Raw genomic sequence first — 57671 nt, 5'->3', positions numbered from 1 at the left:
CGACTTGGTTCTTCTTCTCTGCACCCCATTGACGGTTGTGGAATACCACAGCTGTCACTGGAATGTTATGGCGAACACATGTCATGGTTTCCATCAGGCTCATGCCCCACGCACCGTCGCCTGCATATGAAATAGCGGGACGATGAGGTGCCGCAGCTTTCGCACCAATGATGGTCGGGAATGCGTAACCACAGTTACCGAAACTCATTGCAGCAAAGAAGCTGCGTGGTTTTTCAAAGCGTAAGTAGCTGTTTGCCACTGAGTTGATGTTACCGATATCCGTCGAGACCATAACGTCTTCAGGCATCGCTTTTTCTAGCTCACGCAGTACTTGGCGTGGGTGTAGGTATTCACCACCAGAGAACGGAGTCTCGTGTGAGTTTTCCTCAATCATATCTAAGCTGAACGAGTCACGTTCGTGTGTCCACTCATCAAGCTCTTTTTCCCAAAGTGCTTTTTCTGTAGCGACGGTATCTTGGCGAGCGCCTTTGTTGTCATCACACAACAGTGCACGACCTTCCAACCTTTCAGATAGAGCAACCGCTGCTGCTTTTGCATCACCACAGATACCAACCGAAATCTTCTTAACCAGACCAAGCATCTTGTTGTCTGCATCAATCTGAATGATTTTCGCGTTCTTCGGCCAGTAGTCCATGCCATGTTGAGGCAAGGTACCAAATGGACCAAGACGTGTACCCAAAGCGATAACCACATCCGCTTGAGCCATCAATTTCATTGCTGCTTTCGAACCTTGGTAGCCTAAAGGACCACACCATAATGGGTGACTCGCAGGGAAAGAGTCATTGTGTAGGTAGCTGTTCACTACAGGTGCACCTAGTCTTTCTGCTAATGCCGCACACTCTTGAACTGCATCAGCCATTACCACACCGCCACCGGAAATGATGACTGGGAATTTCGCTTCAGCTATCAAGTCTGCTGCTTCATTCAGAGATTTCTCACCACCAGGACCACGGTCTAAACGCGCTGGTTTAGGGATTTCAGTTTGAGTTTCACCGTAGAAGTAGTCACGAGGAATATTTAGCTGAGTTGGACCCATTTCGCTCATCGCACGGTCGAAGCATCGGCCTGTGTATTCCGCCATACGATCTGGGTGCGTTACGTGTCCTTGATACTTAGTGAACTCTTGGAACATTGGAAGCTGGTTACATTCTTGGAAACCACCTAAGCCCATTGTTTTAGTGCCTGTCTCTGGCGTCACAATTACGACCGGGCTATGTGCCCAGAACGCAGCTGCAATTGCTGTTACACAGTTACTGATACCCGGGCCATTTTGCCCGATGACTACACCGTGGCGACCCGATACACGGGAGTAACCATCTGCCATGTGGGCAGCGCCTTGCTCGTGTACTACTGGGACCAATCGAATGCCAGCAGGAGCAAAGATATCCATTGCGTCCATAAATGCCGACCCCATGATGCCGAACATATCGGTAACATCATTAGCAACCATAGTTTCAACGAACGCTTCTGATGGTGTCATTGTTACTGTGCCGGAAACAACCGTACGTTTTTCTTGCTCGCTCATTCTTCCATTCTCCTTGAGTTAACCAAAATTTCATTTTTCGGAATGAATTGTCTCTTTTTCGAATTCATTTTCACCTTAGTAGTAGAATTTTTGCGCGTCAACTTTTTATATTAAATTGGAACAATTCATTCTAATTAATAAAACTGGATCACATTATTGGTAGTTTTTCGTACAAAAAGTGCTGTTAACTTAACTGGAGCTGTTAATAATCGATGACATATCGCGATAGCAGCGACAAGTGATGAGCTATATAGAGGGAAATATGATGAAAGAGGCGGAATTGGTACCAACGCAGCCGGTAAGCGTGAGAGAACGCTTTGGCATCGACAGTAACCTAACGGTGATGGCATTTGAACATCCGGGTGAATATGTGCCGAGAGTCGATCCTAATTACTGTTTTGACCCCGAAGTGACGCTGGCTATATTGGCAGGGTTCACCTCCAATCGTCGCACATTGATACAAGGCACGCACGGAACGGGCAAGTCTTCTCACATAGAGCAAATTGCCGCGAGATTGAATTGGCCGTGTTTGAGGATCAACCTAGACGGACACCTGAGTCGATTGGATTTCATAGGTAAAGACAGCATCGTCATTAAAGACGGAATGCAGGTAACAGAGTTTAAAGAAGGCATTCTTCCTCAGAGCATTCAACAACCCATCGCACTGGTGTTAGATGAGTACGACGCTGGTCGCCCTGACGTGATGTTTGTGATTCAGCAGTTATTGGAGCAAGACGGGAAATACACCTCTTTAGAACAAAACCGAGTGATCACACCTAACCCTTCTTTTCGCCTGTTTGCTACCTGCAACACGCTTGGCTTGGGTAACTTTTCAGGTTTGTATTCGGGTACTCAAGTGCTTAACCACAGTCAATTAGATAGATGGAACATCATCGCTACGCTCAACTATTTAGACCCACAACATGAAACCAAGATCGTGTTATCCAAGCTTCCAAATCTGAATAATGAAAGTGGCCGACAACTGGTTGAGAAAATGATCGCCACCGCAGGATTAACGCGTAACGGGTTTCGGGCTGGCGACCTTTCAACGGTGATGTCTCCGCGAACGGTGCTCACTTGGGCTGAAAATATCCAAATATTCGACGATGTTGCGACGGCATTTAGGCTTTCATTCTTAAATCGCTGTGAAGACGAAGAAAAAGAACTGGTTAGCGAATACTATTTCCGTTGCTTTGGTGAAGATTTAGAAACGCCTACTCAAAACTATTCCCACTCGGAGTCGTAAACCATGGCCAATGTTTCTTCCCAGCAGAAAAAGATCCTCGATCTTGGCGTGTCTGTCGCCAGAGCAATCAGTGGCGAACTCAATCTGAACTATCGGGGAGAACGTCTCTATAAAGGCAATAAGCCCTGTTATTACCAGTCCGCACATACTAACGATCTCACCTTTGTGTCTCGCCACGAGCTAAAAAGCAGCAAGCTATCGATGCAAGGTAAGATCGATTCATCGGCACTGCGACTATTGCTTTCAGACGCTGACCTCCATTATTCATTGCGCCCTCAAAACGAAATAGAACGTCTGCTTTACGACTTCTGCGAACAGGTCCGAATTGAATCTCAAGTCCCGCCTTATCTAAAAGGCGTGACCACCAGTATCCAATTCAACTTTGCGTATTGGAGCGACCAATATCATCAAAATGGCTTTACCGAATCACGAATAGGCATGTTGCTGTTTACACTGATGCAAGTCATCCACACCCGCTTAACTGGCGTTCCGGTGTCTGAGCCTATCGCTGAGACCATTGAATCGACTCGCGCAGGCATCGTGCCTACTTTCGGGTACAACCTTAAGCGCTTAAAGCAACATAGAACCGACCAACAACAGTTTGCTCACTGCGCCAATGAGCTTGCTGCCCTTGCACAAGAGCTCATCAACCAAGAGCAAGAGAGCGATAGCTCGGCTACGCCAACGGTTGAAGAAGACATAAAAATCCTTGCGCAGCTTGCCCTTATCGTTGATGGAGACATTCAAGATCAAGACGTCGATACTGACATCACGGGCAGTAGCAAGGTATTCGAGTTGTCGGGTGCGAATTATCAGGTCTTTAATTCAGAATTTGATCAAATTGTCGCCGCAGATAAACTCGTCAGGCGCGCCCTATTACTCGAACTGAGGCAGAAACTCACCGATGACATCATGGCGAGACAAGTAAACACTCGCCGTTTAGCCGCTATGCTTACTAGCTTTGTTGCCACACCACAGAGGAACCGACGTCAGGACCATTTAGAAGAAGGCATTGTTAACGCCCCCACCATCACCAAGCTCATCACGTCGCCATTGGATCGCACTGTCTTTTATCAACCTGATATCGGTGTATCTCATCAATGTGCTATCACGTTTTTGATGGACTGCTCAGGCTCAATGCAAAAGCACAGTCACAAGCTAAGTCTGCTGATGGACACCATTCTCAAATCCGTAGGATTGGCTGATATCCCATTTGAGATCATTGGCTTCACTACCAACAACTGGAACGGTGGCAAGGTTTATCGGCAGTGGCTTAAACAAGGCCAACCAAAACACCCAGGCCGCTTGAACGAAGTTCGGCACATCGTGTTTAAGGGTTTTGATACGCATTGGAGACGATCTCGCCTTGGCATTGCGAGTCTTCGTAAAGCAGACGTCTTTAAAGAGGGGATTGATGGCGAAGCGGTGCAGTTCGCTAGCCAGCGGTTGCAACAGCACACTGCTCAAAGAAAGGTTTTGATCGTGTTCTCAGACGGCTGCCCAATGGATACCGCCACCAGCACTGCCAACGATCAGTTCTATTTGGATAACCACCTCAAACAAGTCATTGAACGTGAGTCGACCAAAAACGGAATTGAGATTCATGGCGTGGGGATGGGAGTGGATTTGAGCCCGTACTACCGCAACAACATTACCTTGGACGTACAAGAGAGCTGCTTGTTCGGGCTATGTAGGAACATCTTTGAGATGCTAAAGCGCTGACGTGTCAGTGAGGAGGGTGACGTCAAGCATTAAACGAGAATCAAGCCCTCCTCCTTCAAAGATAATTTTGATAAAGAAAACGTTCTAAGCCAAAAACAACGACCATGCAGAGACCGCCATCAAGTACCCACCAATCAACATCAACACAATAAACACTAACTTTCTGAGTTGATCATTAGACAACGGCGGTGGGAAACGTCGAGCAAACATCGTGACAAGCGCCACCAAGGGAACAGCAATAGCAGATAACCACAGTATGCTCTGTTCCATGTCGCCTGCAGCGTAGACATTGACAGTACGCGACATCGACGTACAAGCGAACACCATCAGCAGTGTGCTTCGCACCAGATCGAGCGTAAAAGGCTGCCGATAAAGATGATAAACAATCGGTGGACCTGCCATCCCAAACAACCCACCCGCTAAGCCAGAACTAAAACCAGACAACAAAAACGATACAGTTGCCGAACGATCCTTTCTGGTTTTAGGTTTGAACATAAAACTCAAACCTGCGAATAGCACCATGGCACCCAATAGTCCTCGGAGAATATGCGTGGCCGATTCGCTTAACTCGTCCAGCAAGTACACCCCCATCGAAACGCCGGGAATAATACCGATGACCAACACCACCAGAATCTTGAGTTCCCCAAGCAGTGGCTTACCCATCAATGCGACCAAGCAATTGAACAAGGTCACAATACTGACCACAGCGGCTATAACGGGTAAGGAAACCAGATTAAGGCTAACCGTTAAACCAATCACGATGATACCGAGGCCAAATCCGGTGACAGTTTGAAAATAGGTACCCACCGCGATGGTGGCAAGAATAGCGAGTAAAACAGGTAACTCCATCAGCAGTCCTAGTTAGGTTGTTTTTGGGGGTTGATTTGAATGTGAGTATCAGCTTCAGGAGCTAGATTTTAGTATCTAAAATCAAATGTCGATTCATCTCTTTTTTCAGAATCAGCCGCCACGTCAGTCTTTGAATTTGCTGTTTTTCCTTGCTGTGCTTGTACCGCGGTCACCGCGATCACATTAAAGATGTCTTGTGCGTTACACCCTCTTGATAAGTCATTCGCAGGTTGATTCAACCCTTGTAATAGTGGACCAATCGCAACTGCCCCACCTAACCTTTCCGCAAGCTTATAACCAATATTACCGGCTTCTAAATTGGGAAATATCAACACGTTCGATTGACCTTTCACCTCTGAATCTGGCAGCTTTTTCGCGGCAATCTCAGTCACAATCGCGGCATCGAGTTGAACATCCTGATCGACGGCGATTCCGGGACAACGTTGTTTCACTAACTGAGCCGCGTTACGAACCTTATCGACCGATTCATGCTTGGCACTACCGTTGGTCGAAAACGATAGCATTGCGACTTTAGGTTCTTCCATCAGTAGCGTTTGAGCACTGCTTGATGCGGCCACTGCAATCGATGCTAGCTCGGTTTCATTAGGGTTAATCACCAACCCACAGTCACTGAAAATCATGCCGCCTTTAAGATTATGGAAAGGCTCACACAACATCATCAGAAAAAAACTGGACACCAATTCACTGTCTGGCGCGGGGCCGATAATCTGAAGCGCAGCTCGTACCACATCAGACGTGGTATAAACCGCACCATTAACTGTGCCATCCACCAGCCCCTCTCTGACCATCAAATTGGCAAAAACGAGTGGGTCTAGAACCAGCTCTAGCGCATCATCGTAAGTCATACCTTTCGCTTTTCTTAATGTATACAACCGCTCAGCGAGGACTTCTTTGAGTGATGACGCTTGTGGGGAAACAATGTGAATGCCTACAAGATCAATGTGATGTAATTCTGCAGCAGCGATGATCGCTGGTTCATCCCCTACTAGGGTGATGTGAGCGAGCTGTTTGTCTATCGCCATTCTTGCGGCTGCTAGTACTCGCGGGTCCTCAGCTTCACTCAAAACCACTCGCTTACGATCTAAGTGAGCCTTATCAATAATCCGTTCAATCGCCTTCATCTTAAATTCCATTTATTGAGATTAATTGTTCCATAATTTATATTTATATTATTGGAATAATAAAAAAGGTCAAATTTTATTCAGATAATTGAAGAATAATGATTTGGTATGTACACTCTTAGGCATAGACATATCGCAAGGATGGATCATTATATGCAAACAGAAACACCACCAGTTCAAGGGGATACACCGACTCTCCGACTTTTTGCACTATTAGAGGTGATAGCGCAAAAAGACGAGTTTATTTCTCTTCAAGGATTAGTCGAAGAAACTGGACTGCCAAAACCTACGCTGCACCGAATGCTTCAGCAGTTAGAAGCGGCAGGCATCATTCAAAGAGACGGCGATGAGAAGCACTACAGCTCAGGTATTCGACTCAGAAAGCTTGCCGAAAACCTATTGTTGAATAGCACCATGCACAGTGCCCGACGCACTATTCTTGAAAACCTGAGAGCAGAAGTTGGCGAAAGCTGTAACCTAACGGCGCTATCAAGTGGCGAGATCATCTATCTTGATCGTGCAGAAACTGAAGCACCCCTTCGTTTTCATCTACACCCAGGTTCTCGCGTCCCAGTACATTGCTCAGCAAGCGGAAAACTGTTTTTGGCGCACATGTCTAAGTCACAGCGCAGACGATTAATTGAAAATGTGCCACTGACTCAGTACACAGTGAACACTATTACAGACTATTCGATGTTAGAGAAAGACATCGAAGAAGCGAAAATCCAAGGCTTTGCGATTGATGACGAAGAGTTTTTGCCGGGCTTAGTCTGTATCGCGGTACTGATCCCGTCATCTACGGGTCAATCAAACCTCGGCCTAGCGATACAAGCGCCTGTAATTCGAGTCAAACCTGATGAAGCGATCAAGTACCTACCCGCTCTTCAAAAAGCAGCAAAAGCGCTCGCTAAGATAGAGTCTGATAATTGGAGTCAACAATAGGTCATTTTCTTAGACCGCTTCGAGTGGCTATCGCTTCGAAAGCAACAACTTAAGCACGGACGAACTAACGAGCTAACGAGCTAACGAGCTAACGAGCTAACGAGCTAACGACCACTATCTTCGACCAATCAACGGTTGGTCGAAGTCATTTGAACACTCGCCAACCCGCATATAAGCAACACGTCTAAAGTAATCACAACAAAGGAATCACGATGCTAAACATTAAGAACCAGCACTTACTCTCTTTTATGGTGACAGAAGCGAACAACGCAGTTGCAGTCACAAACCCAGCAACGGGTGAGCTTATTGGGCATGCGCCAATTTCATCCGAGGCGGAGTTAGAGAGCGCTATCGAACGTGCTCATGTTGCGCAGAAAGAGTGGGCAAAAATTCCTGCTAAATCCCGTGCTGCATTGCTAAGTGGTTGGCATCAACTGCTCCTTGAAAACAAAGAAGATCTTGCTCGCCTAATGACCATTGAACAAGGTAAGCCGCTAGCAGAAGCAACAGGCGAAGTGGTTTATGGTGCAAGCTTTATTGAATGGTTCGCCGAAGAAGCGAAGCGCACTTATGGTGATTCAATTCCTAGCACCGTCGCAGACAAACGCTTGGTAACCATCAAACAACCTATCGGAGTCGCATGTGCCATTACGCCATGGAACTTTCCAATTGCGATGATCACTCGTAAGGCAGCTCCTGCCCTTGCTGCTGGCTGTAGTTTTATTGTGAAGCCCTCAGACGAGACGCCCCTTTCTGCATTTGCTGTAGTTGAACTGGCTTACCAAGCAGGTATCCCGAAAGATCTATTACAAGTGGTGCTTGGCGACAGCCCTGAGCAAGTTGGCACCCTATTCACTTCTCATCCACTGATCAAAAAAATCTCTTTCACAGGCTCGACTCGAGTGGGCAGTATCTTGATGGCTCAAGCGGCAAAAGGCATCAAGCGCACCTCAATGGAGCTCGGTGGCAACGCACCTTTTATTGTGTTTGACGATGCAGACATCGACGCGGCCGTTCAAGGCGCAATGGCGTCGAAATTCCGTAATGCGGGACAAACATGTGTCTGTGCAAACCGTTTCTATGTTCACAGTAAAGTATACGATGAGTTCGTGGCTAAATTCGATCAAGCGGTTCAGCAGCTTAAGATTGGTAACGGCTTAGATGAAAGTGTCACCATTGGTCCTGTTGTCAGTCAGAATGCGAAGAACAACATCCAAGCATTAATAGACAGAGCGGTAGAACAAGGCGCGACACCTGTGACGCCAACTCAAGAGCTTGATGGGCTTTTCCTTCAGCCTGTCATTCTTAAAAATGTGAAACACAGCATGGACATTGTTCAGCAAGAGATCTTTGGTCCTGTCGCCCCTGTGATGCAATTCGAGACAGACGAAGAGCTTATTGAGATGGCAAACGACACCATTTATGGATTAGCGTCGTACTTCTACAGTCAGAACATTCATCGAGTATGGAACATTGCAGAGGCACTTGAGTACGGTATGGTCGGTATTAATGATGGCCTCATCTCAACCGAGGTCGCGCCGTTCGGCGGTGTTAAGCAATCAGGTATTGGCCGTGAAGGCGCAAAAGAAGGCATCGATGAATACATGGACATAAAGTATCTTTGCTTTGGCGGAAAATAAGGTTGGTAGCAACTAGGTTTCGGCAGTGATTAGGGCTCAGAAATAATTAAGTCTTAGTGATCACTAACCTACCCCACTCCCCACCTTTCTCACCACAAAAATGAATCAAAAAAAGCCGCGCTATAAAAGCGCGGCACCTTGGGCTCGGTTAAAGGGGGTTTCTTTTTTTTTAGTATTTTACATTCTCTGTTTTTGTTATTGGGTTGCTTCTCTATCCCTGCGCTTTCAGTTTTAGACGCATAGCATGCAGCACTGGCTCGGTGTAACCACTAGGTTGAGCGCAGCCTTCGAATACCAACTGACACGCTGCTGAAAATGCGATGCTGTTTTCAAAGTCAGGTGCCATATTACGGTAGCTCGGGTCGCTAGCGTTTTGCTCGTCAACCACTGCCGCCATACGTTTCATGGTTTTCATTACTTGTGCTTCATCGCAAATGCCGTGGCGTAACCAGTTGGCAATATGTTGACTCGAAATACGCAATGTCGCTCGGTCTTCCATTAACCCTACATCGTTAATATCTGGCACTTTCGAACACCCGACGCCTTGGTCAATCCAACGCACTACGTAACCAAGAATACCTTGTGTGTTGTTATCCAATTCATTTTGGATATCTTTAGCAGTCAGCTTTTGGTTGCCTAGTAGCGGGATAGTAAGAATATCATCAACATTGGCTCTCACTCGCTCTCGAAGCTCTTTCTGACGGCTTGGTACACTTACCTTGTGATAGTGCAGCGCGTGCAAAGTCGCGGCGGTTGGCGAAGGAACCCAAGCAGTATTAGCGCCCGCTTGTGGGTGTCCGATTTTCGCATCCATCATCTTCGCCATGTTGTCCGGCTCTGGCCACATACCTTTACCGATTTGGGCCTTACCTTGCAGGCCACAAGCTAAGCCAAGATCAACGTTCTGGTCTTCGTATGCGCCAATCCAAGTCATGGTTTTCAGCTGTGTTTTAGGAGCAAATGGGCCCGCTTCCATACTGGTGTGAATTTCATCACCCGTTCGGTCTAAGAAACCTGTGTTGATGAACACAACACGATCTTTAGCCGCGCGGATACATTCTTTAAGATTGACTGAAGTACGACGCTCTTCGTCCATGATGCCGACTTTGATCGTGAATCGGTCTAAGCCTAATGCATCTTCAATGCGACCAAACAGTTCATTGGTAAAGGCGACTTCTTCAGGGCCATGCATCTTAGGTTTAACAATATTGATGCTGTTCGCGGTCGAGTTTTGGTACGCGCTGTTGCCTTTTAAATCATGCATCGCGATTAGTGAAGTGATCATGCCATCCATAATACCTTCAGGTACTTCATTACCGTCAGCATCAATAATGGCAGGGTTGGTCATTAGATGGCCCACATTGCGGATAAACAACATGCTGCGGCCTTTCAGCGAGATCTCGCCTCCCGTCACGCTGGTGTATTGACGATCTGGGTTGAGGTTACGAACGATGGTCTTGCCATTTTTCTCTAGTGACTCTTGTAAGTCACCTTTCATCAAGCCTAACCAGTTACGGTAAGCCAGTGCTTTGTCTTCACCATCAACCGCTGCTACCGAATCTTCGCAATCCATAATGGTAGTGAGAGCCGATTCCACCAGCACATCTTTAATACCAGCCACATCAACGCTGCCAATTGGCGCGCTCGGGTCGATTTGAATTTCAATATGTAGATTGTTGTGCTTAAGCAGAATACTTGAAGGCGCACTTGCATCACCTTGGTAACCAATGAACTGGTTGCGATCGATTAGAGTGACTTCTTCGCCATTGTCTAAGGTCGCTGTCAGTGTATTGCCAATACTGACATTGCTGATGCTGTATTTGGTGACGTCTTTATGAGATACACCGTTTAACGGTGCAGCGTCATCAAGGAAACCTCGAGCGTAGCTCACGACTTTAGCGCCACGTGCAGGGTTAAAGCTGCCACCTTTTTCTGCACCATCACTTTCACTGATGACATCGGTTCCGTAGAGCGCATCGTATAAACTTCCCCAACGCGCATTAGCCGCGTTAAGTGCAAAACGTGCATTCATAATAGGTACAACAAGCTGCGGACCCGCTTGTGTTGCAATTTCAGGCTCAACGCTGGTAGTCGTTACTTGAAAGTCATCACCCTCAGGAACTAAGTAGCCAATCTGCTGTAAGAACTGTTTGTACTCGGCCGCATCTAGCGTTTGTCCGGCACGCTCTTGGTGCCAAACGTCAATTTGATGTTGAAGATCTTCACGCTTGATAAGCAGTGCGCGGTTCTTGGGAGCCAAGTCTTCAAGGATAGTTGCAAATGATTGCCAAAAGTCTTCAGCGACAATGCCTGTTCCAGGAATGACCTGCTCATTAATTAATTGGTAGAGGGTGCTATCAATGTTCAAGCTTCCCTGTTGAATACGACTGCTCATAAAATCTCTCTCAAACTAACTGATGACTACTCATTAAATCTACGTAACTGGCTTAAATTCACGTTACTAGCTCAAATTTACTTTACTAACTTAAACTTACGCAACGGACATAAATTTAGCTAATTTATGCCAGTTATACTGGATATTCATATAAAAAATACCCTACAAACTGTGTTATTCCGTCACACCACTCTCTATTTCATTGGCGACACTTTTAATCAATCGGCGCATCCACTGATGGTCTGGATTAGTTTGTAACAATGGACTCCACGCCATCTTCACCTCAAAGGGTTCAATCGCAAATGGCGCAGGTTTGATTAACAACCGAGGGTTGTTGCGCTGCAATTGTGCTGCTTTGGTTGGAATGGTCAGGATCAGGTTCTTCTGTTGAGCGAAGAGAATCGCCGACAGGTAGTGTCGTGTGAACACCGTGATATTACGCGTTTTGCCAATGCGCATTAATGCTTCATCTATCCAACCAAGCTTTTGCGCTTCGCTTGGGTTAATCCCAACGCCGGTGCCCATACCCGTCTTACTTACCCAGATATGTTGCGCCTTTAGATAAGACAAAATATCGAAGTTGTCCGCTATCGGGTTATCACAACTAAATAGGCAAGAGAACCCGTCGTGCCAAAGGCTCATCTGATGGAACGACTGTGGAATATCGTCAAAACGGTTGATGATAATATCAACAGTGCCTTGCTCCACATCCTGATAACTCACGTCACTTGGCGTCATAATATCTAAGCGTATTTTCGGTGCTATCTCGCTCAACTTTTTTAATAGCGGCTGAATAATGGTCGACTCAGCATAGTCACTCGCCATGATACGAAACACACGTTCACTGTCTTCTGCATTAAATTCCGTGGTCGGCTGCAATGTCTTTTCTACATTCGCCAAGATGTTTCTAATCAATGGCTGCAGTTTATGTGCTCGCTCGGTCGGTATCATCCCTTCACTGGTTCTCACCAACAGCGGGTCTTCAAATAGATCACGTAATCGACGCAGGCCATTACTCATGGCTGGCTGAGTGATTCCTAACTGATTTGCTGCTCGTGTTACGTTTCTTTCACGTAGCAACATGTCTAAATACACAAGTAAATTAAGGTCTATACGAGCAATATTCATAAGAAAAATACCGAATATAATAACTATAAATTAACAAAATTATCACATGCATGGTTATTCTTTGTCCATGGTTAGATTTAATCCAAATCGAATGACCTCGCCAAATTGGCCAACATGTCCACGTGAAACTAAGGAATAGTTATGTCGCAAATTACACAAGATATCGAAAAGATTGAAGTTGCAAAAAGCGCTGCTGGTGCTCCATGGGATGCAATCAACCCTGAATCTGCAGCTCGTATGCGAGCTCAAAACAAATTCAAAACAGGTCTGGATATTGCGCAATACACGGCAGATATTATGCGTGCAGACATGGCGGCTTACGACGAAGACAGCTCTCAATACACTCAATCACTGGGTTGCTGGCATGGTTTCATCGGCCAACAAAAGCTGATTTCTATTAAGAAGCACTTTGATGGCAAGACAGACCGTCGTTACCTATACCTTTCAGGTTGGATGGTAGCAGCACTTCGCTCTGACTTCGGTCCACTTCCAGACCAATCTATGCATGAAAAAACGTCGGTTGCTGGCCTAGTAGAAGAGCTATACACCTTCCTACGCCAAGCGGATGCTCGTGAACTAGGTGGCTTGTTCCGTCAGCTAGACGCAGCACGTGAAGCGGGTGATGTGAATCTACAAGACCAAATCCAAGACAAAATCGACAACCACGTAACACACGTAGTACCAATCATTGCGGATATCGATGCAGGTTTCGGTAACGCAGAAGCGACTTACCTAATGGCTAAGCAAATGATTGAAGCGGGTGCATGTTGTCTACAAATCGAAAACCAAGTAGCCGATGAGAAGCAATGTGGTCACCAAGACGGCAAAGTAACGGTTCCTCATGCTGACTTCCACGCAAAACTTCGCGCACTTCGTTACGCTTTCCTTGAACTAGGCATCGACAACGGCATCATTGTTGCTCGTACCGATTCACAAGGTGCTGGCCTAACAAAAGAAATCGCGGTAGTGAAAGAACCTGGCGACCAAGGTGATATCTACAACTCATACCTAGATGTTGAAGAGATTGATGTTGCAGATATGGCTGAAGGTGATGTTTGCTTCAATCGTGACGGCAAGCTAGTTCGTCCTAAGCGTCTGCCTTCAGGCTTATACCAATTCCGCGAAGGTACGGGTGAAGACCGCTGTGTATTCGACTGTATTGAAGCAATCAACGCGGGTGCTGACCTTCTTTGGATTGAGACTGAGAAACCACACATCGGTCAAATCAAAGAGATGATGGACGGCGTACGTGAAGTTCACCCTAATGCGAAACTGGTTTACAACAACTCTCCATCATTCAACTGGACATTAAACTTCCGCCAACAAGCATACGATGCAATGGCAGCAGAAGGTAAAGATGTATCAGCTTACGACCGTGCAAGCCTAATGAGTGCGGAATACGATGAAACTGAACTGTCTGCAAGCGCTGACGAGAAGATTCGTACATTCCAAGCGGACGCATCTCGCGAAGCGGGTATCTTCCACCACTTGATTACTCTGCCGACTTACCACACAGCAGCACTGTCTACCGACAACCTTGCAAAAGAATACTTCGGTGACCAAGGCATGTTGGGCTACGTTGCTAATGTTCAACGTAAAGAGATTCGCCAAGGTATCGCATGTGTTAAACACCAAAACATGTCTGGTTCAGACATGGGTGATGACCACAAAGAATACTTTGCTGGTGAAAATGCACTAAAAGCAGCGGGTGAAGCGAATACGTCTAATCAATTTGATTAATCGCTAACGCTAAAGCCTCCCCCGCCCTTCTCTCTTACTTAGGTAAGATCCGGGGGAAGGCTTTGAGATAAAGCTACTACTGCCAGCTTTATCTCAAAGCCTCAGATTTGTGTTCCACACCACGGTTAACCGAACAACTTCTGTTTAAGCTAACTGTATACATATTTGTTCAGATTCCTATTTGTTGAGATTCTTATTTTTTGAGAGTGCCTATGACTTCAATACCGACACACCTACAAGATGCAAAAACACTGTTATCAGAAAATGGTTTCGCAACGGGTGATACTTGGTATCACGGCACATCTTCAGCTTTACTCGCGTCTATTCAAGGTCAAGGGCTAAAGCGCTCTGGAGACAAAGCGCTCAATGAAGCCGCTTCAAAAACCATGGCAACGATTGGCAATAATTACACAGAATCCGTTGAGCCCGTCTTCTTAACACAGAGTAAAGAACTGGCCTACTACTGGGCTCAGCAAACCGTTCGTGAGCGAGGTGTTCGCTTCGAAGGTGAAGAACAGCCTATCGTGTTAGCGGTAAACCTATCGGAAAAGCAACGTGCCAAAGTAAGGCCGGACGTGGGCGCAATGAGCCTATTGATGATGAGTGTGGGTGAGCAATTCATGTCTCACCTCACTGAAATTTATCAAACCAACAACATTGCAGGCCCCGACATCGAGCTTCGCACTGCGGATCGTATGGACTATCTGAATAAACTTGGGATGGCCTACATTGATGAAGACATCAGCCGAGCTTGTGTTCAAGAGTTATCGGAACCCGCATTGGCAAACTAATAACGTTTAAAAACGCCTCTAAGTAGAATAAAAATGGCTCCTAATTAGGAGCCATTTTTTATGTGCGAAGTTATTTACATGCTAGTTAATCAATAGACCAGTAAATTTATGGACCAGTTGATCTATGGACACAGACGACCTTGCTGTGCAGGTTGCGTCATTTCAATGTCACCTTGTAGTGAGCGATACACAACGGTATTCCACACTTCACCATTATCCATTTCAAACTCAATAGCGTAATTCAAACCCGCGACAACCTGAGTTCGCACACTCAGAATCTGCTTTAGCTCAGCTGAAGTGTTCATTTGGCCAAGAACTGCATTTAAAGCTTGCTTAGCTTGTGGTGTGATAGCGCTTTGCGACCAACCACCTGTCAGGTTTTTAGTGCTACAGATCGGATTCGTATTCTCTTGTGATTGAACTGGAACCTCAGATTTCTGACTGCATCCTGCTAACACAGCGACACTAAACAAGGTTGCTACTCCAAGTAATGATGTTAATCGTACTTTCTTCATAAATTCTCTCTACCTCTGTCATTCACGAGGCGTTACCCGCAATGATGTTTCATATGCAGACAAGCTTAAACCTCGAATGTCATCACTTCATCAGAAATTATGTTGTAACTAATCTGTAAATACAGAGCACTGTCAGAAAACCAAAGCCGGACAATAAGCAGACAAGTAAGTATTTGAGAATACACTAATTTAGGGGTTCATGAATTGATTGAAAAATGGCGAAACCATGTTGTTTAGGATTAGTACAAGTAGTAAACTCCCACTTTAAATGCAGCTTGTTTTTGAGAAACTAAACGCACAAAAAGCTAGGACAACTTTATAAAGTAACTACTCTCAAACATCAGCCATAGATACATCTCTCATAAACGGGTACAAGTCACATAAAAATAATTAGATAAACTTAGGCGGTTCACTACATGGAATTAATGTCGTCTTTAGGTTCACTGTTGGCTAGCAGCCTGCCTATCGAAAAAAAACAACACGCACTGGTTGAACTCGTACTCCACACTTATCAACCACAAGAGCGCACAGCCGTTTTCAAAACCGTGACAGAATATCGTCGAAACCAATTAGAATTGCTTTTCCCTGAACATCAAGCAAAAAGCGACTCAGTAATGTTTGAAGTGATAGACTACCGCGATCTGATTCAGCGCTATCCAAATACCTTATCCACAGAGGTTGCTCTCTTAGAGGAAGCGGTTGGGCAATGTTATATACATTGGTTGGACTTTTGGTGTGAATGTGAAATTTCCGCAATCAAAGCAAAATTACCATTAAGCACCCATGCCCTTTATCCTATGGATCTACCCATTAAAGATAGTGCTTACTATGGTGTGATCATTGACCAAATAGAAAATAGTCAACTCATAGTACAAACGCCAACTCGCCCTCAAGGACTACCAATCAGCGATGCTATTGCTTTAAGCAACCTTGAGGTTTTTATTAAAGGTGAGAAGTGGTATGAGATGCTACCTTTACTCCACTTATCACAAACAGGTAAGCACTTTATTCTACTCAAACACCCAACAGATGAAGCCTTTCCAACCCTAGTCTCTTCAGCCCTAATTCAAGATTGGTCAAAATATGAAACTTGGCTAAGCTACGCCCCCCCTTTCTGTAACGACAAATGGAAGTACAGTTTATCCAGACGTGGCTATGAGGGACTGGCAGAGCTACATATTTTTACTCCGCCGGCCCTATCAAAGTGTGACTCTATTCCAGAGTTCGATAATAAGTTCCAATTACAATTAGCCGAAATGCAAGCTGTATGTGAAATTCTACGCCTAACCGTGAGTGGAAATATTCAACAAAAAGTCTACTTCCTTTATCTTGCACAAAAAGAGATGCTCAACTTGTTACATCAAGCGGGCTATAAGATTGGTTTCACCATTATAGATCAACCTTTGATACTCGATTTTTACAAGGCTATCGAACCACAAGCATACTTGCCGCTAGGGTCTTGTGACTTGAACGAAACGAACTTACTGACTTACCGCGGGTTATGGAATATTGAACTGATGTTGAAGGCATTCAATCATGTCAACTTTCGAGACTATAGACGGTGCCTCCGTGAAAATAAAAATACAGCGTGGCAAATAATATGAAGACGTTTGATCTTGGGCTAGAGGCGATATTCTATGCTAAAGCCATCACTCTGCTTGCAACGGTCGCTGTTGTTGTAATGTGGCTGTTCTACTATTGTTATCGCCTTAAACAAAAGAACGAAGCGATAGTGGGGACACACCATGTACCTTACATCGCATATTCCATCTGTATCATTACGTGGATCAGCAGTAATGCCTACTTCCACACCGGCTTGTTGCCAGGACTTGGCACCACAGCAGCCATATTTGCAGCAAAGTTGGCCAACCTCAGCTCTTTCCTTGCTTTTGCCTTTGCGTATTACTTCTCGTGTCAGCTCGCAGCCGAAAACCGCAGTGGTAAAATCCATAGGTGGCAAAAAACCATTCTCGCGAGCATAACGGGCTACTCTTTCTATATCAATTTGACCCCAGGATTAACGGTAGAAGATGTCACCATTACGGCTCCAAGCCAATTCGTGATCGAGTTTGGCCCGCATACACCCTACTTTTTCATTGGGGTTATCAGCTTGATTGCCCTTACACTGACTAATCTAGTGACCATGCGTGCCAATAGCAGCAAACTAACATTAGCCAAAACCAACTACATGATTACAGGCATCTTGGTATTCATGCTATCTACAGCAACGATTCACATTGGCGTTGCCTATTTCCTACGTGATTTCTCGCTCACTTGGCTCCCCCCAGCGTTGTCGCTCAGTGAGATGTTGTTTGTAGGCTATGCTCTGCTGACCTCTCGCTTCTACAGTTTTAAATACCTTACATACATAAGCCTTAATGTGCTGCTGGTGTGTGCAATTTTAGTGATACCTTTTTGTACGGTATTTATTCCCCTAACTGACGGTAACCAATGGCTATTAGCGATACCCATCTGCGCGATTATCGGCATTACATGGAGTCCAATCTACAAACGTGTAAGTCCTTACTCCTCATTGCTTGTCTATAGAAACAAAAAGACACCGGTACAACAGATACTCGCATTAGAAGAAGGCTTTAAGTTGTCGATTGACGATGCCATGCGTCGTTTAGGTCGCCAACTGCAAATCCCAGAAGATAAGCTTCGACTAGTTAACAGTAATTACAACGAAACCTTCTACGAAGATTACCTATCTAGCAAAGAGTCCGTTCTAGTGTTCGATGAGCTTTCTGAAGAGCTAGATGATACTGCGCTCGCTAAACGGTCGCTAAAAGCACTTTATGACAAGATGAGTTCGAACAACACCGCGTTGGTAATGCCACTATTCGGACACAAAAAATCAGTCACACACTTGCTAGTATCATCGCACAAAAGCAACAATCGTATGTTCTCTAATGAAGAAATCTCTGCACTGCAAACCTTGTTAACGCGTGTACAAAGCACCATCGAAGCCGATAGACGAATTCGCCAAAGTCGTGCTCTTGCTAACTCGATCGCTCATGAGATGCGTAACCCACTCGCTCAAGTGCAACTGCATTTTGAGGTGTTAAAGCAGCACATTGATAATCAAGCACCAACTCAACAAATCTTGACTGACATTGAGAATGGCCAAGCAGCGATTCAACGCGGGCGGCAACTGATTGATATCATCTTACGAGAAGTCAGTGACAGCTCGCCTGAGCATGGACCAATCACCATGACATCTATCCACAAGGCCGTGGACCAAGCCGTCAGCCACTATGGCTTTGAGAACGAGAAGATCATTGAGCGAATTCGTTTACCACAACACGCTGATTTTGTGGCAAAACTAAATGAAACTCTATTCAACTTCGTCATTTTCAATCTGATACGCAATGCAATCTATTACTTTGATTCTTACCCAGACAGCCAAATTGAGATCAGCACCAAAACAGGATCTTACGAGAACGTTCTCACATTTCGTGATACCGGCCCCGGCATTGACGAAGCCATTGTTCATAAGGTCTTTGATGACTTTTTCTCTTTCCAAAAAAGCGGTGGTAGCGGCTTAGGACTGGGTTATTGCCAACGAGTGATGCGCTCATTTGGTGGCAGAGTGGAATGCCATTCCAAACTTGGTGAATTTACTGAGTTTCACCTGTACTTCCCTATTGTACCCAATGCTCCAAAAGCGGAGACGCTGCGTACGCCTTATTTCAACGGTTGGAAACACAACCAATCGACGGAAGATAAAGCCGAAGCTGATGTAAAACCAGAGAGCCAAACTCCAAGCGGTGATATAGAACCTGAACCGGCAAGTACGCTAACAGAAAGTAAGCAAACAGAACGCACGCAAGCAGAAAATCAACCAGCATCAAGCCATCTTGCACCGACGGTACTTATTGTTGATGACAAAGAAGTGCAACGCACGCTTGTTCAGATGTACCTGAGCCGACTTGGCGTAAATAGCTTGCAAGCTAAAAACGGGGAAAATGCTGTCGAGCTGTTCAGATCACACAAAGTTGATTTGATCTTAATGGATGTACAAATGCCGATAATGAATGGCTTTGACGCAAGCCAGATCATCAAGGCGCGCTCACCTCAAACACCAATTATTGCTTTGTCTGGTGAATCAGGACAACGAGAGCTAGACATGATCAGAAAACTGATGGACGGTCGCCTAGAGAAGCCAACCTCTTTGAACGCACTGCAACACCTACTGGACAACTGGCTAGAGAAAGGCTGGGCGCCAAACGCTTCTAAAGAAACAGAAAATGAATAGCTGACTACGGTTAAGTGAATCAATGAAAAAAAACGATTAGAACTCACTGATGGTTGGCCTCAATCATCGCTGTTTCGATCAAATCCAGTAACCACTTGTATTTGGCAGAATGTTGGTTTTTCTTATGAAGATAGGCAAATACCTCCATTTTCTCTGCATCTTCTTCTAATCCTTCAATCACAATCGAGCGCAATACTCCCTTGTGCTGTTCGATCACCGGAGGCATGCAGGGTGCGATCATGTTGGAATGCTTAATCGTTTCTATTAACCCAACAACTGACGTCGTTCGAAGCGCCATATTAATCGATTTACCTTGGCTTAAAACTTCTTCTTCCAATCGCGAGTGTTTGTTTTGATCGAAGTAAGCAAGGTCAACATGCGCAAATGGAAAGGACAACAAATCATCAATCTGTGCTACATCCTCTTTAAAAGGATGGTCGACTCTTACTGCCAATACAAATTTTAGGGTCACGAGAGGCACAGCAATGATCTCGGCGGGCAGGTTTTCAGCTTCAAAGTGAATAACAAAATCAATCTCGTCACTCTTAAGTCTTTCCAGTGAATCTTGGGAGCTAGTATGACTAATCAACCTCGAAAGTGGACTTTCATCTGAGAGTTGATGAAACAGAGAGGGTGTTAACCAAGGCAAAAGGTGCGGGTTCGCCTCTATCTTAAAATCTTCGCTTAGTTCGGCAGGAGTAAACTGTTTACCCTCTTCTATCGCCGTGACCAACCCGTCCAATAGTGGAAATACACGTCGATACAGTTCATCAGAATAAGGCGTCGGGAGAAACTGCTTATTGGACAAAACAAATAGCTCTTCACCTAATGATTCCTTAAGCTTTTTGACGCTTTGGCTTACCGCTGGTGTCGAGACAAACAGCTTTTCAGCTGCTTTGCGCAAGCTTTTTTCCTGATACACCACCACAAACACTTTCAATAAGTTCAAATCGACGTTATTCAGTTTCATATCCAAACCATAAACCAATACTTAACGAATGGTTAAGTTTATATGAATTAACTTAACGATGTCCACTTTGTATAGTTACCTCACCTTCACGCAGTACACGGATGTAGTGAGATAAATTTATGAGGCATCTATGTTATTACAACGTTCAATCCTTTCTCTAACTCCTTTGTTTCTGGCAAGTGTCGCGTTCGCGGAAGAAGCCGAAATTCAAGATATGTCAGACCCGTTAGCCGTCTATACACAAGGTGGCTTCGGTTACACAGACAAAGGCTTAAACCTGAAAATCGGGCAAACCTATGACACTGGTAGCGATACGACCATGGGTATGAATGTCTTCGAAGTCAAAGGCATCGCTGGTGAAGCCATTGGTTGGAATGACCGAGGCGCAGGTGACAGTATCGATTCGATTCGTTTCAGAAACTTCGGCGTAGACTTAACCAATGGTCGAGGCACACAAGTCGATATGTCTTGGGATTTCGATAGTAATCAAGGTAGTGCGTCATACAGCTTTATACAGGCTCTTCCACAAATGGGCATGTTTAATTTCTATCCGCTTGCGGGTGTCGGTGTTGCTGCAGGTGAGGAGTTGGTTGAAGGCTCTGGAGGCAACCTCGACGCGGATCAACTTCGTGATCGCTACAACATGCACGGCACTTTCTACGTGGCGGGTATGTACGCAAAAATGCAACTTACCGACAAGATTTGGTTGAACTATAACCCTATGTATTTAGGCACGATGTCTGGTTCATCAACGTTCAAAGATTATGGATTCGAGGGCAGTGATTCTGTACTCGCACATGAGTTTGCTGCGAGCTACCAGATTAACCCAAGGGCGAACGTTCGTTATTTTGCAAATTGGACAGAAAACACCAGTATCGAAGACGGTGATCACCGCATCGAATTTAACTATCAGTTTTAAGCAGTCACTTTCTGCTTGGATGAGCTCTTTCAGTTTGAACCAATGATTTCTGTTCCACGAGCCATTCCCGTTTTGACGAATAATTTTGAGTTTTGAGGACACATTATGAATATGATATCTAAAGCCTTTGTTGGTAGTTTCACTTGCCCATTACGCTCAGCTGCCATGCTAGTTTCTGTAACAGCCTTGTTTTCAGCCACAGCGATAGCAGGCAACGGTGATGCGACAGAAACGATCCAAACGCGTGCAGGTGACTTTACTTTCGAAACCGACTTTCTTCATGGCATTCCAACACAAGAAAGCTCTGCAAAACTGTTTGAACTGATGGACTATCAACGCGCGTCACAAGCTTACATTTGGTCCGTGCCTTTGGTGTCAAACTACGCATGGAAACAAGCCTATGCCGACATGGGGGCAGAGGATGGTCAAATTACTTATGTTGAGTCTCATGAATCTAAGCTAGGAGGTTTAACTTACAATACCTCTACGCCTTACGCGATTACTTGGTTTAACGTAGAGAAAGAGCCCGTTGTTATAGAAATACCCACAAATGAACTGCGTGGCGCGGTACACACCATGTGGCAAATCGGTATTTCTCAGATGACTGAGCCGGGCGTCTACGTGGTAAAAGCGAAAGGTTCTGAAACGCCGAGTAACCTGCCAAAAGGCGCAAAAGTATTTGAGTCTGATACCAATAATGTTTTCTTGGGTGTTCGCTTAATGGCTAAGTCAGATCAGCAACGTATGAAAGACTTAGAAGCATTAAAAATTACTGACCTTAACGGCAAGCCGCTCAGTAGCAAAGGCGTGAACTTCCCTGAACGTGGTGACGATGCTAAGCACCCACGTGGTATGGCATTTTGGGAGACCTTGAATGAAGCGATCCAAGCCGAACCTGTAGCAGAGCGCGACCGCATGATGCACGACATGTTACGCCCACTAGGTATTGAAAAAGGCAAAGCATTTACTCCATCAGCTCAGCAGCGTGACATCTTAGAACAAGCTGTAATCATGGGTGAAGCTATGGTTAAAAACATCGATTTCAACAAGACTGAACGTCTACCACACGCGGCTTATGGCAAAGAAGGGAATTCGTGGGAAATCGCAACGGCTTCAACACCAAACCAAGACCGTCACTATGGTATGGACCTCGATGGACGTGCAGCTTGGTTTTATGAAGCCGTCACTAACGACATTGCAATGCATGGATTTGAGAACGGCGGTTGGGGACAGATCTACCTAGACAACTACCGTGACGACAATGGCAAAGGGCTAAATGGCAGTAACCACTATACTTTGACGCTAGATGGAGATGTAAATTTCGCCGATTTATTCTGGACCATCACTGTCTACAACGTCGAGAACCGCGCCATCATCGACAACGAAATTGAGCGTGCCGACGTGGGTTCTAACATTGAAGGGACAGTTAAAGATTCGCAAGGCAATTACACCTTCCACTTCTCGCCAACTAAGCCTGCTGGTGTAAATGAAGCGAATTGGGTGCAAACCCGAGAAGATGAAAACTGGTTTGTTTACTTCCGCGCTTACTCACCAAGTAAAGCATTTGTAGCGCAACAGCCAGAAACCTTATTGCCTAACTTTAAGCGCGTGGACTAGCCGTTAAGTCTATGTACTAACGATAAAGTTCACTGCGGCCTACGATAAAAGAGGAGCCTCAGCGCTCCTCTTTTTATTCCATCTAGCCTTCAAAGGCGCTGCGAAATAAACTCAACTAGTTGTTTTTCTGATTCTTGAAACAATTCCATGATTTAAAAGAGTAAAAGGGTTATACATAATGATGTGTTATCTAAATTACTGAAATTATCATGACGCCCAAAGAGATCCTTAAAATTCCCAATGTCCGCTACTTCTTGATGTTTCGAAGCAGCTACTTTGCGCGTTTTTACTACCCTATATTCACCCTACTTTATTTAGATTACGGGCTAACCCTATCTCAATTCGCGATGCTCAATGTAGTGTGGGCTGCCACCATTGTGCTTGCTGAAGTACCGTCTGGCGCGTTCGCCGATACCTTAGGGCGCAAAAAGCTTGTGGTGCTCTCTTCAATTGTGATGTTCATTGAGATCGCCATGATTGCTCTTGTTCCGACTGGAGATGCCAATCTAGTCTTCATTGTGTTTCTGGTTAACCGGATATTAAGCGGCTTAGCGATGGCACTGGCCAGCGGTGCTGACGAGGCATTGGCTTACGACACCTTAAAAGAACAAGGCAATGAAGAGTTGTGGCCGCGAGTGCTGCAAATTCAGCTTCGTGTCGCCTCAACGGTCGGTATCTTTGTCACACTAATTGGCGCGGCGATGTACGACGTGAACTTTATGGCGAACATCTTTCATTTCCTTGGACTATCTGAACCAGAAAGCACTAAAGATCTGATGCGTATTCCTGTGTTCGCCACCCTATTTGTAGCGATGATCGCCATCTATGCCGCGATTAATATGCGCGAAGAGAAAAAGGTAATGCCAAGCGACCAAACCAAATTGGCAACCACCATCGCCAGCCTTAAATTAACAGCTGACACAGGTAAGTGGGTACTTGCTACGCCTTACGTGCTGTTCATGTTGTTGTATTACAGCCTGTTCGAACACACCTCAAGAATGTTCCTAACCATGAACAGCCAATATTATCTCGCCATCGATATTCCTATTATCTACTTCGGTTTTATTGGCGCGGGGATCAGTTTGCTTAAAATCATATTGGCGGGGCAAAGCCGTAGGCTAGCAGAAAGCATGGAGCCTAAAACCTTCATTGTGGTTATGGGTTTAGCAAGCATGGCGACTTATTATTGGATCAGTTTAGGTTGGACGATTTACGGGGTTATTCCAGCACTAGTACTGATTTTTATTATCATGACGATGAACATTTTCATTAGCTACCACCTGAATAAAAAAACCGAATCACACAACCGAGCCACTGTCCTCAGCTTTAAAGGCCTGATGTTTAATCTCGGATATGGGCTGATCGGCATTTTGTACGCTTACTACTATAAACTGGTGTCTCAGGGCTACACCGAACAAGAAATAGAACAGAACCTCGCTTTCTTAGCTTCACTGTCTTCGTTTTTCTATTACTTCACCTTATTGTTCGTTTTGATTAGCGCGTTGCTCTATTTCAAAAACAAAAAACAGCCGATCTTTTGAGGCGGCTAGCTATATTGTGTTGAAGTTCAATGAGCAGTCCCTTCAAAGGTTAGCTCGCACAAAGTTCTGATTTCCCCAAATAGACTATCGCCTGAAAATAGACGCTCAATAAACAAACAAGCCCCTTCTTCTATTGGTTAAATTTGTTAATATAATCATAATTTTATATAACACACGGAAGCGTCATGTCATTTAGTTGGATAGCCTTTACTCTTCTCGCAGCCTTCAGCCAATCTTGGCGCAATGCCTTTCAAAGCAAGTTAAGTGGCACCATGAGTGTTGCTGGTGTGACGCTGGCGCGTTTTATCTGGGCAGGCCCAATCGCCTTAATTTATCTGTGCGCCCTCTATCAATGGAAGCCAGTATCCACACCTGATTTTTCGGGTGAGTTTGTTTTCTACATTATTGCAGCAGCCATTATGCAGATCCTCGCGACGGGCTTAATGGTGATGTTATTTAAGCTCGAAAACTATGCGATAGGAGCAGGCTTAGCCAAGTGTGAAGCCCCCGTATCTGCTGTGTTATCCGTATTGTTTTTTGGAACTGCTTTAACATTAACAGGTTGGATTGGCGTGCTTATTGGCACGTTAGGCGTACTAATCATGAGTAGTTCTTCTGGTTGGCGAAGCTTGTCTCCGAAAGTGTTCTTACTAGGTATGGCGTGTAGTACCGCTTTTGCTTTAACGTCTCTTTGGGTACGTGAAGCAAGCTTGAGCATAGGGCTGCCCTTCCCTCATAGCGCTGCTTGGGTGCTGTTTTTGGTGATAACTCTTCAGACATGCATTATCTGTACGTATCTCTTTTTCAGAGAGCGCGACACGCTGCGCCAGATATTCAAGAAATCTAAACTGGTCATCATGACAAGCTTAGCGAGTGTTATCGGTTCTCTGGGTTGGTTTAGCGCGATGTCGCTTCAAGCCGTGCCGTACGTAAAGACACTCGGGCAAGTCGAAGTGATCTTCATGGTGTTGATATCCTATTTCTGGTTAGGGCAAAGCATCGCGCGCAAAGACATTCTTGCGCTCGTTTTGCTTTCTATCGCAGCGGTATTGGTAATGTGGCAGTGAGCTAATAATGTGACTGTAAATTGAATCGTTCGACAGCCTATATATCCAGCAACTCTATGCCTTTCAGCTCTACCGCGCCTCGTTATGGAGCACTCGTTACTTGGTTGAATGGCGACTGTCTGGCATTATGCGCCCAAGAAATCTGTGGTTATTACACAGCAAAGAATGAACGAAGGTAATCAGTGGTAGAAAACAGCCAACAATTAAGTGACCGTTACGACGAACATGGTTACTTTGTTATCAGAAATTATTTCGATGAAGCTCAAATTGCATCGCTTAGAAAAGTCGTGCTGAAATTCCATGAATCATGGAAAGCAGACAACGAAGAATTCTATAAAGAAGAAGCATTTAACTCGTCTTTAATTACGGGAAGCGAATATTTGCTCGCCGACGATAGAAGCGTGCTTTTCGACTTCATCAGCTCGAAGCAAGTGATGAACGTGGTTGATGCGGTGATTCCGAACAAACCAGCATTCATGAATACACAGCTGTTCTTCAACCCGGTAAATCCGCAACAAAAAGACTTCTGGCATCGTGACTGTCAATACGACTACGACGTTGATGACCAAATGAAAGTCATCATGGAAACCCAGGTATTGCATCTGCGAGTGCCCCTTTTTGATGAGCCCGGTATGGAGCTTATCCCCGGCACGCACAAACGTTGGGATAACGAAGAAGAGTACAATGTTCGCCAAGAAGAAAACGGCAAAGTGAGCAGCGATGACATCTCTGGTGGTAAGCAGATACCATTAGCCGCCGGTGACTTATTGGTTTTTTCAGCGGATATGATCCACCGAGGCCGATATGGCTTGGATCGTTTGGCTTTGGATATTTTGATCTTTGATTCGGCGGCAGACTATGTCGACTACGTTGATGATGACTGTTTACCAACACCAGCCATGTTGAGCAATATTACCGATCCAAGATTGTTTATGAACACGCTGCATTTGAAATCGATGTTGTGCTCGTAAACGATGAAAGCAGTTACATCAAAAGTCACATGACTTGAAAATAATAACAAATATGTTCACATTTATTTCATAGCGCTCGCAATAAGATAGCTTCATATTCAATATTCGAGATAAGCAATATGAAAAAATTAATTACTAGCATGTCACTACTTACAGCACTTGTTTCGGGTGCTGCTTTAGCCGAAGTGAATGGTGAAGATTTTAACGAATTCCCTAAGCAAGATGCGGCTCACTGTTTTGGTTGGGCGGCAGGCTTAGATAAAGACCAAGATTACGCTAAGTTTATTGTCGAGCTATCGAAAGATCGCACAGTGAGTGTCAAAGAAGATCCTTATATAATGGAAGAGTTCGGCACTGCAATGGGTTATTCAGAAGCGATGTTAGAATTTGCTGGGAAAGAAGCTGCGGATGCTAAATATAAACTAGTCTGCGATCCAATCAAACAAAGCTATGGCTTTTGATCGCGGGGTTTCAACGCTACGTCAAAAACTTGATGCAAAGGCTCCACATGGAGCCTTTAAAGTGTACTGACTCAGTCAGGCATTCCGAATAGTAAAACTTATTTATGAGCCTTCGCGATTTTCATTCCATGTATCCAGAACAAATTTTAATTGAACCAGGCAACAACTCGTTCTTTCAAGCTCGCATTCTTTCTCCAAATCCAATACAAGCCTTCCTCTAGCTCTTCAACGCTCATACGACTTGGCTGATAAACCGGATGGCTACCATCGTACTTGGACCAATCTTTAGTAAGAAGTCGTCCTTCTCGCTCTAGCTGACTAAAAGACTCCGAACCGGGAAACGGAATCATGTAGTGCGGGATCACCTTATCAACCTTGATATCTTCGACGAACTTCTGCGTTTGTTTGAAGATAGAAGTGTCATGTTCATCAAAACCGAACAAAAAATCTCCCCATACTTCAATACCATGAGATCTTATCTCAGCGATGTACTCTTTCATTTTAGATGGTTTCACAAAGCCTTTTTTCTGAGCCTTTAAAGCCTCTTCAGATGGCGTTTCTATGCCTAATAATACAGCTTTGAACCCTGACTTCACCGCAGCACTAAGCAATTCGGTGTCACGAGCAATCAAGACTGTCGTTTCCCCATAGAAGCTCATGTTAAGCGGCTCAATGGCCTTAAATAGTGCCAAAGCATATTCACGGTCATGAGTGAGATTGTCGGAGTGTAACTCAACCCACTCAATACCTAATGTCTTGAGATCCGCTAACTCGCTGACGATATTTTCGATTGGCCTTTTCTGGAACTTATCAAAGAACCTTGGCACTAAACAGAAGTTACATTTAAATGGGCAACCTCTTGTCACAACTACTGACCATGTATAATTGTACGCTTCAGGATTGATGATATTTGTTGGGTATGGATTGAGCATACTGAGATCGACAGGCTCGGAGCTTTCATAAATAGGCTGTAGCGAACCAAACTCAGCGTCACGGAGTAACTGAACCCAGTAGTTCTCAACTTCTCCCATCGCCAAACAATCCGCATATACTGCCGCTTCTAAAGAGTTAAACTGAGTATGTAACCCCCCGAGTATGACTGTTTTGCCTTTTTTCTTATATTTAGAAGCTAGCTCATAAGCCCGATAAGCATCTGGAGTCGACATAAATATCACCACCAAATCAGCATCATTATAAAGGTCGGCTTTTGCACCTATGGTCTCATCAACCATATCTAACTTGTACCACTTTGGTGTCGCAGCAGCGGCGGCAAAGATGTTTTGTGGAGGTCCCCCCGTAGAGGCTTTGTATTTTGAGTAATCGCTGCCAGCAGACGCTTTAATTAAATAGATTTTCATAACGTATCCTAATTATTAAATTTTGCTTTGCTACAAAGAGCTAAAAAACTCAAAGACTCTATTGTCCATATAGAAATATACCCCTCCCATCACAAACCAACTGATGATGATTAAGGTAAACAAAACTGGATGTTCTTTTAGCTCAATACGTTCAACAAAGAAGGCTTCTTTTGCGCGAAGATTTTCCCATCCCCAAAACCAGCAAAATAACCCCCAAATCAGAAGTAGATGAAACTTAAGAGCAAACAAGGCCATGGTCAGAGCCAGCAATGTTTTCCACTTAGACATTACTTCAGGCACGTTCATCTTTCTTAACTCCCAGTTATTAAACTAGGAATCATTGTAAATAGGTGTTGGTCAACTTTTGGTTAACTAATTTCAATTTAAACAATCGATTGCCAACAACATCGATGTTAAGCAATATTAGCGACCCAAGATTGTTTATGAACACGCTACACTTAAAATCAATGCAGTACTCATAATCCATAAAGGTGCCCTAACTATGACTGACACTAAGCAAAATACCCGAATTAGCCAGTTCCGTTTCGGTCAGCCAAAAGAATCTCTCAAGTTAGAACATGTCGCTTTAGGGGCGCTAGACAAAGATAAAGTTCGCGTACAAATTGAAGCGACTAACATCAACCCTAGTGATCTGTTGTCGATTTATGGTGTGGGCCAATACAAACATAGCCACCAGCCGCCGAGAGTACCGGGATTTGAAGCGGTAGGAAGAGTTGTAGAGTCCAGTCATACTGAGTTTGCGGTAAATCAGCGAGTGCTCGTAGCAACCAGTGGAACATGGCAGACCTATGTCGATGTATCACCTGATGACCTGTTCCAAATTCCTCAGCATCTAGAAAATGGCTACGCCTGTCAGTTGTACATTAATGCGCTAACTGCATGGGTGTTGACGACAGAAGTGGCTAAGCTGACCCAAGAAGATGTGTTGATCATCAACGCGGGCAGTTCAGCCATCGGTAAGATCTTCTCCCAGTTATCAGCATCACTCGGCTTCAAAATCATTGTCGTTACATCACAGCCGACACAATACCCAATCACTTCCAGTTGGGTGTTAGATGCAAACGACGATTTAGCTTCTCAAATTAAGGCTTTAGGCTTGCCGATGCCAACCGTTGCCTTTGATGCAATTGGCGGCTCACCCGGAACCGATCTTATTCACACCCTTGGCAACAACGGGCGCTTTATCAACTATGGGACGCTGTCTCTGGATTTTTACGAACCACGCTTCTTTGAGTACGCGAAAAGCCAACACATCGATTTCAGCACCTTCTTCTTACGTTATTGGGAGGAAGCGGAAGGTAAAGATGTTCGCCGTGATACGTTCACGACCATGCTAGATCACTTCATCACAAACGACATACAGCTCGACGTCGACCGCTACCTGCCATTCGATGAAGTGCAAACCGCGATTGATCTTATTGAATCGAAAACCACACGATTAGATGGCAAGATCATATTGCTTCCTTAGTACATCGTTGATCGCGATAACTTGCGCTCGTGTTAGGTAACCCTCCTAACACTGCGTTAAACGGGGGAGTTTAAAAAGACGTAATCACTTCAAATAAATAACGTTTGTATGTTTCGGTTTGCTCAACCCAGTTTCAAGTTTTTTCGACAGCGTTTCCGCACACATAGGTTTGGCTAAGAGATAACCTTGTCCGTAGTCACAGTCCGATTGCGCTAAGAAGCTTGACTGGACAGTTGTTTCAATTCCTTCAGCAACGACCTTAATACCTAGCTGGTGAGCCATTGAAACAACTGCCGCACATAAAGCTCGGTCATTCATATCGTACTCAAGATCATTGACAAAGCTTCGGTCAATTTTCAAACCATCAATATTGAACTCTCGTAAGAACCCTAGTGAAGAGTATCCGGTGCCAAAATCATCTAACCAAACTTTGATCCCCATACTCCTAAGGTCGTCCAACGTTTTCTTTGCGCTTACCTTATCAAACATTAGGGCCGTTTCGGTTACTTCTATATGTAACCTTGTAACTTCAACTTGATGTTTTTGTGTTTGATATTGGAATGTTCGGAGTGCCTTATCGCCATAGAGCTGCTTTGGAGACAGGTTTATCGCAACATAAAATTCGGGAGGAAGGTGATGTCTTAAATCCCACTCCTGAATATCTCTGCAGGCTTGCATTACTATCCAATCACCAAGTGTATGAATAATATCCGTAGCTTCAGCAATAGGAATGAACTCAATAGGAGAAATATTGCCTTTTGTAGGATGCTGCCAACGTATCAGGGCTTCAACTCCAACGACATGCCCTGCTTTCAGGTCAAACTTTGGTTGATATAAGAGCCTAAACTGAGAGAAGTCATCGATAGCGGCTCTAAGCTCCTTTTCTATGACTCCCCTTGCTAGTATCTTCTGCTCGATTTTTTGGTTGAAGAAACAGTACCTACCTTTGCCGTTTTCTTTGGCGCTGTACATTGCCATATCTGCACTTTTAACCAAGTCTTCAGAGGCGTCTCCCGAATCAGGAAATAATGCAACACCAACACTCGCACCAACCACTACCGATTCACCTACGGAATTGAGGTAAATAGGCTGTTTTAGTGAGTACACAATATCAGAGGCAAACTTAGATACTGTCTCCTTTGTCTTAACTCCTGATAAGCGGAGTAAGAACTCATCCCCTCCAACTCTTGCGATCATGCATTGAGACTCTTCCTTTGTGGTCATTTGCCCCATTTTTTTTAATGAGTTAGTTAACGTCTTAGCCACTTCACTTAACAGCTCATCTCCAGCTTGGTGCCCAAGGTTGTCATTGACTCGTTTAAACTCGTCCAAATCGATAAAAAAAACCGCAAACACCTCTTTTGACTGTTTGCATCGATGAATACACCGTTCAAGACATTTAATAAACTGAGAGCGATTCGGTAACTTAGTCAGTGGATCGTTATAAGCTAAAAACTCAACTTCCTCATTCCGCTGCTTGAGGCTTGAATCCATACTATCAAACGCCTGAGCAAGTTCTCCGAGTTCATCACTGCGCTGAATGTTGTTTGGTACTTGGAAAATCCCTTTACTGATGCGTTTCGAATGTTGTAGGAGTTGATTAATCGGACGAATCATCGTCTTAGCTAATAACATGGAAAAGAGTAAGCTGACCAGACACATGAACATCGTCAAGGTTATGCTCAACACCGCGCTATAGCTTCGACTTGACTCAGTAATATCCTTGATAATGGTGTTATTTTTCTCGATGTCGTCTTTCACAGCCTTTAAGGAGTAGCTCATCACTATGCCACCTAACCGAGTCTTATTCATCGTGATTGGCCGCGCAACAATCAGTGCTGATGAATTGATTTCTGTGTAAGCTTCTTGCTTATTCAAGACATTTTCTTGCACCCTTGGCATATCCAAGTTGGAGCCATAACCGAGTACTACATCTTCTCCTGTATGAACTATCAGACCATTAGCATCAAAAACCTTTATGAATATGACATCTTTATTTTCAAAGGCAGGCTCTAAAATAGAGTTAATATTATCGATATCATAAAAATACATCGGATCAAAAAGTGCATCTGAGAGGTACTCAACCGTTTGTTCTGCTTGACTCTGAGCTTGGGAAGTAAAGTTCTCTGCAATATTCGTTGCCGTTTCTTCTAGAATTTCATCACTATAGTATGAAGATATCAGCCACTGAGACAAGGAAAGGCAGCCCATAGTCAAAACGACCATAAGCATGTTTCCGAGAACCAATTTACCTTTTAACTTCATAAGCAATAACTTCTCTAGTTAACGGGAGATGTATTCATCAACCAGTCGTTTTTGCGCTTCCGCCCAAGAAATGCTTTCTACAATCTCTGGTGTGATAGCATCAAACTTTTTCGTCTTCTTATAGGCTTTCAAAGCCAGTTTACCTTCCTCACTTTCATGAGCCGCAAGCAATACTAAGAGCATGTTTTGCTTAAGTTCGGAGGAGAGATCAGGGCGTATTAGTACTAGTGAGCGGGGAATCGCTTGAGAAGTATGGATTACCTGTAACTGTTGTTTTACCTGCTCGGGAATTTCTTTCTCCCAATCGAGATTACTAAATGCAGCTGACGCAACAATATTACGATGAACCCAGCTCATCATGTTAGATTCTCCTCCAGACTTTGAATATTCATCGGAGAAAAAATAACCCACCTTGTCTTTCGGTGGATATTCTCTAGGGGAGCTTAGCTCATAGAGCTTATATCCTTGCCCAAGCAGTATCGCCGCAGGGACAAGAAATGCACTAGTAGAACCGACATCCTCAAAGACAACCGTTTTGCCTCGCAGATCACCTAGGGAGTCTACCCCGTTATCGCGTTTGGAAAAGAAGATTGAATGATATTCCGCCACACCGCTTTTCCATCGTCTTGCTAAAAGTTCAGCACCCGAATATTGCATTAATTCCTGTGCTGCAAACACCGTTTCAGAAACCAGATCTACCTGACCGCTTTTTATCCAACGAGCCATTTGACGAGAGTCGCGGGCGACAACAACTTGGCCTGTTTTGATACCATAGTTAGATAGGTTTTCAGCTAAGTAATCAGCAAAAGGCTGTGCACGTTTGAATGCTTTTTTGGGGTTAGAGCTAATAACCCCTATGATTATTGTTTCTTCACGCAAGGTGCTTTTCGTGTCTGCACTAACGGATACAGTGAAAAGCGAACAAACGATTACTGCTAGCAGTATAACGAACTGTTTACAAATGGACTGACAACTAAACATGCACGCACCAAAATGTGATATTTATCCCAATATTAAAACTATAATATTCGAAAATAATAGAATCTGCCATCTTGTATTAGCGATTAGTGGTGTAAGTACACAATCGCGAATAAATTAATCTCATTACGTTAACAACAAGTTGTTATTGCGTCTTCTTACGTGAAAATTTAGAGCAAATAGTCTTTACTCTAAGATCATAAACGTGGTCACGAACCATCTAACAACAAATTCGAAAACATCTTTGATGGCTTAAACATTCCCACCAACATCTGTATTCTCCCTCGCACTGATCTATTTCCCTCTTATCGAAGTACAAGTTAATTAATAATTCGATATAAATCGCTCTATTGTTTGAGATTATTGTCTACAGTTTTATAGAGCTTGTCGCTTCGGTAATAGCCACAAGTAACGACACCTTTTGATGGTTAGTTTTGGTTATAAGGAAAGGAAATGGAAAGCCCTATTGTCACACTCACACAGGCCAGCAAAAGCTTTGTTGATGGTAAAGACACTCATAGCGTGTTGGACAATTTCGATTTCGCTTTGGCGACAGGGGCAAGCGTGGCTTTGACAGGGGCGAGTGGCAGTGGGAAAAGTACTCTGCTGAATATCATTGCGGGGTTTGAACCTCTATCCGGTGGCGAACTATCTGGTGGAGAATTGTGGCTCGATGGCGAGAACACATCAGATTGGAAAGATCCACAGTGGAGCCGATTCCGCCATCAAAAACTAGGCGTTATCTTTCAACAGTTCAACTTATTAACGCCACTCAACGTAAAACAAAACATCGCGTTTCCTCTCCATTTAAATCAACAGAAATGGAGCGACTGGTGCGATTATTTAGTTGATGCATTGGGCATCAGTGAGCTACTCGAAAGACACGTATCCGCACTCTCTGGCGGTCAGCAACAACGAGTCGCAATAGCGCGTGCGCTAGCCCATAAACCTAAGCTATTGCTTGCCGACGAACCCACAGGCAACCTCGACCACAAGGCAGGCATTGAGGTGATGAAGTTGCTGAGTGAAATCACCACACAAGGCAACACTGCCGTACTTTTGGTTACGCACAGCCCAGAATGTGCCAGCTTTATGCAGACAAAATTGGTGTTAGATGATGGTTGTTTAAGGAACGCGGAGCTAACCCAAAGAGTAGCAACGTTGTGAGTAATCCAATGAAACAAACTGGCTTCGCACAGAACCAGCCCACCCATACCAAACTGACTCTGAATCTATTCGCGGCACACTACCGCCAGTCGCCACTGCAAGCCGCAGCGATTCTGATCGGCATTGTGCTGGCGGTCACCTTGTTTGTCGCGGTGCAAGCCATCAACCTCAATGCCAAGCGCAGTTATGCAGAATCGACCGAGCAACTTAGCGCCCAAGCGCAGAACCTTATCATTCCACCAGCAGGGCAAAACTATTTGCCGGAATCGCTCTACTTCACCTTAAGACAAAGTGGATTAAGCGCAGCGCTGCCCGTGATTGAAGGGCGAATCAGAGACGAACAAGGCCGACGCTGGTCAGTTCAAGGCAGTGAGTTGATCGCCGCCCTCACTTCAAGATCTCGTCACGCTCGTGTCGACGAACAAAGCAACACTCAAACCAAAGAGCCAAACATTTCCCTGTTCGACAAGGCCTTACCTTTGCCGCAACTCTTAGCGGGTGAACCCATTGTGATGATGAGCCAATCTCAGCACCAGAGTTTGGACGAAGTGGACACGCTCACTTTGGATGAAGTACTCACCAAGGTTGTGGTACTGCCAGATGAATGGCAGCTCGGTAGCCGAATGTTGATGGACATTGGGTTCGCTCAGCAACTGCTGAACAAGCAAGGGGAACTGAGCTATATCGCTATTTTTGACACTAAGAGCGACACTAACAGCAATACTCAGGATAAGTGGCAAAGCCTTATCGACAAACAGGGGCAATGGATTTCCAACAACCAAAGTACGGATCTCGGTTCAATTACCGATAGTTTTCACCTCAATCTTACCGCCATGAGTTTGTTGGCGTTTTTGGTTGGTTTGTTCATCGCTTACAACGGCGTAAAATACAGCTTGCTCAAGCGTAATCGGCTGTTGGTACAAATTCAACAAGCTGGAGTTGCGCCAAGCATCGTGTTTTCTGCTCTGCTAATCGAGCTCACGGTTTTAGTCACACTAGGCGCATCACTTGGTTTCATTCTCGGCATTCAACTCAGCCATTGGCTGCATCCCACCGTCGCGATAACGCTTGAGCAACTTTATGGTGCGACACTGCTTCCCGGCACATGGCAGTGGCAATGGTTAGTGCAGGCACTGCTACTCACGCTGGCCGCAACGCTTGTCGCGTGTTGGCAGCACTTTAAACAGCGAGTGCGACAACCCCTCTCTTCCCATGGCGGTTTCTATCAAGCGCCGGAAGCGTCTAACGAAAATCAGCTGTTTGTTATAGGGTCAGTATTAACCATTGTCGCGTTAGCAGGGTTATGGCTGAGCGAACATCATCGCTTCACCATGGCATGGCTCGGTGTGTTAGTGGTGTCGATTCCTTTGTATTTGCCCAAAACACTCAGCGTGCTAGCGAACTGGAGCGAAAAACGTACCCAATCGGGGTTAATACAATATCTGTTCGCTGAGCTGCGTGAACTTATCTCCCCTCTCTCCCTCGCCATGATGGCGTTGCTTCTCGCTGTCACCGCAAATGTGGGAATGAATACCTTAGTCGGCAGCTTTGAATCCACGTTGAAGCAATGGCTTGAACAGCGATTACATGCCGATATTTACGTTAGCCCTGCCCAAGGTGAAATCGCGAATGTGGAACGTGCGTTAGAGCAGTTTGAAAATGTTGAAACCGTTTATAAGCAATACTATGTCAACGATAACTTACAGGGCTTGCCGACTTTGCTCGGTACCAAAGACAGAGACACACTTGAGCAAACCATGGTATTTCAATCCCACCTTGATGATTTCTGGACGCGCTTTTACCAAGGTGAATTCGTGGCGATCAGCGAACCCACTGCGGTGAAGCTCGGGTTGTCCCTTGGAAGCCAACTCAAGCTCGACTCGATCCAAAACAAAACACTCATCGTCGGGGCGATTTTCCACGATTATGGCTCACCGAATGGTGAAGTGTTGCTTGCACCTAATTTATGGCTCGAAAGCGGGTTTACTGACTTACCCACCAGCTTGGGAATCAAAGCCTCTGGCGACCCACAAGTGGTGTACGAACAGCTACGCCAACAACTCAATTTGCACCCTAGCCAGCTTTACGATCAAGCACAGATAAAATCGATCGCTTTAGATATCTTCTCACAAACTTTTGCCATCACTCGGGCGCTTAATGGCGTCACTTTAATGGTGGCGGTGATAGGGTTGTTCTGCGCCTGTTTCATGTTGCTCGATGCACGCAAAGCCGCGATTGCAAGGTTGTATGCGCTCGGTGTTAGTCAGAAAAAATTGATGGCGATGGTGGTCGGACAAATCGTTGTTCTGGTCGCCTTCACTCTGGTTATCGCCTTACCACTCGGCGCTATGGTCGGTTATGTGTTGACGGACATCGTTACCCTGCGCGCCTTTGGTTGGAGCTTAAATTACGTATGGAATTGGAGTGACGCACTCAGCATCGCAGCCATCACCATTCTAGTGGCTGTGTTTGCGACCTTGATTCCACTGTGGCGTTTGGTCAGTAAACCCGTGGTATCCAGTTTACAGAGCGAGGTGTTGTGATGAATCGAACAATGAGAGTTTTCGTTCTCACACTTGGCATCTTGCTCCTTTTAGGGTATGAGGAGTCAACTCAACCATCAGCTCAAAATATGGGTTCGATACTTGGCGCAGAAACACAAACCGAGAATGAAACGGCAATCGATCAAGCGCAATTTTCTCCGGTAGTAAAAGGTATCGAGATCACCTTCCCTGCCGACCATCAAGCACACCCTAATTTTCGTCATGAATGGTGGTACTTAACCGCAAACTTAATTGATGAAGACGGCAATGCGTTAGGCGTGCAGTGGACACAATTCCGCTTCGCGGCTGCACCACTGGAAAGTGGCAATAGCACTAAGAAAACTACGTGGCAAAGTCAGCAAATCTACATGGCACACAGCGCAGTCACCACTAAAGATAAGCACTACGCCGATGAAAAGTGGTCACGTGACCAAGCTGAACTGGCGGGTGTCAGCACTTCCCCATTTCGTGTCTATCTTGATGACTGGCAATGGAACTCTTCAAGCGATGATCTATTCCCCGCAACCTTGGACGCTAATTCAGATCAGTTTGGCTACTCGCTTAAGTTAACCAGCAACGCGCCTTATCAAAAGCAAGGCGTACAAGGCTACAGCACTAAAAGTAGCGATGGCAAAGTGGCTTCCTACTACTACAGTCAACCATTCATTAATGTATCGGGCGAGGTAACTATTGATGGAGTAACCCATCTGGTTTCTGGCAAAGGTTGGATAGACAGAGAATGGAGCTCTCAGTTTTTACTCGACTCGCAACAAGGTTGGGATTGGTTTGCGCTAAGGCTGAGTGATGAAACCAGCTTGGTGGTATTTCAACTTCGAAACTCAACAACAGGCAAAGCCAGTTATTCCCATGCAAGGCTGATGAAACAAAATGGCTCTGGCATCGCGATTAAGCAGCAAGACATCCGCTTAACCGCTATCAAGCAAACAGAAATCGACGGACGCGATTATCCAACAGAATGGCAAGTTTCGATTCCAACTCAACAAATCGAACTGACCGTCTCGGCACTCAATCCAGAAGCAAAAATGCCACTGTCTGTACCCTATTGGGAAGGGCCAATCGTTATTGAAGGAACACACTCTGGTACGGGCTATATGGAGTTAACTGGGTACTAAGCCAAAGGCATGATACAAACCAATTTAATATGCAATCAGTTTATTTAAGAAAAATAAATGGTACAAAAAATAGCCGAACGCATTTATTCTCCTGCATTCGGCTATGACTTATTTAATCAGATGAGAGCTTAAACCCGGTAGCAAGCCTATTTAGTCAAATCGGCTTTGATCTGATCAACTTGATTCGCCAAAGAAGTATCTTGGAAATATTCACTGTGTGTTTTTCCTAAGTACAATTTCTTATTTGCTACTCGTTGATCCAACTTGTCTTTAACAATAGTGCCTTGTGCCAACTTATTGTTTAACTCAAGCGCAATTGCGGAGCTGTCTGAGACTATACTTCCTTTTGTATCGTAGTAACGAACTTGGCTGATATTCGCATCAAATGGGTCACAGTAAGCCGCTCCCAAATCACCATTTTCAATAATGCTGCTGTATTGTGCTTCGCTAATAGGCGTCTCTTTGTTTAGTACGAACTGGCTCCCTCGTACACACCAATTAATTCTTGTTCCAACACCAGGGAAGTATGCCGAAATCAAGTTAACTGCATAGTATGTATCTGGGGCTGACTGGTTTAATTTTGCATATCTATCAATCACCTTACCGCCAACAACTTGGAACTCAACTTCGCCATTGTCATAAGACTCAAAGAAATAGCTATTTCTAAACATCTTGCTGAAATTGACGTTATCAACAAAGCGCCCATTGTCGGATGTGAAGCTTTTCAGTTGCTGCTTGTGTTGAATGCTACCTGTTGTAATGTTGGTCACTAAACCAACCACTGTGTTTTTCGCAGCGTCGCTTTGCCAAGCCGTATAGTTACTTATATCTTGTTGAGGTGTGTTTGTCGTAGCATCGGCATCTACACTGTACTTGTAGCTAAGCTCGGTAATGTCTTGGCCTACTTTATTGACCTTGGCATATGACTTGTAACGACGCGCTTCACAATCTTGAAAATTTGCATCGTAGTAGAAATAACTGATCCAATCTTTAGCTTCGATAGCTTCGGTGGTGTGGGCAGAGTAATCGACAATTCCGTTTGCGCCATAAACACCATAAAAACCTTTGAGATCTTTTTGCTGCTTAGATGAAAGCTCTTCATTAAATTCATCGTCCCAACCAATACTATAAATATTAAATAGGTTTAGAGACTTGATACACTCTTTGATATCAGTACTACCTATAGCATTAGCTGTATACATGACGGGACTACTATAAGAGTTTTTTGCAACGTCATCTTTTGGATCTGCAACACTTCCTGATGCCGGGGTTATGGACATTTGAGGAACTACGGTTTTAGTCTTTTTAGGTGGTGGCGCAGCGCTATCGCTACCACCACCGCATGCAGAAAGTGTTACAGCTAATACTGATATCGTTGGGATAATAAATTTCAAATTTTTCCTCGGCATTTTGAGCAAGTGATTATATAAATGATCACTCAAATACGATCAAAAAACTAAATGCTTATATAACCAAATTCAAACCATTGACGAAACAGACGTGTACGTCCGCTATCAACACCGAATTTAATCTTTTAATAACAAAAACTTAAATATAAAAAGGGAAACATCAATTATTAATACATCGGATGAAAGAAACCAATCACAACAAACGGTTCTTATACTGTTCTGGCGTCTGGTTCGCGTAACGTTTGAACATTGTGATAAATGGGCTGGCTTGGTTATAGCCCAATGTAAGAGCCACCTCTTTGACCGATTGGCCGTTTCTTAACAAGTCCATCGAGTACAGATAGCGCACTCGCAGTCGCCACTCGGTAAAGCTCATTCCAAGCTCCGTCTGGCAGTGGCGAGAAAGGGTTCTTTCCGTAGTGTGGACACGTTCAGCCCAATCTTTCAGCGTCACTTCATCGGTTGGGTTCTCTTCAACAGAAGCTAATATAGGCGCTAGATACTTATTGTCAGTTGAAGGCAAGAAGTGGTGTTCAACCTCACGCTGCGCAAGTTGGTCAAGCAGTACCTGAACGAGCCTTTGATCTTGCTCTGTTTCCGCAACATTGATTCCACGCTCGCGAAAGTCATCGATAATAGAAGACACAATCGGCGTGATCTTTATAAGGCTGGTTTTATCTGGCAGATGTTGCGTGAGTTCTGGGGCAATATTTAGCGAGCAGTAGTCCAAAGGCTTACGGTTATAACTGCAATGCATCACCCCGGCTGGTACCCAAATCGCTAAATGTGGCGGCGCTAGAAATCGGGTGCTTTCCGCTTCCATCTCTAATATACCGCCACTGATCAATTGAACCTGTCCCCATGAGTGGCTATGAACTCGGGTTTCAGTGTTCGAAAGAAACGCTTCAAAATTCATAAATACGTTGGATGGTGCCTTATCAATTGATAAGGATGGGTGAAGGTTTCTGGAGTGTTTTTTCAAACTTGTCTTCCTATCGCGCCTGATGTCTTTCTAAAGATACTTGTAAGTATAACGACCTGTCAAACTAGCCACATCAACTCATTTGCGACGGAACTCACATGCATTATCTCTTACCATTTTTTACAGTCTGTATCTGGGGCGCCAATGCAATCGTCAACAAGCTTGCTGCAAGCACTATAGAACCTAGTGCGATGAGTTTTTACCGTTGGTTTTTTGCGATGTTAATTCTCACGCCTTTCTGTATTCGCCCAGTAATGAAACAGTGGGCTGTCATTAAACCAAACCTATCAAAATTAGCGTTCCTCGGCTTTTTGGGCATGGTGTTGAACCAATCTCTAGGTTATTACGCGGGCTTAACCACAACCGCTTCTAACATGGCACTGATCACTTCTTTGGTTCCATTGATCAGTGTGTTTTTAAGCGTCCCTCTGTTGCACAAGTCGATTTCTAGTTTGAGTATTGTTGGCGGTGTGTTGTCACTGTCAGGCTTAGCTCTGATGTTAGGTAAAGGCGACCCGTTATTCTTCATGCATCAAGAATTGACTCAAGGCGATGGCTATATGTTAATTGCGGCCTTTGTTTATGCTTCTTACTGTGTGTTATTGAAACGCTGGAAAATGCCAATCAGTAGCTGGGTGGTGATTTACATTCAGGGTCTATTTGCTGTCGCGATGCTTACGCCACTTTGGCTTACCAGCGAACAGCTTTTACCACCGCAACAAGCGATACCATTGATAGCTTACGCCGCGGTGGCCGCTTCAATTTTAGCGCCTTGGATGTGGGTGAAAGCGATTGATACCATTGGCGCGGATTCAAGCGCGATGTTTATGAATTTGATGCCAGTTATCGCGATCGTATTGGCTTCCACCTGGCTGGGTGAAAAGATTAACCAGTTCCACATTATTGGTGGTGCAATGGTGATTTCAGGCGTCATCCTCACGCAAATCAAAAGAAAACCAAGGCTTGAGGCTCCCCAACCTCAGCAAAACTAACCCCACTTAACCTGCGACAATGCCCCATTCCATTTTCCACTCAGTACCTGCCTCGTTAGCAGGTACTGTTGTTTATTGTCGATTTCTCGATTCATGCTCTCTGATTTTATTTTTCGTTCATGAAGCTTTTAAGTACGCTTAATAATGGTGTTACTATTGCAATATCTCAGCAACTTCCATTTAATGCACTAAGTACGGTTTAAGTGTTCAAAGCGTTAGAATAACTCTCCAGAAAGCAGGTAACTGTTGATCTAATCGCTCTCCTATGGTCACACGACTCATGTAACCCAGATCATTATGAGCCATTGAGAAAAGTTATAGCAACAAAAGAACCGTCTAGTTACTTTGGTTTATACAAAAGTGAATACTTTAAAATTGATGCCAATTTAGTTTTAACACCTTAATTTCCCGATAAATACAGATTATTACTGCAAAATGCATTAAAAGAGTTTTCTGGCAATAATACGAAAGGAAATATCCACGCGAAGGTTCTATACTTTTCGAACAGAAAGTGAGCTTATAAGAAAACAATCAAAACTATCGTTTTGGGATTAATTAAGATACCATCACTTTAACTAAACCAGATAAGCGACGGTTAGTTGGCTAACTCAAAAAGGTACCGATATGAGTACCACACGGCTTAGAAACACCTAGCATTCCGCTAGGTGTTTTTTTTTGCAATCGACCCTTCGGCCAACTTGCTCGATAGAGTACTCCTCTGTTGGAGCGTCACGTACACCTCCTTTAAACATCAATAGTCATCAGCTCGCCATCTGTTTGAAAAAATAGTCTTGTTAGTGAGATTATCCGCTTTAATTTATGTCATCTTAAGTATATTGTTATTAGCAAGTAACGAGCATGTTATTCAGAACGATAATAATGAAGGAAGATAGATGAGCAGTCACAATAGCCGACAAGATGGTAAACGAGACGTTACTCTGCGTTTTTTAGCTGAACCCGGGGATGTGAACTTTGGTGGTAAAGTTCATGGTGGTGCAGTAATGAAATGGGTCGATTTAGCGGCTTATGCTTGTTCTGCTGGATGGAGTGGTAAGTACTGTATTACCGCTTACGCTGGTGGTATTCGATTCGTTGCTCCTATCCATGTCGGAAACCTTGTTGAAGTAAGTGCGAAGGTCATTTATACGGGTTCATCTTCTATGCACATCGCTATCGACGTTCAAGCTAGTGACCCTAAAGAACTCAACAACCGCCTAACGACTCACTGTATCGTTATTATGGTCGCTGTTGATGAGAATGGTAACCCGACTAAGGTGCCAGAATGGGTGCCAGAAACGCCAGAAGACATTGAATTAAGAGATTCGGCTATTCGCCTAATGAACATGCGAAAGCAGATAGGTGAAGAGATGGAAGCGCACGTGAAGTATCTTAAATAGGCGCCACTAGCAGATCTAACCTACAAAACCTTATTACGATGCCAGGCAGTACTTGCTTGGCATTTTCAACTCCTTCTCTATACCCAAGTAAATCCGTTACACACCTAATGCTGACTATAAAGCGTGATACCCAGTCAAAAGTTAAAATGATCCGATACTTGTTCACGGATTTATTTTGACTGTAATAAAGTCGTCATTTTGCTCTGTTTAAATACCGCCAATCATAATGGATGTATTTAAATTTCTTGGAGCCACTTTTGAGCACGACATTTCCCACCCTTTGCGAATCTACACTGACGAACTTGAAAGCAGTTGAGTATCAATGGGTTAGAAGTTTGTACGTCGAAGGCTACGACACGAATGAAATTAACCACTATATCCAAGCTTGTTTTGGCGGTGATCAGACGTTTGCGGATCTGTTTCGTCGCGTAGCTCTTTATCAAGACAGCATCTATGTTTTACTTCAGCATTTAGGTTGCGCACCTTCTAGCAAAGAGTTTTAGTCTCACATCACCTCTTCCTTTTCTTCTTCCATCTTGGAAATATTTACCACCAAATCAATAACTACCGAGAACACCCACCACAAAACATTAACACGAGCCTGCCTTTATAGGCACTTTCTGTGTAATCGACCGATCCGTTGCATCCAAATTATTGAAGTATCACGCATGGAAATATTACTCATATATCAATAGAGCTGCGGCCCCCTATACTGAGTGTCTGATTTGTGAGACTCGTTGATGTCTTCAATTAGAGAGATGAAACCGGAAAAATTCAGGAAAGAGGTACTTCAGTATTTAATGACTGAAAGAAACCAAAAAGACTGAGATAGAGACTGAGATAGAGATAGAGATAGAGATAAAAGTAGCGGGCATAAAAAAACCCAAGTAAGTACCTGGGTTAGAGTTACAAAAACCACTAATCATTAATAGCGTAAGGAACCTGATTAGTAGCCAGCTATGCGTAACCTGAGGGTTATTTTTATTACTGATCGGCGGCCAAACCAAATGATGTAATAAAAATGCCAATATAGAGCGACCTAACGGTCGCTCTTTTGTCTTTCTTATAAGGACAGCTTATCCTTTTACACCACCCGACGTCAAACCGCCAACTAACCAACGCTGAGCCAGTAAGAACACGATAGTAATCGGAAGTGCGGAAAGTACCGCTGCTGCCGCAAAGTCGCCCCATAAGTAGTTCTGAGGATATAGGTACTGCTGCATACCTACCGCTAGCGTGTAAGAGTTCACGTCCGATAATAGGATGGAAGCAACTGGTACCTCACCAACAACACCAATGAAAGATAAAATGAATACAACCGCTAGGATGGGTACTGACAGTGGTAATAGAACCAATCTGAACGCTTGCCAAGGTGTTGCGCCATCTAATGCTGCAGCTTCTTCCAAAGAGTTATCAATCGTCTCAAAGTAGCCCTTAATCGTCCAAACGTGTAATGCAATACCGCCCAAGTACGAGAAGATCAGACCGCCATGCGTATTCAAGCCTAAGAATGGGATGTATTGCCCTAATTTGTCGAACAGTGCGTAGATAGCCACTAGAGCCAATACCGCAGGGAACATTTGAAAAATCATCATCGCTTTCAGGATAGTTTCTTTACCTTTAAAGCGCATACGAGCAAATGCGTAAGCCGATGTTGTCGACAGTGTAACAATAAGAATTGACGTAATACCCGCTACTTTTATTGAGTTCCACAGCCAAGTCAGTACTGGGAATGGAGGCGGAGTAACTGAGCCATCAGCATTCGTCACTGACATACCCAGAGCCAATTTCCAGTGTTCCAAAGATGGGTTGTCTGGAATCAAGCTACCGGTTGCAAAGTTACCTTCGCGGAATGAGATAGCAATAATCATCAGTAGTGGGAAAATAATTAGCGCTAAGAAGCACCACAGCGCAATATGCGTTGCCCATACTCGGTATTTAAGGCTCTTACCTTGTACCATAGCCATTGTCGTGCTCCTTAATCTTGAGTCAATTTAGTGAAACGAAGGTTTAGTAACGCTAGGGCACCAACCAATAGGAAGATAAGCGTTGCGATTGCACTTGCTAGACCAAAGTCTTGACCACCACCGCCTTCGAATGCAATTCGGTACGTGTAGCTTACAAGCAAGTCTGTGTAACCCGCTGGCTCAGAAGTACCAATCATGTTCGGGCCACCGTTCGTCAATAGTTGAATCATGACAAAGTTATTGAAGTTAAAGGCAAACGCTGCAATCAATAGCGGTGTTAACGGTTTTATCATCAATGGAAAAGTGATTCGCTTGAAGTTATCAAGGAAGTTAGCACCATCGATTGCTGACGCTTCGTACAAATCTTCAGGAATCGCTTTTAGTAGACCCATACATAGAATCATCATGTAAGGGAAGCCTAGCCAAGTGTTAACAATCAACACCATGGTTTTCGCTAAGATCGGGTCGGAGAACCAGTTTGGGCTTAAACCAAAGATACTCTCAAGCACCATGTTAATCTCACCAAAGCTCTGGTTGAATAGGCCCTTAAAGATAAGAATCGAGATAAATGCTGGTACGGCGTAAGGCAAAATTAGTAGAACACGATACACAGCACGGCCTTTCAGCTCTTCCCACTGCACAACGTTTGCCAGAACCAAACCAATTGCAAGTGTGAAGGCTACCGTACAAATGGAGAATACAACCGTCCAAATAAAGATACTGATAAACGGTTCTTTGATGCCGTCATCTTTCCAAACACGTTCAAAGTTGGCTGTACCAATGTCTACAACAAATCCTGGAGAAATGGTGTTACCGATAAACTCACCTTTCTCGTCAACCGGTTGGTAGAAACCCACTTCCATGTTTGGTTTCAATATTTCACCAGATTCATTGTTGTATAACGTTTCCCCGTCATCTTGAAGAGTGTAAAGCGGTGCAACGGCAGCAAATTTACGTAAGCCGCTCATGCGGATGTCATCACCATTTGGCAGATGGAAATCGACACCACTGATCACAGAGCGATTTTGGATGATCGCTTTGATCTTCTCTTTTTCACCTTGTACAGAGTCAATTGCAGATAGGTCCATCTCTGTTGATGTCATGCCTTCCAGAGAAAATACATCAGTTGCTAACAGCTGGTCGCCATCTTTCACAACGATCTGGTGACCGTTATCTGTTTTGTACAAAGTAAATGGGTAGCTTTCACCGCTTTGGAATGAACGGTCTAAAAGAACGGTTTGAGTACGCTCTAGAGAGAGCTGGTTTTTTGCGCTGTAGTTAGTAAACGCAAGCCCTACGGTATATGCCAGTGGGAAAAGAATGAATAAGATCATTCCGGCAATACCGGGGTAAATATAACGGTGGGCGTAAGTTTTCTTACTACCAAAAATGTAAAGAGCCAAAGCCGTTAAAATCACAGTAAGCAGCGCAAATGCGAGCTCACCGCGAGAATACATTAAAATTGTAGCGTAGCCATTAATTAAGCCAACACTACCAAGCAACCCCCATTTGATGAAGACGCTTTTACTGCCTGGAAGGCTTGATGGTGCCGGGATCGCATCTGAACCTTGAACTGACTGCATAGAGGAACCTGCTAACGAGATATAAAAATAGAAAAGTAAGGAGAGGTTGCCCCCTCCTTAAAAGGTAGTGCTTGGTTGTTACTTAGTCATTCGAGCTTCAGCACCTTTTAGTGCTTGCTCTACTGATTGACGGCTATCAACTACGTTGCCAATAGCTTCTTCCATGCTGTACCAGAATGTTGTGAACTGAGGGATGTTAGGCATGATTTCGCCGTTCATCGCGTTATCCATTGTTGCTGCAATACGAGTGTCGCTGTCTAGTTGACGTTGGAAAGAGTTAAGAGCAACAGCGCCTAGTGGCTTGTCGTCGTTCAAGCTCTTCATACCTTCATCAGTTAGTAGGTAGTTTTCCATAAACTCAACGGCTAGATCACGGTTTGGAGAAGCGGTGCTGATACCACCAGCCCATACACCAACGAATGGCTTAGACGCTTTACCGTTGAACTTAGGCAATGTTGCTACGCCGTAATCTACGCCAGCTTTCTCGATGTTTGCCCAGCCCCAAGGACCGTTAATTGTCATTGCAACGTTACCCGCTACGAATTCAGACTCAGCAACTGAGTAATCCATATCCGCAGAAATAACTTTGTCTTTTACCATCTTCTCAATGAAACCTAGAGACTTCTGAACACCGTCAGTCGCTACGCCTGCATCTTTAATGTCGTAACCTTCCGCTGTTTGCTTGAACGCGTAACCGCCGTCAGCTGCAAGTAGAGGCCATGTGAAGTAAGCGCCACCACGTAGAGGCCACATGATTGCTTTCTTGCCATCTTTTTGAAGCTTAGCGTTTAGTGCAGGGATCTCTTCCCAAGACTTAGGTGGATTGGGAACAAGTGCTTTGTTGTAGATAAGAGAAACTGACTCAACTGCAACTGGGTAAGCGATTGTTTTACCGTCGTAAGAAACAGCATCCCATGCGAAGTCTACGATACCTTCTTTAGTTTCCTTAGAAGGTTTGATATCAACAAGAAGACCTGCTTCTGCAAAACCACCAAAACGGTCGTGTGCGTAGAAAATCATGTCTGGGCCATCGCCAGCTGCTGCAACCTGAGAGAATTTCTCTTCTAGTTTGTCAGGGAAAGCGACGGTTACTTTAACACCAGTATCTTCTTCAAAGCGTTTACCTACTTCAGCCATTCCTTCATAAGCTTTGTCGCCACCAACCCAAATAGTTAGTTGACCTTCTTCGATAGCAGCGTTTGCACCAAAAGAACCCAGAGCAACGATTGTGCCTAGAGCTACAGCGCTTAGAGCGTTTTTCATGTCAATATCCTTTTTATATTTATACGTAGGGCGCATTCAATTAAGACGAGCCAGTTTTCGGAGGCTATGATCTGAGAAAATCAATGACAGCTCATCATCCTAGCCACTACGCCCTAGCTATTATGGCCTAATTTCGTGATCGTCATCCGGTAAGATTGGCGAGCGAAGTCACAAAGTAGATACTCATCGTGATCCACATCACCGTTATGCGGTGGATTTATTTGAACTGGATCGCCAGTTATAGATAACCCCCTTTATCTACTCCTCCCCTCCTACTCCCCCTAGTTAATTTTCTATTGGGAGGATGTACCATTACGCGAATTCACCGAAACTGCATTCATCCAAGAGTGGATAGTAAGAACCCTTTACCAGCGAATGTTATGCGTTGACGCATTCTTCATTTAGTTGGCTTCACTGCCCGCTGTTGTCTTTATTAAGCATCGAGCTAAATCTGTGATTGAATCACGGGGGAGATTTAGCTGGATGTGGGGGAAATAGGCACCAGTTTGGCTATGACGGGTGGGCTTGGTTAAAGAATCCAAGTCCCACCCACTTTTTTCTTACTCACTCAATACTTACCAATTCCTACAGTTACTGCTGACCCAAAAATTCCTTATAATGATAAGCAGTAAAACTTAAAATTTGATCGATCGAGGACAAGCTAGATGGCGAGTGTCACGTTAAAAAACGTTTATAAATCATATGGTGATGTACAGATTTCTAAGGACGTAACCTTAGACATCAACGAAGGTGAGTTCGTAGTATTCGTTGGACCATCAGGTTGTGGTAAATCGACGCTATTACGCTGTATCGCGGGTCTAGAAGATATTACGTCTGGTGATTTGTACATTGGTGATCAACGCATGAACGATGTTGAGCCATCAAAACGTGGTGTGGGTATGGTATTCCAATCTTACGCGCTCTACCCGCACCTAAATCTCTACGACAACATGTCTTTTGGTCTTAAACTGGCAAACGCCGATAAAGCTGAAATTGACAAGCGTGTAGAACATGCTGCAGAAATCCTTCAGCTTGGTCACCTTCTTGAACGTCAACCTAAAGCATTGTCTGGTGGTCAACGTCAACGTGTTGCTATCGGTCGTACTCTGGTTTCTCAACCAAACGTATTCCTACTTGATGAACCTCTATCTAACCTGGATGCAGCACTGCGTGTTCAAATGCGTTCACAAATCACGAAGCTACAGCGTCAACTGGGCTGTACCATGATTTATGTAACACACGACCAAGTTGAAGCGATGACAATGGCGGATAAAATCGTTGTGCTTGATGGTGGTTTTGTTTCTCAAGTGGGTAAACCTCTTGATCTTTACCACTATCCTCAAAACCGTTTCGTTGCTGGCTTTATTGGCTCACCAAAAATGAACTTTATGTCGGTTCACATCGAACAAGCTGAAGCAGAACGCGTATTGGTACAACTTTCAAACGGTATGACTTTCTGGATCCCAGTTGATGGCACGACTGTCAACGCTGGTGACCGTATGTCTCTAGGAGTTCGTCCTGAGCACTTGTTGTCTGCTGAAACAGGTGATGCGACGATTGAAGCTGATGTGTTGATGGTCGAGAAGCTCGGTAACGAAACACAAGTTTACCTAAACCTCGACAGTGCCGATGCTGACGTTATCTATCGCCAGCCAGACACGTTGACGATTGAGTCTGGTGACAAGCTAGCGATTGGTATTCCTGCACACCGTTGTCACTTGTTCCATAGCGATGGTAGAGCATGTCGTCGCTTGTACAAAGAGTACGGCACCGACTAATCAATTCGTCGTTTTAGGATATAACTTGCCCGTATCGAATCCCTCTTACCTTGTAAGGGGGATTTCTCATTTTCTGACAACGAGTTTTACTTTCATTAAATAGATCGCGCTTTGTCTGTTGTCTGTTGTCTGTTGTCTGTTGTCTGTTGTCTGTTGTCTGTTCAGTATAAAAACAAAAAAGGCCTAGCGAATGCTAGACCTTTATCTGTTTGAGCTAAAAGCCATCCTATCTAAACGATAAAGATATAGGCTTGCTCAACTTTAATACCAATCGTAGTAAATAACTTAGTGAATTGGCGTATCACTTGTTTTATTGAACTGGCCAAAATGCTGTTCTAACACTTCAGGTGTCAGTTTGCCTTCCGCTTCTAGTCGCTTAAATTCAGCAACGATCGCTTTTTGCTCTTCAAGTGATGGAAGTTTCACTTCAGGCTCATCGCCCATCTCTTGAGTCATCTGCTCTAGTTCTTTTTCAAAATCGCTCATGATACTTACCTAAATATTAAACCTAGCGAGATTTTACTCATTTACGCTCTATGATGCTAGGGCGATTAGGTGCAAAGCCCGAAACCAGATCAAGTGAACATCAGCTTAAATGCAGAACTGCGGTCTGAATGGCGACGTTCAACGTAAAAAGCTATACCAAACGTAACAATTAGCATCAGACGTAAAAGCCACACCAAACATAAACTGCCTAGCAAACGTAAAGTGCCGTATCAAACGTAAAGTGCCGTATCAAACGAACAAGCATATCAGACGTAAAAAAGCCGGGGTCACGTGAAATGAATCCGGCTCCAATGTAAGTGTTGCAAGTTTATCCGCTATTAAAGCTTAAACGAGCCAACCATCTTATCTAGACGAGAAGAAAGCTGTTGAAGTTCTTGGCTCGCTTCAGCAAGCTGCTCTGCGGTTCCAGTCGTCACTTCGTTAATCGCGTTGATTTCTTCAATATTCTGGTTGATGGTATGAACTACGGTTGATTGCTCTTCCGTTGCCGTTGCCACTTGAGTGTTACGATCAGTGATATCAACGATACGGTCTGAAATACCACCCAGTACGTCCACCGCTTCATCCGACGCCGATACGCCTTCAAGTGTAATCACTTTGCCTGCACTCATCGCCGTTACGGCATCTTTAGCATCACTTTGCAGTTGGTTGATCATCTTCTGAATCTCTTCAGTAGAATCTGCGGTACGGCTTGCTAGGTTACGAACCTCATCGGCTACAACGGCAAAGCCGCGACCTTGTTCACCCGCACGCGCAGCTTCAATAGCAGCGTTCAGAGCTAGTAGGTTGGTTTGTTCAGAGATGTCACGAATTACACCCAAAATAGAGCCAATGTCTTGAGTCGTTGAAGCTAACTGCTCTACCACTTGACCTGTACTTTCGATGTCTTGCGCTAAACGGCTGATCGCGTCTTTTGCTTTGTTTACCACAGATCGGCCTACTTCAGTATTGCCTGAAGCCTGTGTTGCCGTTTCCGCAGCCGTTGCCGCATTCGATGCAATCTCGCTGATTGTCATGCCCATCTGGTTAATGGCTGCAACTACCTGAAGAGTTTGATCTCGTTGTTCTTGGCTATTGTCGTGGGTGATGTGCGCTTTGTTAGAAACACTCTCAGCGGCGACTTGAAGTGCTTGGCTTGTAGAAAACACCTCTTTCATCGACTCGTGAATCTTTTCGATGAATCCATTAAAGCCCTTTGAAAGCTGTGCAATTTCATCGTTGCCTTTCACTTCGATACGCTGAGCAAGGTCACCGTCACCTTCGCCAAGGTCACCGAATCGCTTAGCCAAAAGTTTAATCGGTTGAGTAATACTGTTTGCTAGCACCACGCCCATCAGAATAAAGATTAACGCTACAACAGCGGTCATGATCAGCATCTGTTTAGCCGTTGCATCAAGCTCAGCAAAAACTTCGCTCGTCGGAACTTCACCAACAACGAACCAATCCATTGACGGCACATACAAACTCGCGACAAACAACTCTTGTCCTTTATGTTCCGTTGTAATCAGGTTAAATCCTGACTTGCTTAACAACTGACTAGATTGAGGACCGTAAAGTTGTTGAAGTGATGAATCACTAAGCGAACGTTCGCGATGAATTTGAACATCACCTTGGCTATTCGTTAAGAAAACAAAACCGGTATCTTCGATCTTAAAACTATTGAGTAGACTTACCATGTCACCCATCGATTTCGATAAGCCAGACATCGCTAAACCAGAAGGTTGTTGGTAGTTAGCGAACATTTTCACTTCACCTGTCGCTTCTTGGAACATACTGACCATTGTCTGCTGGCCAGATTGCGTAAAGCCAAAGAACCAACCATCTTGCTGTTGATTGAGTTGACGCAAGAAGCCATCTTGGTTCCAGTAGTAGGCCGTTTGACGGTTCGCTACTGAGGCATCATTTAGCTGGTATTGGTTACGAACATTGTTCAATTGCTTTACTAGCTTGTTCTCTAAGACGGCATCACGATCGGTCGATTCGATAGCGTCAGAAATGAATTCATTCGAAGCAATTTGTTCTGCAGCTAACAATAGCTGAGAGACTTCACGGTCAATTTCACCATTAATTCGCTCTAACATTCCCGGAAGCTCAATATCGACTAATCGATGACTCAAAACATCTCTTGCTTGCTTTTGTGCCATCGCACCGACAATCACCGTTGATGCAAGAACTGCGAAGGTAATTCCAAGTACAACTTTTTGTTTAATACTCAGAGAGTTAGTTTTCAACATATTTGGACCTTTAAAAAGAATCGCTCGTTATTTATACATCCTGAACAGGATTTTTTTTGGTGCACTTAAACCAGTAGTGCACTCTCTCCACCATATATCGGCTAACCCCCATCAAACTAGAGAGGTATTTCGCAAAAATTTGTAAGCATGGTGAAACAAAGCAACCATTCTTCTATAGAGAAAACCATCAGCAAGACTAATGCAGTGAGACGTAACCATTCATTTTAATTATCTGGACAATGAGATTCCCCGAAGCTCACTGAACGACAGGCCTCTGAAGCTTTGATATATAAAAAGCGATTGATATGGTACAAACCATGGCTTAGTGGTTTTTTCTCGTTAACCGCTTGTAAATAATTCCAATTTTGAAAAAATAAATTCCACAAACGTACTGGAACTTTTTCCTAGTAATCAGTGACCAATACTCAAAATAAAAATCAAATGGATACCCAGAGAGTCCAAAATGCACAAAACAAATTTCGAAGTCCTTCAAAACTATTTAGAGTCTCAAATCATTGGTCAAAAAGAGCTTGTTAAGCAGCTGATGATAGCCCTTTTGGCCGATGGTCATATCCTCGTTGAAGGGCCTCCCGGGCTAGCAAAAACTCGCGCAGTAAAATCATTGGCTGACTGTGTCGAGGGAGACTTCCACCGCATTCAATTCACGCCAGATTTGTTACCTGCTGATTTAACGGGTACCGATATATTTCGTCCAGAAACGGGAGAATTCACCTTCCAATCGGGCCCGATTTTCAACTCGCTTATTCTGGCGGATGAGATCAACCGTGCTCCGGCGAAAGTGCAAGCCGCAATGCTAGAAGCGATGGCTGAGAAGCAGGTGACGGCGGGACGAAAAACCTATGCCTTACCCGATTTGTTTTTGGTAATGGCAACGCAAAACCCAATTGAGCAAGAAGGCACTTACCCGCTACCAGAAGCTCAATTAGACCGTTTCTTGCTGCATTTAGAAGTGGCTTATCCAGACATGGAAAGTGAGCTGGAGATTTTGCGCCTAAACAGAGGCGAAGCTCAAGGCAACGAATCTGTTCAGCCACAAGAGATATCTCAGCAAACGATCTTTGAAGCCCGCCAAGAAGTACTCAACATTCATATGGCAGACACCATTGAGCAGTACATCATCAGACTGGTAATGGCGACGCGCCAACCTAAGCAATACAGCGACCAGCTTGATCAATGGTTAGACATGGGTGTTAGCCCGCGTGCAACCATCGCGTTAGACCGTTGTGCCCGCGCTCACGCTTGGCTTGCTGGCCGCGACTATGTTACTCCACAAGATGTTCAAGCGATGGCATTCCCTGTACTGCGTCACCGCCTGCTTCGTAGCTACCACGCACAAGCCGAAGGGGTCACTGCAAACCAAGTGATCGCACACCTTCTCTCGTTGGTTGGTAGCGCATAGGGATACGCGCATGAAGAATCAATTACCCAACCATAGTGACGGTGTCACGTTAAGCCTGGACGAACTGCTGCAATACAAAGCGCAGTCTGTTCGCTGGTTGCCTCCAGCCAAGAGCCTGTGGTCGCAACTTAACGGCCAGCACGAAAGCAATCGTAAAGGTCGCGGGATGAATTTCTCTGAGGTTCGTCAATATCAGGCGGGCGACGATATCCGCAGCATTGATTGGCGCGTCACGGCGAGAACAGGCAAGGCGCACACCAAACTGTTTTCTGAAGAAAGAGAACAGCCTGTGATTTTGTTCTTAGATCTGTCGAGCAGTATGATTTTCGGCTCAACCTTGTTGCTTAAATCGGTTCAACTCGCACACTTTGCCAGCCAACTTTGCTGGTTAACCGTCGCTCAAAAAGACCGTATTGGTGCAGTGATCGATACTGGCCAAGAGATCATTGAGATTAAACCCAGTGCTAGCAACCACGCTCCGCTGCGTATTTTACAAAAAGTCATAGAAATCAATAACGCAGCGCTGACTAACCCAAACAATCACAGCAACACAACCTTAGAGCATGGGCTGAAGTCTCTTCATCAGCTTTGCCCGAAAGGCAGCGATATCATTATGCTCAGTGATTTTGTTCGTTATAGCGAAAGTAATTACTCACTTATCAATCAAATACGTCGACATAATCGGGTTCGCTTGGTGCATTTTTACGATCCATTAGAGCAAGGTGTCACTGCTTTCAAAGGTTCAAAACAGATCACCGACGGCAATAAAACGCAATGGTTTAACTTTTCATCAAGCAAGGAAAAGGAAAAGCTCAGTCACGCATTTGATCAGAAGCAACAACAGCTTATGCAAATGAGCCTTTCTTTGGCGATCCCATACAGTTCATTGTCTTGTGCGCAATCGTTAATGAGCCAAGTATCAGGAGTTCAGTCATGAATCAACCTCTCGACTTGAGCCCTATTATTACGCCAAGCGCACCGTCATGGTGGCCTTTGGCATGGGGTTGGTGGTTAATCATTATCACGGCCATTGTTCTGATCGCCTTAGTATTTTTCATTGTAAACAAAAGACAAAAGAACCAATACGCGAAGAACGAAGCACTTGCTTGCTTTCGTGATAGTCAGCCTTCAAATACCTTGTCTCCGAGTGCAGCTCAAGACATCGTTCGTCAGGCAGCACTAAGCTATTTCCCACGCGAAAAAGTGGCAGGCTTATCTGGTGATGATTGGTTGACGTTCTTAGATGCGCAATTGGCAAAACCTTTGTTCGCCGCAAAACAATCGCAATGGCAACAAGCGCTCTACCAAGATGCAACCTTAATGACCGACGAACAGAAAAAGGCTCAACAGCAATTGGTTAACGACTGCGAAATCTGGCTTCGTAAAGCCCTTCCTCCAAAGCGAGGTCGTTATGAATGATTTTCTAAATATGGGTTTACTCGATGTGGAGTTTGTTTGGTGGTGGATGTTTATCCTAGTACCACTGCCGCTCCTTATTTACCTATTCTCACCAAAATCAGAATCAAGCAGCGCTCTAAGGCTTCCGTTTTTGCCCGAGGACAGCAATACCAAAACACCGAGCAGTCGCTTACCCAAGGCGTTATCGGTCATCATCTGGCTTTTATTGGTAACGGCCATGGCACGCCCTGTTTGGTACGGTGAACCGGTTGAGTTTCAGCCGAAACACCGTGATTTGATGTTGGTTGTCGACCTCTCCTACTCAATGAGCCAAGAAGACATGCAGTTTAATGGCGAATACATTGACCGCTTATCTGCGGTGAAACATGTATTGAGTGACTTTATTGAGCGACGAAAAGGCGACCGAGTTGGATTGGTGCTATTTGCTGATCACGCCTACTTGCAGACGCCACTGACGTTAGATAGAGACACGCTTTCACAACAGCTCAATCAAGCAGTGCTAAAGCTGATTGGTACTCAAACTGCGATCGGTGATGGTATCGGCCTTGCCACCAAAACCTTTGTCGACAGCGACGCTCCTCAGCGTGTAATGATTCTACTCAGTGACGGCAGTAATACCGCGGGCGTATTAGATCCACTTGAAGCGGCGGATATTGCAAAGAAATACAACGCCACAATTTACACCGTGGGTGTCGGTGCGGGTGAAATGATGGTCAAAGAGTTCTTCATGACTCGTAAGGTCAATACTGCTCAAGACTTGGATGAACGTACTCTAATGGAAATCGCCAAACGTACTGGCGGTCAGTACTTCCGAGCGCGAGACAGCAAAGAGCTGGCAACGATTTACGACACCATCAACCAGTTAGAGCCCGTGACGAATGCCACTAAGATCTGGCGACCACAACAAGAGTGGTTTGTCTGGCCTCTGTCTGCGGCCATGTTCTTTGCATTTATGCTGTTAGCCATTAGGAGAAACAATGTCTAACTTTACTTTTATCTACCCATATTGGTTCTTGGCTCTTGCCGTGCTGCCCGCAATTTGGTGGCTTAGCAAGAGACAATCCAAGCAAGGGTTATTAGCGTCACACATCGCCCGTTATTTGGCTCCTGAATCGAACAAACCCTCGAAAAACCGCAGCACTTATTTCGGTGTTTGGTGGTTGGTCGGTGTCATCGCATTGGCCGGTCCAAGCTTTGAAAAAAATGAACAACCAAGCTTTGAAAAAACACAGGCGCGAGTTGTGATCATGGATATGTCGATGTCTATGTATGCCACTGATATTAAGCCGAACCGTTTAACACAGGCGCGATACAAGGCTTTGGATCTACTATCACTCTGGAAAGAAGGCCTAACGGGAATGGTGGCATACGCCGGAGATGCTTACACCATCAGTCCGCTAACGTCTGACATCAACACCATCAAGAACCTCGTACCCAACCTATCACCAGATATCATGCCCTTCCAAGGCGGCAATGCAGCATCGGCAGTTAAGCTTGCGATTGAGATGATGACTCATGCTCATATCTACCAAGGCGATCTAGTACTGATTGCTGATGATATTGATGGTCAAGAGAAGAAAGATATCGACTCGCTACTCTCTGGTAGTAATTGGACGTTATCAGTCTTGGCTGTAGGTACGGAAAGCGGCGCGCCGATCTCGTTACCTACCGGTTCGATGTTACAGACCGACTCAGGACAAACCGTGGTTGCGAAAACCAACGTAGACAATATGCGCGACCTGACTCGTCGCTCTGGCGGCACATTCACTGAATTGCAATTGGATAACTCAGACGTTGAACACATCGCAAGTTACCTCGACCGAGTTGCGACAACATCAGAAGTGACTAAAACCAATAACTCACTCAACACCAGAGTGAACAACGGTTTCTGGTTATTGCCGTTTCTGTTACTTCCTGCACTTGGGCTATTTCGAAAAGGGGTCATTTGGTGTGGTCTAGCTGTATTTGTCTCGTTCAGCCAACCGAATACTGCGTTTGCAAATCCTTGGAAAACCGATGACCAAGTGGGTTATCAGTTGTATCAAGATGAGGACTTTCAACAAGCCGCAGAACAGTTCGAACAACAAGAATGGAAAGGCATCGCGCAATACAAAGCCGGTGATTTCGAAGCGGCCGAACAGACGCTACAAGGTCTTTCTGGCGAAGATGCTCGCTACAACCTCGCCAATGCACAAGCAAAGCAAGGTAAGTACGACCAAGCGATAAAAGAGTATCAACGTATTCTCGAAAGTAACCCAGAACATGCTTACGCGAAGAAGAATCTAGAGATTGTCGAACAGGCTCGGAAGCAACAGCAACAGCAACAG

45 protein-coding genes (1 of these 45 only partly in view) are annotated in these 57671 nt (G+C 44.6%); 27 read left to right on the top strand and 18 right to left on the bottom strand.

Going from position 1 to position 57671, the window contains the following annotated elements; translation table 11 throughout:
• Positions 1-1546 carry the 5' portion of a sulfoacetaldehyde acetyltransferase gene (gene xsc / locus AB4513_RS16005; RefSeq protein ID WP_004731917.1) on the bottom strand. Its footprint begins 266 nt before the window's first position, so 1546 of the gene's 1812 nt are visible here — the first part of the coding sequence; its start codon is at positions 1544-1546; its stop codon lies beyond the left edge, outside the window.
• Between the two features lie 262 nt (positions 1547-1808).
• Between xsc and AB4513_RS16000 the strand changes: the two genes are divergently transcribed.
• Positions 1809-2792 (top strand): AAA family ATPase, encoded by a 984-nt coding sequence (locus AB4513_RS16000; protein ID WP_009845775.1) that lies wholly within the window; start codon positions 1809-1811, stop codon positions 2790-2792.
• 3 nt (positions 2793-2795) lie between these two features.
• Positions 2796-4514 carry a cobaltochelatase CobT-related protein gene (locus AB4513_RS15995; RefSeq protein WP_032555084.1) on the top strand — a complete coding sequence of 573 codons (1719 nt, stop codon included), beginning with the start codon at positions 2796-2798 and terminating at the stop codon, positions 4512-4514.
• A gap of 84 nt (positions 4515-4598) precedes the next feature.
• Here AB4513_RS15995 and AB4513_RS15990 read toward each other — a convergent pair whose 3' ends face one another.
• Both AB4513_RS15990 and pta read right to left on the bottom strand, forming a co-directional pair.
• Positions 4599-5363, bottom strand: coding sequence for a TSUP family transporter (locus tag AB4513_RS15990; protein ID WP_009845777.1), 765 nt, complete (start codon positions 5361-5363; stop codon positions 4599-4601).
• Positions 5364-5431: 68 nt separating this feature from the next.
• Complete coding sequence (gene pta, locus AB4513_RS15985) at positions 5432-6505, bottom strand: phosphate acetyltransferase (RefSeq protein WP_009845778.1); 1074 nt, start codon at positions 6503-6505, stop codon at positions 5432-5434.
• Between the two features lie 153 nt (positions 6506-6658).
• Between pta and AB4513_RS15980 the strand changes: the two genes are divergently transcribed.
• On the top strand, positions 6659-7447 hold the full coding sequence (locus AB4513_RS15980) for an IclR family transcriptional regulator (RefSeq protein WP_004731927.1): 789 nt from the start codon (positions 6659-6661) through the stop codon (positions 7445-7447).
• A 212-nt stretch (positions 7448-7659) separates the two neighbouring features.
• On the top strand, positions 7660-9087 hold the full coding sequence (locus AB4513_RS15975) for an NAD-dependent succinate-semialdehyde dehydrogenase (RefSeq protein WP_102257525.1): 1428 nt from the start codon (positions 7660-7662) through the stop codon (positions 9085-9087).
• Between the two features lie 211 nt (positions 9088-9298).
• On the opposite strand, the gene AB4513_RS15970 is transcribed toward AB4513_RS15975, so the two are convergent.
• Together AB4513_RS15970 and AB4513_RS15965 are read right to left on the bottom strand one after the other, a co-directional pair.
• Positions 9299-11482 carry a malate synthase G gene (locus tag AB4513_RS15970; RefSeq protein ID WP_009845780.1) on the bottom strand — a complete coding sequence of 728 codons (2184 nt, stop codon included), beginning with the start codon at positions 11480-11482 and terminating at the stop codon, positions 9299-9301.
• 174 nt (positions 11483-11656) lie between these two features.
• On the bottom strand, positions 11657-12610 hold the full coding sequence (locus AB4513_RS15965; RefSeq protein WP_009845781.1) for a LysR family transcriptional regulator: 954 nt from the start codon (positions 12608-12610) through the stop codon (positions 11657-11659).
• A gap of 141 nt (positions 12611-12751) precedes the next feature.
• On the opposite strand from AB4513_RS15965, the gene AB4513_RS15960 reads away from it, so the two are divergent.
• The gene (locus AB4513_RS15960; protein ID WP_009845782.1) at positions 12752-14350 is read left to right on the top strand and encodes an isocitrate lyase; all 1599 of its coding nucleotides are present in this window, start codon (positions 12752-12754) and stop codon (positions 14348-14350) included.
• A gap of 212 nt (positions 14351-14562) precedes the next feature.
• On the top strand, positions 14563-15141 hold the full coding sequence (locus AB4513_RS15955; RefSeq protein ID WP_009845783.1) for a hypothetical protein: 579 nt from the start codon (positions 14563-14565) through the stop codon (positions 15139-15141).
• Positions 15142-15263: 122 nt separating this feature from the next.
• On the opposite strand, the gene AB4513_RS15950 is transcribed toward AB4513_RS15955, so the two are convergent.
• Entirely contained in the window at positions 15264-15656 is a 393-nt protein-coding gene (locus tag AB4513_RS15950; RefSeq protein ID WP_009845784.1) for a cystatin domain-containing protein, read from the bottom strand.
• A 416-nt stretch (positions 15657-16072) separates the two neighbouring features.
• Here AB4513_RS15950 and luxM point away from each other — a divergent pair, with 416 nt between their 5' ends.
• Together luxM and AB4513_RS15940 are read left to right on the top strand one after the other, a co-directional pair.
• On the top strand, positions 16073-17260 hold the full coding sequence (gene luxM, locus AB4513_RS15945) for an acyl-homoserine-lactone synthase LuxM (protein WP_102257526.1): 1188 nt from the start codon (positions 16073-16075) through the stop codon (positions 17258-17260).
• Positions 17257-19914 (top strand): response regulator, encoded by a 2658-nt coding sequence (locus AB4513_RS15940; protein WP_102257527.1) that lies wholly within the window; start codon positions 17257-17259, stop codon positions 19912-19914. The genes luxM and AB4513_RS15940 overlap by 4 nt, the downstream gene beginning before the upstream one ends.
• A gap of 43 nt (positions 19915-19957) precedes the next feature.
• Here AB4513_RS15940 and AB4513_RS15935 read toward each other — a convergent pair whose 3' ends face one another.
• Entirely contained in the window at positions 19958-20884 is a 927-nt protein-coding gene (locus tag AB4513_RS15935; protein WP_009845787.1) for a LysR family transcriptional regulator, read from the bottom strand.
• A 130-nt stretch (positions 20885-21014) separates the two neighbouring features.
• Here AB4513_RS15935 and AB4513_RS15930 point away from each other — a divergent pair, with 130 nt between their 5' ends.
• The 6 genes from AB4513_RS15930 to AB4513_RS15905 all read left to right on the top strand — a co-directional run bounded on the left by AB4513_RS15930 (position 21015) and on the right by AB4513_RS15905 (position 27460).
• Positions 21015-21803 carry a hypothetical protein gene (locus AB4513_RS15930; RefSeq protein ID WP_102257528.1) on the top strand — a complete coding sequence of 263 codons (789 nt, stop codon included), beginning with the start codon at positions 21015-21017 and terminating at the stop codon, positions 21801-21803.
• Between the two features lie 105 nt (positions 21804-21908).
• Positions 21909-23420, top strand: a complete 1512-nt coding sequence (locus AB4513_RS15925) for a DUF1214 domain-containing protein (RefSeq protein WP_009845789.1) — start codon at positions 21909-21911, stop codon at positions 23418-23420.
• Between the two features lie 209 nt (positions 23421-23629).
• Positions 23630-24961, top strand: coding sequence for an MFS transporter (locus tag AB4513_RS15920; RefSeq protein ID WP_032555086.1), 1332 nt, complete (start codon positions 23630-23632; stop codon positions 24959-24961).
• Positions 24962-25146: 185 nt separating this feature from the next.
• The gene (locus AB4513_RS15915) at positions 25147-26028 is read left to right on the top strand and encodes a DMT family transporter (protein WP_009845791.1); all 882 of its coding nucleotides are present in this window, start codon (positions 25147-25149) and stop codon (positions 26026-26028) included.
• 182 nt (positions 26029-26210) lie between these two features.
• Entirely contained in the window at positions 26211-26999 is a 789-nt protein-coding gene (locus AB4513_RS15910; protein WP_009845792.1) for a phytanoyl-CoA dioxygenase family protein, read from the top strand.
• Positions 27000-27118: 119 nt separating this feature from the next.
• Positions 27119-27460 (top strand): hypothetical protein, encoded by a 342-nt coding sequence (locus tag AB4513_RS15905; protein WP_017081414.1) that lies wholly within the window; start codon positions 27119-27121, stop codon positions 27458-27460.
• 146 nt (positions 27461-27606) lie between these two features.
• On the opposite strand, the gene AB4513_RS15900 is transcribed toward AB4513_RS15905, so the two are convergent.
• Together AB4513_RS15900 and AB4513_RS15895 are read right to left on the bottom strand one after the other, a co-directional pair.
• Positions 27607-28818 carry a radical SAM protein gene (locus tag AB4513_RS15900; RefSeq protein WP_009845794.1) on the bottom strand — a complete coding sequence of 404 codons (1212 nt, stop codon included), beginning with the start codon at positions 28816-28818 and terminating at the stop codon, positions 27607-27609.
• 30 nt (positions 28819-28848) lie between these two features.
• A complete protein-coding gene (locus AB4513_RS15895; protein ID WP_009845795.1) occupies positions 28849-29124 on the bottom strand; it encodes a hypothetical protein in 276 nt (91 codons plus the stop codon).
• A gap of 196 nt (positions 29125-29320) precedes the next feature.
• Between AB4513_RS15895 and AB4513_RS15890 the strand changes: the two genes are divergently transcribed.
• Complete coding sequence (locus AB4513_RS15890; RefSeq protein ID WP_009845796.1) at positions 29321-30307, top strand: zinc-dependent alcohol dehydrogenase family protein; 987 nt, start codon at positions 29321-29323, stop codon at positions 30305-30307.
• 84 nt (positions 30308-30391) lie between these two features.
• On the opposite strand, the gene AB4513_RS15885 is transcribed toward AB4513_RS15890, so the two are convergent.
• Positions 30392-32572, bottom strand: a complete 2181-nt coding sequence (locus AB4513_RS15885) for a bifunctional diguanylate cyclase/phosphodiesterase (protein ID WP_009845797.1) — start codon at positions 32570-32572, stop codon at positions 30392-30394.
• 18 nt (positions 32573-32590) lie between these two features.
• On the bottom strand, positions 32591-33451 hold the full coding sequence (locus tag AB4513_RS15880; RefSeq protein WP_232281795.1) for a phosphate/phosphite/phosphonate ABC transporter substrate-binding protein: 861 nt from the start codon (positions 33449-33451) through the stop codon (positions 32591-32593).
• 552 nt (positions 33452-34003) lie between these two features.
• Here AB4513_RS15880 and AB4513_RS15875 point away from each other — a divergent pair.
• From AB4513_RS15875 to AB4513_RS15865, 3 genes are read left to right on the top strand one after another with little or no spacing between them, the layout of a single operon-like run.
• A complete protein-coding gene (locus tag AB4513_RS15875) occupies positions 34004-34717 on the top strand; it encodes an ABC transporter ATP-binding protein (protein ID WP_009845799.1) in 714 nt (237 codons plus the stop codon).
• A gap of 8 nt (positions 34718-34725) precedes the next feature.
• A complete protein-coding gene (locus tag AB4513_RS15870) occupies positions 34726-37260 on the top strand; it encodes an FtsX-like permease family protein (protein WP_009845800.1) in 2535 nt (844 codons plus the stop codon).
• Positions 37260-38393 (top strand): lipocalin-like domain-containing protein, encoded by a 1134-nt coding sequence (locus AB4513_RS15865; RefSeq protein WP_009845801.1) that lies wholly within the window; start codon positions 37260-37262, stop codon positions 38391-38393. Before AB4513_RS15870 ends, AB4513_RS15865 begins: the two co-directional genes overlap by 1 nt.
• Positions 38394-38539: 146 nt before the next feature.
• On the opposite strand, the gene AB4513_RS15860 is transcribed toward AB4513_RS15865, so the two are convergent.
• Both AB4513_RS15860 and AB4513_RS15855 read right to left on the bottom strand, forming a co-directional pair.
• The gene (locus AB4513_RS15860; protein ID WP_009845802.1) at positions 38540-39787 is read right to left on the bottom strand and encodes a hypothetical protein; all 1248 of its coding nucleotides are present in this window, start codon (positions 39785-39787) and stop codon (positions 38540-38542) included.
• A 208-nt stretch (positions 39788-39995) separates the two neighbouring features.
• The gene (locus AB4513_RS15855; RefSeq protein ID WP_017101015.1) at positions 39996-40784 is read right to left on the bottom strand and encodes a helix-turn-helix domain-containing protein; all 789 of its coding nucleotides are present in this window, start codon (positions 40782-40784) and stop codon (positions 39996-39998) included.
• A gap of 98 nt (positions 40785-40882) precedes the next feature.
• On the opposite strand from AB4513_RS15855, the gene AB4513_RS15850 reads away from it, so the two are divergent.
• From AB4513_RS15850 to AB4513_RS15840, 3 genes are all read left to right on the top strand, one after another.
• Positions 40883-41776, top strand: a complete 894-nt coding sequence (locus tag AB4513_RS15850) for a DMT family transporter (RefSeq protein WP_009845803.1) — start codon at positions 40883-40885, stop codon at positions 41774-41776.
• An 893-nt stretch (positions 41777-42669) separates the two neighbouring features.
• On the top strand, positions 42670-43173 hold the full coding sequence (locus AB4513_RS15845; protein WP_009845804.1) for an acyl-CoA thioesterase: 504 nt from the start codon (positions 42670-42672) through the stop codon (positions 43171-43173).
• Positions 43174-43403: 230 nt separating this feature from the next.
• A complete protein-coding gene (locus tag AB4513_RS15840; RefSeq protein WP_012600205.1) occupies positions 43404-43676 on the top strand; it encodes a hypothetical protein in 273 nt (90 codons plus the stop codon).
• A 573-nt stretch (positions 43677-44249) separates the two neighbouring features.
• On the opposite strand, the gene malG is transcribed toward AB4513_RS15840, so the two are convergent.
• The 3 genes from malG to malE form a co-directional block, all read right to left on the bottom strand.
• Positions 44250-45140, bottom strand: coding sequence for a maltose ABC transporter permease MalG (gene malG, locus AB4513_RS15835; RefSeq protein WP_009845806.1), 891 nt, complete (start codon positions 45138-45140; stop codon positions 44250-44252).
• An 11-nt stretch (positions 45141-45151) separates the two neighbouring features.
• A complete protein-coding gene (gene malF / locus AB4513_RS15830) occupies positions 45152-46723 on the bottom strand; it encodes a maltose ABC transporter permease MalF (protein ID WP_009845807.1) in 1572 nt (523 codons plus the stop codon).
• Positions 46724-46801: 78 nt separating this feature from the next.
• Entirely contained in the window at positions 46802-47986 is a 1185-nt protein-coding gene (gene malE, locus AB4513_RS15825; RefSeq protein ID WP_009845808.1) for a maltose/maltodextrin ABC transporter substrate-binding protein MalE, read from the bottom strand.
• 665 nt (positions 47987-48651) lie between these two features.
• Here malE and malK point away from each other — a divergent pair.
• The gene (gene malK, locus AB4513_RS15820; RefSeq protein ID WP_009845809.1) at positions 48652-49764 is read left to right on the top strand and encodes a maltose/maltodextrin ABC transporter ATP-binding protein MalK; all 1113 of its coding nucleotides are present in this window, start codon (positions 48652-48654) and stop codon (positions 49762-49764) included.
• A 285-nt stretch (positions 49765-50049) separates the two neighbouring features.
• Here the strand turns inward: malK and AB4513_RS15815 are convergent, their stop codons facing one another.
• A complete protein-coding gene (locus AB4513_RS15815) occupies positions 50050-50250 on the bottom strand; it encodes a chromosome segregation ATPase (protein WP_009845810.1) in 201 nt (66 codons plus the stop codon).
• 338 nt (positions 50251-50588) lie between these two features.
• On the bottom strand, positions 50589-52505 hold the full coding sequence (locus tag AB4513_RS15810) for a methyl-accepting chemotaxis protein (protein ID WP_009845811.1): 1917 nt from the start codon (positions 52503-52505) through the stop codon (positions 50589-50591).
• A gap of 463 nt (positions 52506-52968) precedes the next feature.
• Between AB4513_RS15810 and AB4513_RS15805 the strand changes: the two genes are divergently transcribed.
• The 5 genes from AB4513_RS15805 to AB4513_RS15785 form a co-directional block, all read left to right on the top strand.
• Positions 52969-53925, top strand: coding sequence for a MoxR family ATPase (locus tag AB4513_RS15805; protein ID WP_009845812.1), 957 nt, complete (start codon positions 52969-52971; stop codon positions 53923-53925).
• A gap of 10 nt (positions 53926-53935) precedes the next feature.
• A complete protein-coding gene (locus AB4513_RS15800; RefSeq protein WP_009845813.1) occupies positions 53936-54862 on the top strand; it encodes a DUF58 domain-containing protein in 927 nt (308 codons plus the stop codon).
• Positions 54859-55344 carry a DUF4381 domain-containing protein gene (locus AB4513_RS15795; protein WP_009845814.1) on the top strand — a complete coding sequence of 162 codons (486 nt, stop codon included), beginning with the start codon at positions 54859-54861 and terminating at the stop codon, positions 55342-55344. Before AB4513_RS15800 ends, AB4513_RS15795 begins: the two co-directional genes overlap by 4 nt.
• A complete protein-coding gene (locus AB4513_RS15790; protein ID WP_009845815.1) occupies positions 55337-56329 on the top strand; it encodes a VWA domain-containing protein in 993 nt (330 codons plus the stop codon). Before AB4513_RS15795 ends, AB4513_RS15790 begins: the two co-directional genes overlap by 8 nt.
• On the top strand, positions 56322-57671 hold a 1350-nt coding region (locus AB4513_RS15785), incomplete at its 3' end, for a VWA domain-containing protein (RefSeq protein ID WP_136975318.1). The genes AB4513_RS15790 and AB4513_RS15785, both read left to right, overlap by 8 nt.

The sequence above is a fragment of the Vibrio sp. 10N.222.54.E6 genome (assembly GCF_041473955.1).
GTDB lineage: Bacteria > Pseudomonadota > Gammaproteobacteria > Enterobacterales > Vibrionaceae > Vibrio > Vibrio tasmaniensis_A.
Note: the sequence above shows the minus strand (reverse complement) of the source record. Positions and strands in the feature narration are given on the sequence as shown.

What these genes read in the sequence shown, in the direction of transcription:
- AB4513_RS16000 (WP_009845775.1), top strand. Translation starts at nt 1,809, where the DNA reads ATGATGAAAGAGGCGGAATTGGTACCAACGCAGCCGGTAAGCGTGAGA.
- AB4513_RS15995 (WP_032555084.1), top strand. Translation starts at nt 2,796, where the DNA reads ATGGCCAATGTTTCTTCCCAGCAGAAAAAGATCCTCGATCTTGGCGTG.
- AB4513_RS15990 (WP_009845777.1), bottom strand. Translation starts at nt 5,363, where the DNA reads ATGGAGTTACCTGTTTTACTCGCTATTCTTGCCACCATCGCGGTGGGT.
- pta (WP_009845778.1), bottom strand. Translation starts at nt 6,505, where the DNA reads ATGAAGGCGATTGAACGGATTATTGATAAGGCTCACTTAGATCGTAAG.
- AB4513_RS15980 (WP_004731927.1), top strand. Translation starts at nt 6,659, where the DNA reads ATGCAAACAGAAACACCACCAGTTCAAGGGGATACACCGACTCTCCGA.
- AB4513_RS15975 (WP_102257525.1), top strand. Translation starts at nt 7,660, where the DNA reads ATGCTAAACATTAAGAACCAGCACTTACTCTCTTTTATGGTGACAGAA.
- AB4513_RS15970 (WP_009845780.1), bottom strand. Translation starts at nt 11,482, where the DNA reads ATGAGCAGTCGTATTCAACAGGGAAGCTTGAACATTGATAGCACCCTC.
- AB4513_RS15965 (WP_009845781.1), bottom strand. Translation starts at nt 12,610, where the DNA reads ATGAATATTGCTCGTATAGACCTTAATTTACTTGTGTATTTAGACATG.
- AB4513_RS15960 (WP_009845782.1), top strand. Translation starts at nt 12,752, where the DNA reads ATGTCGCAAATTACACAAGATATCGAAAAGATTGAAGTTGCAAAAAGC.
- AB4513_RS15955 (WP_009845783.1), top strand. Translation starts at nt 14,563, where the DNA reads ATGACTTCAATACCGACACACCTACAAGATGCAAAAACACTGTTATCA.
- AB4513_RS15950 (WP_009845784.1), bottom strand. Translation starts at nt 15,656, where the DNA reads ATGAAGAAAGTACGATTAACATCATTACTTGGAGTAGCAACCTTGTTT.
- luxM (WP_102257526.1), top strand. Translation starts at nt 16,073, where the DNA reads ATGGAATTAATGTCGTCTTTAGGTTCACTGTTGGCTAGCAGCCTGCCT.
- AB4513_RS15940 (WP_102257527.1), top strand. Translation starts at nt 17,257, where the DNA reads ATGAAGACGTTTGATCTTGGGCTAGAGGCGATATTCTATGCTAAAGCC.
- AB4513_RS15935 (WP_009845787.1), bottom strand. Translation starts at nt 20,884, where the DNA reads ATGAAACTGAATAACGTCGATTTGAACTTATTGAAAGTGTTTGTGGTG.
- AB4513_RS15930 (WP_102257528.1), top strand. Translation starts at nt 21,015, where the DNA reads ATGTTATTACAACGTTCAATCCTTTCTCTAACTCCTTTGTTTCTGGCA.
- AB4513_RS15925 (WP_009845789.1), top strand. Translation starts at nt 21,909, where the DNA reads ATGAATATGATATCTAAAGCCTTTGTTGGTAGTTTCACTTGCCCATTA.
- AB4513_RS15920 (WP_032555086.1), top strand. Translation starts at nt 23,630, where the DNA reads ATGACGCCCAAAGAGATCCTTAAAATTCCCAATGTCCGCTACTTCTTG.
- AB4513_RS15915 (WP_009845791.1), top strand. Translation starts at nt 25,147, where the DNA reads ATGTCATTTAGTTGGATAGCCTTTACTCTTCTCGCAGCCTTCAGCCAA.
- AB4513_RS15905 (WP_017081414.1), top strand. Translation starts at nt 27,119, where the DNA reads ATGAAAAAATTAATTACTAGCATGTCACTACTTACAGCACTTGTTTCG.
- AB4513_RS15900 (WP_009845794.1), bottom strand. Translation starts at nt 28,818, where the DNA reads ATGAAAATCTATTTAATTAAAGCGTCTGCTGGCAGCGATTACTCAAAA.
- AB4513_RS15895 (WP_009845795.1), bottom strand. Translation starts at nt 29,124, where the DNA reads ATGAACGTGCCTGAAGTAATGTCTAAGTGGAAAACATTGCTGGCTCTG.
- AB4513_RS15890 (WP_009845796.1), top strand. Translation starts at nt 29,321, where the DNA reads ATGACTGACACTAAGCAAAATACCCGAATTAGCCAGTTCCGTTTCGGT.
- AB4513_RS15885 (WP_009845797.1), bottom strand. Translation starts at nt 32,572, where the DNA reads ATGAAGTTAAAAGGTAAATTGGTTCTCGGAAACATGCTTATGGTCGTT.
- AB4513_RS15875 (WP_009845799.1), top strand. Translation starts at nt 34,004, where the DNA reads ATGGAAAGCCCTATTGTCACACTCACACAGGCCAGCAAAAGCTTTGTT.
- AB4513_RS15870 (WP_009845800.1), top strand. Translation starts at nt 34,726, where the DNA reads ATGAAACAAACTGGCTTCGCACAGAACCAGCCCACCCATACCAAACTG.
- AB4513_RS15865 (WP_009845801.1), top strand. Translation starts at nt 37,260, where the DNA reads ATGAATCGAACAATGAGAGTTTTCGTTCTCACACTTGGCATCTTGCTC.
- AB4513_RS15850 (WP_009845803.1), top strand. Translation starts at nt 40,883, where the DNA reads ATGCATTATCTCTTACCATTTTTTACAGTCTGTATCTGGGGCGCCAAT.
- AB4513_RS15845 (WP_009845804.1), top strand. Translation starts at nt 42,670, where the DNA reads ATGAGCAGTCACAATAGCCGACAAGATGGTAAACGAGACGTTACTCTG.
- AB4513_RS15840 (WP_012600205.1), top strand. Translation starts at nt 43,404, where the DNA reads ATGTATTTAAATTTCTTGGAGCCACTTTTGAGCACGACATTTCCCACC.
- malG (WP_009845806.1), bottom strand. Translation starts at nt 45,140, where the DNA reads ATGGCTATGGTACAAGGTAAGAGCCTTAAATACCGAGTATGGGCAACG.
- malF (WP_009845807.1), bottom strand. Translation starts at nt 46,723, where the DNA reads ATGCAGTCAGTTCAAGGTTCAGATGCGATCCCGGCACCATCAAGCCTT.
- malE (WP_009845808.1), bottom strand. Translation starts at nt 47,986, where the DNA reads ATGAAAAACGCTCTAAGCGCTGTAGCTCTAGGCACAATCGTTGCTCTG.
- malK (WP_009845809.1), top strand. Translation starts at nt 48,652, where the DNA reads ATGGCGAGTGTCACGTTAAAAAACGTTTATAAATCATATGGTGATGTA.
- AB4513_RS15815 (WP_009845810.1), bottom strand. Translation starts at nt 50,250, where the DNA reads ATGAGCGATTTTGAAAAAGAACTAGAGCAGATGACTCAAGAGATGGGC.
- AB4513_RS15810 (WP_009845811.1), bottom strand. Translation starts at nt 52,505, where the DNA reads ATGTTGAAAACTAACTCTCTGAGTATTAAACAAAAAGTTGTACTTGGA.
- AB4513_RS15805 (WP_009845812.1), top strand. Translation starts at nt 52,969, where the DNA reads ATGCACAAAACAAATTTCGAAGTCCTTCAAAACTATTTAGAGTCTCAA.
- AB4513_RS15800 (WP_009845813.1), top strand. Translation starts at nt 53,936, where the DNA reads ATGAAGAATCAATTACCCAACCATAGTGACGGTGTCACGTTAAGCCTG.
- AB4513_RS15795 (WP_009845814.1), top strand. Translation starts at nt 54,859, where the DNA reads ATGAATCAACCTCTCGACTTGAGCCCTATTATTACGCCAAGCGCACCG.
- AB4513_RS15790 (WP_009845815.1), top strand. Translation starts at nt 55,337, where the DNA reads ATGAATGATTTTCTAAATATGGGTTTACTCGATGTGGAGTTTGTTTGG.